The sequence below is a fragment of the Actinokineospora auranticolor genome (assembly GCF_002934265.1).
Classification (GTDB): domain Bacteria; phylum Actinomycetota; class Actinomycetes; order Mycobacteriales; family Pseudonocardiaceae; genus Actinokineospora; species Actinokineospora auranticolor.
Genome location: NZ_PTIX01000006.1, coordinates 282,741 through 340,204 on the forward strand (window position 1 = coordinate 282,741; position 57,464 = coordinate 340,204).

At 71.7% G+C, this 57,464-nt stretch carries 52 protein-coding genes (2 of these 52 cut by a window edge); 28 read left to right on the top strand and 24 right to left on the bottom strand.

Translation table 11 applies throughout. From position 1 onward, the window contains the following. Positions 1–585: the 3' portion of a sigma-70 family RNA polymerase sigma factor gene (locus CLV40_RS14065; protein ID WP_104479317.1), read on the top strand. The gene continues 282 nt to the left of window position 1, outside the view; only the last 585 of its 867 coding nucleotides appear in the window; its start codon lies off the left edge, out of view; it ends in the stop codon at positions 583–585. Here the strand turns inward: CLV40_RS14065 and CLV40_RS38915 are convergent. Continuing rightward, on the bottom strand, positions 548–1,354 hold the full coding sequence (locus CLV40_RS38915; protein WP_219823977.1) for a nuclear transport factor 2 family protein: 807 nt from the start codon (positions 1,352–1,354) through the stop codon (positions 548–550). The genes CLV40_RS14065 and CLV40_RS38915 overlap by 38 nt on opposite strands. 98 nt (positions 1,355–1,452) lie before the next feature. Between CLV40_RS38915 and CLV40_RS14080 the strand changes: the two genes are divergently transcribed. Further along, positions 1,453–2,049 carry a TetR/AcrR family transcriptional regulator gene (locus CLV40_RS14080; protein ID WP_181043491.1) on the top strand — a complete coding sequence of 199 codons (597 nt, stop codon included), beginning with the start codon at positions 1,453–1,455 and terminating at the stop codon, positions 2,047–2,049. A gap of 10 nt (positions 2,050–2,059) precedes the next feature. Next, on the top strand, positions 2,060–2,833 hold the full coding sequence (locus tag CLV40_RS14085) for a class I SAM-dependent methyltransferase (RefSeq protein ID WP_104479455.1): 774 nt from the start codon (positions 2,060–2,062) through the stop codon (positions 2,831–2,833). On the opposite strand, the gene CLV40_RS14090 is transcribed toward CLV40_RS14085, so the two are convergent. Beyond that, a complete protein-coding gene (locus CLV40_RS14090) occupies positions 2,830–3,621 on the bottom strand; it encodes a dioxygenase family protein (protein WP_104479319.1) in 792 nt (263 codons plus the stop codon). The two genes, CLV40_RS14085 and CLV40_RS14090, sit on opposite strands and share 4 nt — an antisense overlap. A 67-nt stretch (positions 3,622–3,688) precedes the next feature. Beyond that, a complete protein-coding gene (locus tag CLV40_RS14095; RefSeq protein ID WP_104479320.1) occupies positions 3,689–4,063 on the bottom strand; it encodes a MarR family winged helix-turn-helix transcriptional regulator in 375 nt (124 codons plus the stop codon). 50 nt (positions 4,064–4,113) lie between these two features. On the opposite strand from CLV40_RS14095, the gene CLV40_RS14100 reads away from it, so the two are divergent. Beyond that, on the top strand, positions 4,114–4,557 hold the full coding sequence (locus tag CLV40_RS14100; RefSeq protein ID WP_104479321.1) for a MarR family winged helix-turn-helix transcriptional regulator: 444 nt from the start codon (positions 4,114–4,116) through the stop codon (positions 4,555–4,557). A gap of 109 nt (positions 4,558–4,666) precedes the next feature. Continuing rightward, positions 4,667–5,029 (top strand): nuclear transport factor 2 family protein, encoded by a 363-nt coding sequence (locus CLV40_RS14105; RefSeq protein ID WP_104479322.1) that lies wholly within the window; start codon positions 4,667–4,669, stop codon positions 5,027–5,029. A gap of 67 nt (positions 5,030–5,096) precedes the next feature. Here CLV40_RS14105 and CLV40_RS14110 read toward each other — a convergent pair whose 3' ends face one another. From CLV40_RS14110 to CLV40_RS14120, 3 genes are all read right to left on the bottom strand, one after another. Further along, positions 5,097–8,192 (bottom strand): beta strand repeat-containing protein, encoded by a 3,096-nt coding sequence (locus CLV40_RS14110; RefSeq protein WP_104479323.1) that lies wholly within the window; start codon positions 8,190–8,192, stop codon positions 5,097–5,099. Between the two features lie 204 nt (positions 8,193–8,396). Continuing rightward, positions 8,397–9,326, bottom strand: a complete 930-nt coding sequence (locus CLV40_RS14115) for a hypothetical protein (protein WP_104479324.1) — start codon at positions 9,324–9,326, stop codon at positions 8,397–8,399. A gap of 219 nt (positions 9,327–9,545) precedes the next feature. Further along, a complete protein-coding gene (locus CLV40_RS14120) occupies positions 9,546–11,777 on the bottom strand; it encodes a translocation/assembly module TamB domain-containing protein (RefSeq protein ID WP_104479325.1) in 2,232 nt (743 codons plus the stop codon). 137 nt (positions 11,778–11,914) lie between these two features. Between CLV40_RS14120 and CLV40_RS14125 the strand changes: the two genes are divergently transcribed. The 7 genes from CLV40_RS14125 to CLV40_RS14155 all read left to right on the top strand — a co-directional run bounded on the left by CLV40_RS14125 (position 11,915) and on the right by CLV40_RS14155 (position 18,856). After that, positions 11,915–13,108 (top strand): AI-2E family transporter, encoded by a 1,194-nt coding sequence (locus tag CLV40_RS14125; protein WP_104479326.1) that lies wholly within the window; start codon positions 11,915–11,917, stop codon positions 13,106–13,108. Positions 13,109–13,151: 43 nt separating this feature from the next. Next, the gene (gene macS / locus CLV40_RS14130) at positions 13,152–14,303 is read left to right on the top strand and encodes a MacS family sensor histidine kinase (protein WP_104479327.1); all 1,152 of its coding nucleotides are present in this window, start codon (positions 13,152–13,154) and stop codon (positions 14,301–14,303) included. Positions 14,304–14,323: 20 nt separating this feature from the next. Then, positions 14,324–14,962: a response regulator gene (locus CLV40_RS14135; RefSeq protein WP_104479456.1), complete on the top strand. Its 639-nt coding sequence runs from the start codon at positions 14,324–14,326 to the stop codon at positions 14,960–14,962. Positions 14,963–14,971: 9 nt separating this feature from the next. Next, on the top strand, positions 14,972–15,604 hold the full coding sequence (locus CLV40_RS14140) for a DUF1707 SHOCT-like domain-containing protein (protein ID WP_104479457.1): 633 nt from the start codon (positions 14,972–14,974) through the stop codon (positions 15,602–15,604). A gap of 132 nt (positions 15,605–15,736) precedes the next feature. Further along, positions 15,737–16,765: an L-threonine 3-dehydrogenase gene (gene tdh / locus CLV40_RS14145; RefSeq protein WP_104479328.1), complete on the top strand. Its 1,029-nt coding sequence runs from the start codon at positions 15,737–15,739 to the stop codon at positions 16,763–16,765. Positions 16,766–16,772: 7 nt separating this feature from the next. Beyond that, positions 16,773–17,957 carry a glycine C-acetyltransferase gene (locus tag CLV40_RS14150; RefSeq protein WP_104479329.1) on the top strand — a complete coding sequence of 395 codons (1,185 nt, stop codon included), beginning with the start codon at positions 16,773–16,775 and terminating at the stop codon, positions 17,955–17,957. A 17-nt stretch (positions 17,958–17,974) separates the two neighbouring features. After that, the gene (locus CLV40_RS14155; protein WP_104479330.1) at positions 17,975–18,856 is read left to right on the top strand and encodes a LysR family transcriptional regulator; all 882 of its coding nucleotides are present in this window, start codon (positions 17,975–17,977) and stop codon (positions 18,854–18,856) included. Here CLV40_RS14155 and CLV40_RS14160 read toward each other — a convergent pair. Together CLV40_RS14160 and CLV40_RS14165 are read right to left on the bottom strand one after the other, a co-directional pair. Further along, positions 18,834–19,475, bottom strand: coding sequence for a 5-formyltetrahydrofolate cyclo-ligase (locus CLV40_RS14160; RefSeq protein WP_245931274.1), 642 nt, complete (start codon positions 19,473–19,475; stop codon positions 18,834–18,836). The genes CLV40_RS14155 and CLV40_RS14160 overlap by 23 nt on opposite strands. A gap of 78 nt (positions 19,476–19,553) precedes the next feature. Then, positions 19,554–20,840: a helix-turn-helix domain-containing protein gene (locus CLV40_RS14165; protein WP_104479331.1), complete on the bottom strand. Its 1,287-nt coding sequence runs from the start codon at positions 20,838–20,840 to the stop codon at positions 19,554–19,556. A gap of 118 nt (positions 20,841–20,958) precedes the next feature. Between CLV40_RS14165 and CLV40_RS14170 the strand changes: the two genes are divergently transcribed. Further along, positions 20,959–21,774: a Scr1 family TA system antitoxin-like transcriptional regulator gene (locus tag CLV40_RS14170; protein WP_181043492.1), complete on the top strand. Its 816-nt coding sequence runs from the start codon at positions 20,959–20,961 to the stop codon at positions 21,772–21,774. Here the strand turns inward: CLV40_RS14170 and CLV40_RS14175 are convergent. Beyond that, positions 21,765–22,982, bottom strand: coding sequence for a pyridoxal phosphate-dependent decarboxylase family protein (locus CLV40_RS14175; RefSeq protein ID WP_104479333.1), 1,218 nt, complete (start codon positions 22,980–22,982; stop codon positions 21,765–21,767). The genes CLV40_RS14170 and CLV40_RS14175 overlap by 10 nt on opposite strands. A 35-nt stretch (positions 22,983–23,017) precedes the next feature. Between CLV40_RS14175 and CLV40_RS14180 the strand changes: the two genes are divergently transcribed. Then, on the top strand, positions 23,018–23,578 hold the full coding sequence (locus CLV40_RS14180) for a TetR/AcrR family transcriptional regulator (RefSeq protein WP_104479334.1): 561 nt from the start codon (positions 23,018–23,020) through the stop codon (positions 23,576–23,578). Here the strand turns inward: CLV40_RS14180 and CLV40_RS14185 are convergent. Both CLV40_RS14185 and CLV40_RS14190 read right to left on the bottom strand, forming a co-directional pair. Next, the gene (locus CLV40_RS14185) at positions 23,530–24,390 is read right to left on the bottom strand and encodes a ribokinase (RefSeq protein ID WP_245931275.1); all 861 of its coding nucleotides are present in this window, start codon (positions 24,388–24,390) and stop codon (positions 23,530–23,532) included. The two genes, CLV40_RS14180 and CLV40_RS14185, sit on opposite strands and share 49 nt — an antisense overlap. A 213-nt stretch (positions 24,391–24,603) precedes the next feature. Beyond that, positions 24,604–26,739: an MMPL family transporter gene (locus CLV40_RS14190; RefSeq protein ID WP_104479335.1), complete on the bottom strand. Its 2,136-nt coding sequence runs from the start codon at positions 26,737–26,739 to the stop codon at positions 24,604–24,606. Between the two features lie 91 nt (positions 26,740–26,830). Here CLV40_RS14190 and CLV40_RS14195 point away from each other — a divergent pair, with 91 nt between their 5' ends. Continuing rightward, entirely contained in the window at positions 26,831–27,577 is a 747-nt protein-coding gene (locus CLV40_RS14195; protein WP_104479336.1) for a TetR/AcrR family transcriptional regulator, read from the top strand. Positions 27,578–27,697: 120 nt separating this feature from the next. On the opposite strand, the gene leuS is transcribed toward CLV40_RS14195, so the two are convergent. Further along, the gene (leuS, locus tag CLV40_RS14200; RefSeq protein WP_104479337.1) at positions 27,698–30,514 is read right to left on the bottom strand and encodes a leucine--tRNA ligase; all 2,817 of its coding nucleotides are present in this window, start codon (positions 30,512–30,514) and stop codon (positions 27,698–27,700) included. 139 nt (positions 30,515–30,653) lie between these two features. Further along, positions 30,654–31,838, bottom strand: a complete 1,185-nt coding sequence (locus tag CLV40_RS14205; RefSeq protein ID WP_104479338.1) for an esterase-like activity of phytase family protein — start codon at positions 31,836–31,838, stop codon at positions 30,654–30,656. A 66-nt stretch (positions 31,839–31,904) separates the two neighbouring features. On the opposite strand from CLV40_RS14205, the gene CLV40_RS14210 reads away from it, so the two are divergent. Next, positions 31,905–32,321: an SdpI family protein gene (locus tag CLV40_RS14210; RefSeq protein WP_104479339.1), complete on the top strand. Its 417-nt coding sequence runs from the start codon at positions 31,905–31,907 to the stop codon at positions 32,319–32,321. Here the strand turns inward: CLV40_RS14210 and CLV40_RS14215 are convergent. Next, positions 32,318–32,890 carry a YqgE/AlgH family protein gene (locus CLV40_RS14215; RefSeq protein WP_104479340.1) on the bottom strand — a complete coding sequence of 191 codons (573 nt, stop codon included), beginning with the start codon at positions 32,888–32,890 and terminating at the stop codon, positions 32,318–32,320. The two genes, CLV40_RS14210 and CLV40_RS14215, sit on opposite strands and share 4 nt — an antisense overlap. A 541-nt stretch (positions 32,891–33,431) precedes the next feature. Here CLV40_RS14215 and CLV40_RS14220 point away from each other — a divergent pair. Then, on the top strand, positions 33,432–34,646 hold the full coding sequence (locus CLV40_RS14220) for an MFS transporter (protein WP_181043509.1): 1,215 nt from the start codon (positions 33,432–33,434) through the stop codon (positions 34,644–34,646). Here the strand turns inward: CLV40_RS14220 and CLV40_RS14225 are convergent. Then, positions 34,563–36,116 (bottom strand): CCA tRNA nucleotidyltransferase, encoded by a 1,554-nt coding sequence (locus CLV40_RS14225; protein ID WP_104479341.1) that lies wholly within the window; start codon positions 36,114–36,116, stop codon positions 34,563–34,565. The genes CLV40_RS14220 and CLV40_RS14225 overlap by 84 nt on opposite strands. Before the next feature lie 61 nt (positions 36,117–36,177). Here CLV40_RS14225 and CLV40_RS14230 point away from each other — a divergent pair, with 61 nt between their 5' ends. The 9 genes from CLV40_RS14230 (at position 36,178) to CLV40_RS14270 (ending at position 46,481) form a co-directional block, all read left to right on the top strand. Beyond that, positions 36,178–36,726 carry an NUDIX hydrolase gene (locus CLV40_RS14230; protein WP_104479460.1) on the top strand — a complete coding sequence of 183 codons (549 nt, stop codon included), beginning with the start codon at positions 36,178–36,180 and terminating at the stop codon, positions 36,724–36,726. A 21-nt stretch (positions 36,727–36,747) separates the two neighbouring features. Further along, positions 36,748–38,919, top strand: a complete 2,172-nt coding sequence (locus CLV40_RS14235) for a DUF6049 family protein (RefSeq protein ID WP_104479342.1) — start codon at positions 36,748–36,750, stop codon at positions 38,917–38,919. Positions 38,920–38,957: 38 nt separating this feature from the next. Further along, positions 38,958–40,592: a murein biosynthesis integral membrane protein MurJ gene (gene murJ, locus CLV40_RS14240; protein ID WP_245931277.1), complete on the top strand. Its 1,635-nt coding sequence runs from the start codon at positions 38,958–38,960 to the stop codon at positions 40,590–40,592. A gap of 70 nt (positions 40,593–40,662) precedes the next feature. Further along, positions 40,663–42,216 carry a protein kinase family protein gene (locus tag CLV40_RS14245; RefSeq protein ID WP_181043493.1) on the top strand — a complete coding sequence of 518 codons (1,554 nt, stop codon included), beginning with the start codon at positions 40,663–40,665 and terminating at the stop codon, positions 42,214–42,216. A 57-nt stretch (positions 42,217–42,273) separates the two neighbouring features. Next, positions 42,274–42,900, top strand: a complete 627-nt coding sequence (gene sigM / locus CLV40_RS14250) for an RNA polymerase sigma factor SigM (protein ID WP_104479344.1) — start codon at positions 42,274–42,276, stop codon at positions 42,898–42,900. Next, positions 42,897–43,679, top strand: coding sequence for a hypothetical protein (locus CLV40_RS14255; RefSeq protein WP_104479345.1), 783 nt, complete (start codon positions 42,897–42,899; stop codon positions 43,677–43,679). The genes sigM and CLV40_RS14255 overlap by 4 nt, the downstream gene beginning before the upstream one ends. A gap of 113 nt (positions 43,680–43,792) precedes the next feature. Next, positions 43,793–44,788, top strand: a complete 996-nt coding sequence (gene trxB, locus CLV40_RS14260; protein ID WP_104479346.1) for a thioredoxin-disulfide reductase — start codon at positions 43,793–43,795, stop codon at positions 44,786–44,788. A gap of 33 nt (positions 44,789–44,821) precedes the next feature. Continuing rightward, on the top strand, positions 44,822–45,151 hold the full coding sequence (trxA, locus tag CLV40_RS14265) for a thioredoxin (protein WP_104479347.1): 330 nt from the start codon (positions 44,822–44,824) through the stop codon (positions 45,149–45,151). 184 nt (positions 45,152–45,335) lie between these two features. Next, positions 45,336–46,481 (top strand): N-acetylmuramoyl-L-alanine amidase, encoded by a 1,146-nt coding sequence (locus CLV40_RS14270; RefSeq protein WP_104479348.1) that lies wholly within the window; start codon positions 45,336–45,338, stop codon positions 46,479–46,481. A 748-nt stretch (positions 46,482–47,229) separates the two neighbouring features. Here CLV40_RS14270 and CLV40_RS14275 read toward each other — a convergent pair. Continuing rightward, positions 47,230–47,856 (bottom strand): GNAT family N-acetyltransferase, encoded by a 627-nt coding sequence (locus tag CLV40_RS14275; RefSeq protein ID WP_104479349.1) that lies wholly within the window; start codon positions 47,854–47,856, stop codon positions 47,230–47,232. Positions 47,857–48,027: 171 nt separating this feature from the next. Here CLV40_RS14275 and CLV40_RS14280 point away from each other — a divergent pair, with 171 nt between their 5' ends. Together CLV40_RS14280 and CLV40_RS14285 are read left to right on the top strand one after the other, a co-directional pair. Beyond that, a complete protein-coding gene (locus tag CLV40_RS14280) occupies positions 48,028–49,347 on the top strand; it encodes an aminotransferase-like domain-containing protein (RefSeq protein ID WP_104479350.1) in 1,320 nt (439 codons plus the stop codon). Positions 49,348–49,419: 72 nt separating this feature from the next. Beyond that, positions 49,420–50,379, top strand: a complete 960-nt coding sequence (locus CLV40_RS14285; protein ID WP_104479351.1) for a D-alanine--D-alanine ligase family protein — start codon at positions 49,420–49,422, stop codon at positions 50,377–50,379. Between the two features lie 63 nt (positions 50,380–50,442). On the opposite strand, the gene CLV40_RS14290 is transcribed toward CLV40_RS14285, so the two are convergent. From CLV40_RS14290 to rpmH, 8 genes are all read right to left on the bottom strand, one after another. Further along, entirely contained in the window at positions 50,443–51,429 is a 987-nt protein-coding gene (locus CLV40_RS14290) for a ParB/RepB/Spo0J family partition protein (protein ID WP_104479352.1), read from the bottom strand. Continuing rightward, positions 51,426–52,322, bottom strand: coding sequence for a ParA family protein (locus CLV40_RS14295; RefSeq protein ID WP_104479353.1), 897 nt, complete (start codon positions 52,320–52,322; stop codon positions 51,426–51,428). Before CLV40_RS14295 ends, CLV40_RS14290 begins: the two co-directional genes overlap by 4 nt. A gap of 78 nt (positions 52,323–52,400) precedes the next feature. Further along, positions 52,401–53,099: a 16S rRNA (guanine(527)-N(7))-methyltransferase RsmG gene (gene rsmG, locus CLV40_RS14300; RefSeq protein WP_104479462.1), complete on the bottom strand. Its 699-nt coding sequence runs from the start codon at positions 53,097–53,099 to the stop codon at positions 52,401–52,403. 1,997 nt (positions 53,100–55,096) lie between these two features. Continuing rightward, positions 55,097–55,657, bottom strand: a complete 561-nt coding sequence (locus tag CLV40_RS14305) for a Jag family protein (protein WP_104479354.1) — start codon at positions 55,655–55,657, stop codon at positions 55,097–55,099. A gap of 29 nt (positions 55,658–55,686) precedes the next feature. Then, entirely contained in the window at positions 55,687–56,721 is a 1,035-nt protein-coding gene (yidC, locus tag CLV40_RS14310; RefSeq protein WP_104479355.1) for a membrane protein insertase YidC, read from the bottom strand. Between the two features lie 5 nt (positions 56,722–56,726). Then, positions 56,727–57,050: a membrane protein insertion efficiency factor YidD gene (gene yidD / locus CLV40_RS14315; protein ID WP_104479356.1), complete on the bottom strand. Its 324-nt coding sequence runs from the start codon at positions 57,048–57,050 to the stop codon at positions 56,727–56,729. Then, positions 57,047–57,439, bottom strand: a complete 393-nt coding sequence (gene rnpA, locus CLV40_RS14320) for a ribonuclease P protein component (RefSeq protein WP_104479357.1) — start codon at positions 57,437–57,439, stop codon at positions 57,047–57,049. Before rnpA ends, yidD begins: the two co-directional genes overlap by 4 nt. A gap of 15 nt (positions 57,440–57,454) precedes the next feature. Then, on the bottom strand, positions 57,455–57,464 hold the 3' end of the coding sequence (rpmH, locus tag CLV40_RS14325; protein WP_018684246.1) for a 50S ribosomal protein L34. It continues 128 nt past the right edge of the window; only the last 10 of its 138 coding nucleotides appear in the window; its start codon lies beyond the right edge, outside the window — the gene reads right to left on this strand; its stop codon occupies positions 57,455–57,457.

The window sequence follows — 57,464 nt, forward strand, 5'->3', positions numbered from 1 at the left end:
GCACTGGCCGACACGGTGGGCCTGGCGCTGCTGGTGGTGCTGGATTCCCTGCGCCCCGGCGAGCGCATGGCGTTCGTCCTGCACGACCTGTTCGCCGTGCCCTTCGACGAGATCGGCCGGATCCTCGGCAAGTCCACCGACGCCACCAAGATGCTGGCCAGCCGCGCCCGCAAGAAGGTCCGCGCCCCCGCCGAACCCGCGGCGGCCCGAGCCCACCGAGCCGTGGTCGACGCCTTCCTCGCCGCCGCCCGCCACGGCGACTTCGACGGCCTCCTGCGCGTGCTGGACCCGGAGGTGAAGCTCACCGCCGACACCCCGGGCGGCGTGGTCGTCGTCCTGGGCGCGACCAAGGTCGCGGCCGGGGCCCAACTGGCGGCCACCGCCGCCATCCACGGCCGCGCGGTCCGAGTCAACGACCTCCCCGGAACCCTGAGCTGGCGCGAAGACGGCAGCTTGTTCTCCCTGATCGCCTTCACCGTCACGGGCGACCGGATCACGGAGATCTCGATCCTGTCCGACCCGACCGAACTCGCGGCGCTGGACCTACCTAGCCCTTCTGCCCCAGAACAGCCGCGGCAGCCATGACGTCGACGTAGTCGCGGACATGCCCGATCTGTCCATTGCGGACAGTCAGCACCACGATGTTGGGCAAGGTGAACTCCCCGGCCGGGGTCACCCCGAACGCCTCCTGCTCGACGACGATCGTCGCGGGGTCACTGGTGTGGTGGAGGGCGAGCGTGCGGTAGCCCTGGTACCTGGGCAGATCACCCCGCCACCCGGCCTCGACCCACCCGACGATCTCCTCCCGCCCCTCGAACCGCGACGGCACCCCGGGGTAGACGAACGGAAACTCGTGCACCGCGTCAACGGCATACACCCGCCGCAACCCCTCAACGGACTGCCCGACAACGGCTTGCCGCCAACTCTCCAGCACCTCGACCGCGCCACGATCTTCGCGCCCGAGCGGCAGTCGTCGAGGAGTCACCTTGCGGTAGGAGATCCGCCACCCGTCGGGCGTGCGGGTGGCGGTGTCGTCGTAGACGACGCTGCCCGCCGACCCGTCGGCCAGAACGCCCAACCCCTTGGCGCGGACCCGCGCGGTGCGGTCGTCAACCTCGGTGATCACGATGTTGGTCACGTGACGACCGACCGGATTCCCGTCCCCCAAAGCGATCGCGGCCTCGCGGATGGCGTCGACCCCGCGCAGGGTCCCGAACCCGAAGTCGGTCACGTCGTAGGTGACGTCGGGCGTGAACAACTCGCCCAGCCGGTCCAACTCGCCCGCGTCACACAGATGACCGTGGCGGTTGACGAGGTCGGTGATGTCGATCCGGTCTTGGTCACCCAGTCCCACGGGACAGCCCTCCAGAGCGCCAGCCAGCTAAGATGAGACACAGTCCGGTTATCCGGAACAGTAACGGACTATGTCCCCGGTTAGCCAGGGTGGTGTGGATGCGGACAGGCCAGGACCCGGGACGCCCACTGCGCGCGGATGCCCGCCGCAACTACGAACAGCTGGTGGCGCAGGCGAAGGCCGCGTTCGCCGAGTTCGGGGTGGACGCGTCCCTCGACGAGATCGCGCGGCGGGCCGGGGTGGCCAGCGGCACGCTCTACCGGCACTTCCCGACCCGCCTCGACCTGATCGAGGTGGTGCTCGGGGAGCAGATCGCGGACCTGGTCGACCTCGGTCGTGAACTGCTGGCGGCCGAGGACGAGTTCGACGCGTTGGCCACCTGGCTGCGCGCCACCCTCGACCACGGTCTGACCTACCGCGGACTGGCGGCGGCCGTGCTGAACTCGGAACTCGACCGCGAGCGGGTGTCGGCCTGGCACGCGGAACTGTTCGAGATGGGTGCCGGGTTGCTGGCTCGAGCGCGGCGATCGGGCGCCGTCACCGCGGCGGTCGAGGACGCGGACGTGCTGAAGGTGGTCGGCGCCATCGCCTGGGCCGCGCAGGACAGTCCGGAGAGGTCGGCCCAGGCCGCGCGGATGCTCACGCTGCTGTTGAGCGGACTACGTCACGGTGATCCCGAACGCCCTGCCCACTAGCGTCGAGACCATGACGCGTTCTGGGGACGGAAGTGCGGGCGACGCCGACTACGGCCAGGTCGGCGATGGGTACACGAGGTTCCGGCAGCCGGATCCACGGATCGCCGCCCACATCGAGCAAGCGCTGGGGGACGCGCGGACCGTCCTGAACGTCGGGGCCGGTGCGGGCTCTTACGAACCCGTCGACCGCAAGGTCACCCCCGTCGAGCCTTCAGCGTCGATGCGGGCGCAGCGGCCGTCGCACCTGGCCGAGGCGGTGGACGCGACCGCCGAGAACTTGCCGTTCGCGGACAACACCTTCGACGCCGCGATGACGACGTTCAGCGTGCACCAGTGGGGTGACCTCGACGCGGGCCTGCGCGAGCTGCGCCGGGTGACCCGTGGCCCCGTCGTGGTCCTGACCGGTGACCCCGACCTCCTGCACCGCTTCTGGCTCACCGACTACGCCCGCGACGTGATCGACGTCGAGGCCGGCCGCTACCCGTCGCGGGCGCGGTTGGCCGCGGGGCTCGGTGGTCGCGCCTCGACGGAGCTGGTGCCCATCCCGCTGGACTGCGTCGACGGGTTCAACGAGGCCTACTACGGCCGCCCCGAGTCCCTCCTCGACCCCGCGGCCCGACTCGCCTGCTCCGCGTGGAGCTTCCTGTCCGACGACGCGGTCGCCCGGTTCACCGACCACCTCGGCCGCGACCTGGCCGACGGCAGCTGGGACGAGCGCTTCGGGCACCTGCGCACCCAACCCGCCTACGAGGGTTCGCTCGTCCTGCTCACCGCGCGCCCCTAGTCGAACTGCCAGGAGCGCTTGGCCAGCCCGTACCAGTAGCCGTCGATCACGGCGCGCTGGTGGTGGAGGGTGTCGGTGCTGGCGCCGAGGGCGACGAACAGCGGGGCGAAGTGTTCGGTGCGCGGGTGCGCGAGCCGGGCCGCGGGGGCCTTGCGCTGGAAGTCGATCAGCGCGTCGAGGTCCTGGGCGGCGATGGCCCGGTCGCCCCAGTCGTCGAACTCCGATGACCAGGTCGGGGGGCGGTGGGCGGCGTCGCGGCCCATGTCCAGGCCGGACAGGTTGTGCGTGAAGAAGCCGCTGCCGATGATCAGCACGCCCTCGTCGCGCAGCGGGGCGAGCCTGCGGCCGAGTTCGACCAGGGCGGCCGGGTCCAGCGTCGGCATCGAGATCTGCAGCACCGGCACGTTCGCCTCGGGGAACATCTCGACCAGCGGCACGTAGGCGCCGTGGTCGAGCCCGCGCTCGGGGTCGTCGGCGACCGGGTGGTCCGCCGACCGCAGCAGCTTGCGGACCTTCGCGGCCAGTTCGGGCGCGCCCGGGGCCGGGTAGGTCACCCGGTAGTAGCGCTCCGGGAAGCCCCAGAAGTCGTAGGTCAGCGGCGCGGTCGTGGTGGCGCCCAGGGTCAGCGGCGCCTCCTCCCAGTGCGCGGACACGACCAGGATCGCCGTGGGTTCCCCCAGGTCGGTGGCCCAGTCGGCGAGCTGCTTGGTCCACAGCGCGTCGTCGGCGAGCGGCGGCGCGCCGTGGCTGAGGTAGAGCACGGGCTGGCGGGTCGGTGCGTGGGTCATCGGTCACCCCTGTTGTTGAATATTGAACAACATAGCACGACACCCCGCCGCCCCGCGGTATTCCCACTCATTCGAGATTGGCCACCATCCGTTCGAGGGTGCGCACCGCGACCAGGTAGTCCGCGTCGCCGATCCCGTCGGCGGCCTTGGCCCGCAACCCGGCCACCTCGGCGCCGATCGCCTCCCGCGCGGCGAACCCCGCACCGGTCAACTCGACGACCTCGCCGCGCCGCGCCCAGCCCCGGTCGACCAGGCCGTCCAGCAGTTCGGCCGCGCTCGACAGGAACGGCGCCATCTCCCGGTCGACCTCGTCGGCGGGGGCGGGCAGCACGTTGAGCACCTGCCACTGCCGCCGCGTCACCCCCGCACCACCCAACCGGCGCTCGAACTCCGCCTCCAGCCTGCGGTCCAGCTCTTTGGCCCAGTACCCGATCGGTCGCATGTCATCCTCCAAATACATGTCTTCTTACATGTATTTGTAGACTAGCATGCATGTCGGACCAGGACGATGTGGCGTTGGTCGAACGCGCGATGGTGGCGATCCGCCGCCTGCAGGCGCGACGGGCACTCGGCGCGCTGAGCGGGCGCGACCACACCCCGGCGGCGACGGCCGTGGTCGACGTCGTCGAGGACCAGGAACCCTGCACGGTCGGCGCGGTCGCCGCCGCGCTCGCCGTCGACCAGCCCCGGGCCAGCAGGCTGGTCGCCGCCGCGGTCGAGGCCGGGCTGGTCGAGCGCCGGGCCGACCAGTCCGACGGCAGGCGCACCCTGCTCGCGCTCACCCGCGCGGGCCGCGCGCACGCCGACGAGGTGCACCGCTTCCGGCAAGGCGTGTTCGCCGAGGCGATGGCCGACTGGCCGCCGGACAAGCGGGCCGCGTTCGCGGGCATGCTCACCGACTTCGTCGACGCCTACACCGCGCTCGTGCGCCGCTGAGCAGGACGCTTACCCCCGGGGTAATCGACGCGCCCCCGCCGCGCCGGCATCGTCGTCCCCGTCGCGGCCACGACAGACGATCAGCCAAGAACCGAAGGGGAGTCCCGACATGAGCGACCTGATCGATCTCGTCGACCGCTACATCGGCGTGTGGAACACCGCCGACACCGATGCCCGCCGGGCGGCCGTCGCCGACCTGTGGGCCGAGGGCGGCACGCTCACCGACCCGCTGGTCGACCTCACCGGCCACGACCAGATCACCGACGGCATCGGCGCCGCGCTGGCGCAGTTCCCCGGCCACGTGGTCCGGCTGCTCGGCGCCGCCGACGCCCACCACGGCACGGTCCGCTTCCGCTGGGAGCTGGTGCCGACGGGCGGCGGTCAGTCCGTTGTGGAGGGTTCGGACGTGGCCGTGGCCGAGCACGGCCGATTCACCGCCGTCTACGGCTTCCTCGACAAGGTCCCCGCCTGAGCACGCCGGAAGGGCCCGGGAGCGCAGCGCTCCCGGGCCCTTCCTCTGACGGTTCAGACCAGGTGGATCAGTCGAACAGGCCCGCGAGGCGCGCCTGGGTGTCGGTCAGCGACGACACACCGGGCAGGCTCGGCAGACCGGGCAGGCCGGCAGTCGGGAGACCGGCGGTCGGCAGGGCAGCGGCGCTGTCCAAACCGGACAGCGCGGGGGTCTGCACCGGCAGGTGGTTCAGCGACGGGGCCTCGAACAGGTTGCCGGAGAAGGCACCCGACACGTTGTTCAGGTTGTCCAGGCCGGGCACGGTGGCCGGGAAGTCCGCGCGGGCCTGGCGGCCCAGCGGCAGGCCCGAGGCCAGCGGCAGGCCGCCGGTCAGGCCGCCCGGGTTGAGCGCACCGGTCAGGTTGCCCGGGTTCACCGGCAGACCGCCGATCGGCAGGCCGCCCAGCGGGAGCCCGCCCAGCAGGTCGCCGCCGGGGAGCTCGGCACCGGGCAGGCCCGCGGTGCCGAGGCCGCCGCGCAGCGGGTTGGCGACGTTGAGCGCGTCCAGCGGGGTGCCGTGCGCGGAGCGCGCGGCGGGCAGGCCCTTGAAGATGCCCTTGAACGGCAGCGAGGACAGCGACGGCACCTCGGTGACGCCGAGGCCACCGGCGGCCGGGAGCTTCAGCGCCTCGTCCTCGTCGGCCAGGCGGTTCTCGCCGACGGTGACGTCGCTGCTGTGCGTCGAGTGGGTCAGCGCGTCGGCCAGCACCTCGACCGGGACGTCCCGGACCGGGGCGTTCACCGAGGTGGGCCCGGTGATGTCGATGCCGTTGAGCGAACCGCCGAGGCCGCTGGTGGTGGAGGTGCCACCGACCGAGCCGGAGGTGTTGTTGTCGCCGACGCCGACCGCGTCGCTGCCGACCGCGGACACCGCGTCGGCGTTGGGCTGCACGAGCCCGGCCACCGGGAGGTCGGCCAGGTTGCCGGAGAGGAAGCCCTGGTCACCGTTGGTGGTCAGGTCGCCGCCGGAGCTGCCCGAGGTGGTGTTGGTCGAGGTGGCGGTGCTGTCGCCCGCGACCCCCGCGATGGCGGTGCCGTGCGACTGGACGAACGGGAACAGCTGCGGGCTGACGATGTTGCCCGCCAGGTTGCCGTCGCGGCCGTCGGTGTCCACGGTGGACCCGGCGGTGCTGTCGACGGTGTTGTCCGCCTGCGAGGTGCCGTCGCCGAGCACGGCGGCGTTGTCGCCGAAGCCCTGGACAGCGCCCGCGAAGGGCAGCGAGACCACGTTGCCGGACGCGTTGCCGTCGACGCCGTCGGTGGTGGCGGTGCCGCCGGTGGCCACCGAGGTGACGTTCGAGGCGACCGCGTCGCCGCTGCCGCCGACGGTGGTGCCCGAGCCGAAGACCTGGGTCGGCAGCACACCCGGGGCCTGGACGATGTTGCCCGAGCCGGTGCCGCCGGTGCCGGAGGACTGCGACGGGCCGCCCGCGCTGATCTGGTTCTCGAGCGCGGTGTCGGAGGTCGTGTTGGCCACGCCGCCGAAGGTGTTGCCGAAGGCCTGGACCGGCGCGGCGATCGGCGCGTTGACCAGGTTCGCGCCGAGCACGGCGTCGTCGTCGGCGGTGTTGGCGTCGCCGCCCGCGCTGGAGAACTTGGTCTCCGTGGCGTAGATGTCGGCGTCGCCGAGGGCCGCGCCGCCGTTGTCGATCAGCTCGACCGGCACGGTGATCGGGGTGGTGGCGCCGTTGCCACCGCCGACCGAGTCGTCACCGGTGGAGCCCGCGTCGCCGCCCGCGCTCGTGGTGGAGATGTTCTCGCAGGCGATGTTGGTGTCGCCGACGAGCACGCCGCCGTTGGCGCAGGAGTCGACCGGGGCCGACACCGGCGAGTTGACCAGGGTGCCGCCGAGCACGCTCTCGTGGCCGCGGGTGCGGCTGTGCCCGCCCGCGGTGGTGTCGATGGTGTTGTTCTGGTCGGTGTTGGCGTCGCCGATGACGCCGCCCGCGTTGCCGATCACGCTCACCGGCACGGCGGCCGGGGTCGCGCCGATGGCGCCGCCGAGCACCGAGTCGGTGCCCCAGGTGCGGTTGCCGCCGCCTGCGGCGGTCGTCAGGTTGGACTGGCAGAGGGCGTCGGAGTTGCCCACCGCGACACCCGACACGCAGTCGGCGGTGACCGGGGTGGCCAGCGGCGCCTGCACGACGTTGCCGCCGATGGTCGAGTCCTCGCCGTTGCTGAAGACGTAGGTCGGGTTCTGGTTGAAGTCCGGCGCCTGGTCCCCGGCCTGGGCCGAGGTGGCGTTGGTGGACTGCGCGTTGGTGTTGCCGATGATGCCGATGGACTGGCCGGTGACCCGGGCGGGCGCCGCGATCGGCGCGGCCACGCCGTTGCCGCCGAGGGTGCTGTCGACGCCGTCGGTGGTGATGACCCCGCCGACGACGCTGTCGGAGGTGGTGTTGGAGTCGGTGTCGGCGTTGCCGCCGATGCCGATCGCGTTGCCGTTGACCTGCACCGGGGTGGTGGCCTGGCCCGCGACGACGTTGCCGGAGATGGCGCCGTCGTTGCCGGTGGTGGTGATGTCGCCGCCCGTGCTGGTCGACTGCGACGCGGTGTTGGTCGACTCGGCGTCGCCCAGCAGGCTGATCGCGTTGCCGGTCACCTGGGTGGGGGCGGTGTAGTCGAGGTCGACGACGTTGCCCGCGATCGCGCGGTCGTCGCCGGTGGTGGTGATGTCGCGGTCGGTCGAGACGCTCTGCGTGGAGTCGTTGGTGACCGACGAGTCGCCGCCGAGGGCGATGGCGTTGCCGGAGACGTCGACCGGCACGACCACGTTGCCGACGACCTTGTTCGCCCGCAGCGGGGCGTTCTCCCCGGTGAGCGCGCGCTCGGAGATGCCGTCGACGAGCGGCGTGACGACCTGCCCGCCGGGGACGGCCCTGAGGACCTCGCGGGGGCTGGTGGAGATGGTGCGGTTGATCTCCGGCAGGTGCTCGTCGCCGAGCACGGTGCCGATGGAGTTGTTCGTGACGTTGCCGACGACCTTGATGTTCGCGTCGAGCGCGGACTTCGGGGTGATGTCGGGGTTGACGTTGTCGTCGGCCGACGCGATGCCGGTGCCGAGCATCAACAGGCCACCGGTGACCAGCGCGGTCTGGAAACCGCGCTTCGCCCAGGTCTGCATGTGGTGTGTTCTCCTTCTTCGGGGTGGTTATCCCTGTCGGGATGTCGCGGGTCGCCCGCCACCGGGCGCGTTCGGGGCAGTGCTCACCCGCTTTTCGGGGTGCGGGAGGGGATCCCGCGGCGGAAGACGCGGCCTGGGCACGGCAGACGTGGGTGCGCGTGACCCGGCGGGAGCGGAGCGCTCCTCAGCCGCGAGGGGGATGGCTCAGTCGGGGGTGACGCCCGGCTGGGCGTCGACGGCGGCGAGCGCCAGGGCCGGTGCGGTGCGCAGTGCGCGGACCGGGCCGCTTTCCGTGCTCGCGGGAACCGTCGCCACCAGGGCGAGGCCCGTGGCGTCCGCGCTGCCACCACCGGGGCTGTGCCCGGTGGAGACGGGAGCGGGCATGCTCAGCGGCGCCAGCGGGCTGGGGCCGGTGGGCAGGGCGGGGGCCTCCGGTTCGGAGCGCTCCCGGGATCCGGGCAGGTCGGGGGTCGCGTAGCCGTGGGCGCTCGCGCCGAACATGACCGCGCTCGCGCCCACCACGCCGGACCGGTGCGGCGCGGCGGCGGGGACTCCCGCGGCGGGCTGCTCGGTCACGACCTGCTCGGGGCCGGGCACCGCGACGCCGGGCAGCTCGGTGGCGGAGCCATCGAATCGCTCGGCGGCGGGGGCCGTGTCGAGTGCCCGGGTGGTGATCGGGTTCGGCACCACGTGCCGAACCACCTCGACGACCGCCGCGACCCGGGGTGCGGCGGGGGTGCCGCCGGGCAGGTCGAACCGGCCGGGGTCGAGGACGGGCAGCTGGGCGAGGTCGTGGCCGAAGTCGTCCACGGCCTTCGCCGCCCGAACCGCCCGCTGACCGACCGCACTGGTGACGGTCCGGTCGACGGGCTCGCCGAGCACGACGCCGAGCCGGTCGGTCAGACCGGTGACCAGCTCCTCGGTGTCGGCCGCGGCGGGGGTGTCGAGCACCGGCACCGAGTCGGCCGTGGACCGCAGGCCGTCCTGCAGGTCCGTGGCCACGTCGGCACCGGCGGTCGCGGTCGTGACGGCCCACGCGGCGGCGGTGGAGGCGACCGTGCCACCCAGGACGAGCAGGGTGCGGGAAAGCACGCGGCGCCAGGCGCCGGTCTCCTTCGTCCGCTGCTGGTCCACGGTGTGCGGGGTCCCTTCTGCCGCTCGTGCGCCGGTCCGATCGGCACGGCAGGCCGCCGTGCACCGGAGACACTGGCACCCGCACGCACCGTTATGCACGCGTGACTCAGCATGCCCACCGGATCGTGTGACGAACACAGAGTGTTTCCACAGATCACGTTCCGTGAGTACGCCAGGTGATCGCGAAAAACCGACCGGAGCTGTCCACAGCCCCCGCGCTCAGCCCCGCTTGAGCACGCGGGTCGCGCCGGTGGCCGCGGTGGTCGCCAGGATCCAGCCGACGGCGATGAGCACGCCCGAGATCCACTGCGACGCGCCGACCATCCGCCACTTGTTGTCCTGGCCCAGGTCGATGATCGGCAGCAGCAGGTCGGTGGCCAGCAGCGGCGGGTTCCACACCGGGTCCATGTCGTTGTCCAGCTTGACCATCGGGTGGTCGCCGAACCAGAGCGTGCCCAGCAGCCAGAACAACCCGAGCCAGACCATGGCCAGCCACGGCCGGTACCCGTAGCCGACGGTCACGTCCTGCAGCCGACCCCACAGCCTGCCCGCCACGTGCAGTTCGGCGTAGCGGCGGCGCTGCCGCTCCAGGTGCACGCGCTGGGCCAGCTCCTCCTCGCCGCCGTCGGAGTAGACCGCGGCCAGCCGATCGTAGGGGCCGGGCGCGAAGTCCGGCTGCACCTTCCGCAGCCACGCCAGCCGCGTGCGCACCGACACCTCGGGCACGGCCGCGAGCGCGGTGAAGGTGAAGTCCTCGACGTCGACCCCGCCCCGCGCGGCCCAGAGCCCGGCCCCGTCGGTGACCGACACGGCCGACGCGCGGGTGAGGATCACCAGCCCCAGCGGCGGGCGGCGCTCCGGGAAGACGAGGACGAGCTCCTGCGCGGTGAGCCCGTAGGCCGAGAGCGCCTTGTCGGTGACGGGGTGGCCGGGACCGGTGCGCCCGCCGAGCCGCGCACCGGCGAAGGTGGCCATCTTGCCGACCTCGACCAACCGGACCCGGACACCGCCGATGGCGCGGAAGCCGTAACTGCAGAGGAGGTCCTTGCCGATGGTCGCCACGCGCGCGTCGAGGGACGGCTTGACCGAACCGTCCGGGCGCAACCGCGGCTTGATCAGCCGGGCGCCGGAGCAGTCGAGGCTGGACCCGATGTGCGCGTTCTGCAGCCGGATCGAGCCGCTGGCCCGCACCTTGCGCAGGAAGAGCGTGCCGCCGACGCGCAGGCGGTCGGCGAACAGGACGTCTATCCCGGGGCCGCGCAGCCAGGCCCGGGAGAGGCTGGCGCTGCCGTGCACGTGCGCGTCGACCAGGCGGACCTGGCCGTAGGCGCGGAAGGCGGTGCGGGCGTCGCCGTCGGAGTCGGTCTCGCCGAACCGCGTGCCCCGTGCCTCGACGTCACCGCGCACCTCGACGCCGTCGGCGACCAGCGCGACCGGGACGCGGGTGGTCGTCCGCCCCTCGGCAAACGCTTTCACCTGGTCGGCCAGCATCGCGCGGTGGCCCATCTCGGCGCCGGAGAGCAAGAGGTGGCCGCCGATGTGCGCGCCGCGCAACCCGACCGAGCCGTGCGCGGTGAACCCGGAGTCGAGTTTGAGGTCGCCGTCGACGCGCAACCGCTCAGCGTCGAGGACGTAGTGGTCCGCCGCGGTACCCCGGGGGAGGACGAGCACTTGGCCGTCGCCGTCGCGGGCGTCGTGCAACCGGGCGCCGGAGAAGACAGCGTCACCGCCGATGCGGGCGCCGGAAAGAACAGCCGTGCCCGCGACGTCGAACCGGCCGCCCGCCGAGTCGCAGAGCAGGTTGCCCGCGACCACGAGCCCGGTCGCCTCCAGCGCGACACCGGACGGGTGCGCGAGCTGGGCGCCGGTCAGGTGGACGCTGCCGCCGACTCCCGCGCCGCGCAGCCGCAGCTCGCCGAACACGCGCAGGGAGATGGCCTGGATGGAGCCGGAGATCCGGAGCCGGGCGCCGAGGAGCGCCGCCGCGCCGGGGTTGCGGAGCACGGCGCCTGCTAATCGCAGCGTGCCCTCGACGGTGGCGTCGGTGAGGTCGAGTACGCCGTCGCACGTGAAGCCCGCCTCCAATAAGAGGTCACTGCCGACGCGCAGGTTGCGGGCGTAGAGCGCGGGCACGCGGCAGCCGCGCAGGCTGAGGGCGACCAGTCGCGCCATCCGCAGCACGGGCGCGTGCTCGAACTCGCAGCGCTGGAGCGTGATGACCGAGTCCACCGCGCGGCCCTCGAGGTCGAGCCTGCCGGTGACCCGCGCGTTGTCGAGGCGGAGGGCGGGCATCGCGCCGACCCCCAGGGGATAGGCGCCGGTGAGCAAACCCGCCAGGACGGCCCCCCGGACGGACTTGCCCGCCAGGTCCAGCCGGGCCCCGCCGCCGAAGGCCGCCCGCACCGCGCGCTCGGTGTCGGTCAGGTCGTCGAGCGGCACGTAGGCGGTCATGCGGCCATGAGATCAGATCCCCGGGGGGTGGTGATGGCAACAGTGACCCAGGGGACGGGCCCCGATGACGGGGCGGACGGGTCAACACCCGGGATTTCATCGCCGGCATCCGGTTCGACCTATTACCGTGATCGGCGATGAGCAGAAACCGCGTCGCGGGGCTCAAGCACCGCGCCACGCTTCAGAGCAACGACGTCACGCCACTTGTGCCCAGGGGGCTGCGCGTCAGCGCGGCGCTGTCCTGGCGCTTCATCGTCATCATCGGCGCCCTCTACATCGTCATCTGGCTGCTGGGCTTCTTCGCCCACGTGGTGATCCCGATGGCGATCGCCTTACTGCTCTCCGCGCTGATGGCACCCGGTGTCGGGAAGCTGGTGGAGTGGCGCGTGCCGCGCTCGCTGGCCACCGCGATAGTGCTCATCGGCGGTCTGGCCGTGGTCGGCGGCGTGCTCACGTTCGTGATCACGGAGTTCACCAACGGCCTGCCGCAGCTGCAGAGCCAGGTCAACGACAGCCTCGACACCATCCAGAAGTGGCTGACCAACGGCCCGTTGCACCTGCGCCAGGACCAGATCCAGTCGTTCATCCAGAACGCCATCGGCACCATCAAGACCAACCAGTCGGCGATCACCTCGGGGGCGATCACCACCGCGGCCACCATCGGCGAGGTGCTGACCGGGCTGCTGCTGACACTGTTCATCCTCATCTTCTTCCTCTTCGACGGCGCCGGGATCTGGCGGTTCGTGGTCCGCGCGGTGCCCGCCCCGGTGCGCGACCGGGTCGACGTGGCGGGCCGCCGCGGCTTCTCGTCGCTGGTCAGCTACGTCCGGGCGACGGCGGCGGTGGCGGTGTTCGACGCGGTCGGCATCGGCATCGGGCTGTGGATCACCGGCGTGCCGCTGGTGGTGCCGCTGGCCGCGCTGGTGTTCCTCACCGCGTTCATCCCGATCATCGGCGCGCTCATCGCGGGCACGGTGGCGGTGCTGATCGCGCTGGTCGCGAAGAGCTTCGTGACCGCGCTGGTGGTGCTGGCGATCGTGGTCGCGATCATGCAGATCGAGAGCCACGTGCTCCAGCCGTGGCTGCTGGGCCGGGCGGTGAAGCTGCACCCGCTGGCCGTGGTGCTGGCCATCGGCGTCGGCCTGATAGCCGCGGGCATCGCGGGCGCGCTGCTGTCGGTGCCGCTGCTCGCGGTGCTCAACGCCGGTATCCGGTCGCTGCTGCATGAGGGCGATACCGAACCGGAGGAAGTCGACGTGCTAGACGACGCCGGGTCGCAGCCCAACGTGACCGAAGACGACGAGGACAGCGCGGAACCATCAAGACCATAAGACCCATCACGGCCCCGTGACCGCCCATGAGAGTGTCCCGAGCATGAAACCGCCGGCGCGCAAGGACGCACTCAAACCGCTGTGGCGGGCGGCAGTACTACTACGGGTCATCACGCTCGTCTTCGCCGCAGGTGTGGTCATGACGCACGACGGCGAGTACGCGCGCACCTGGCTGGCCTGGTCGACGATCGGCGCGATGGCGCTGTGGACGCTCGTCACCTCCATCCACTACCTGCGTCCCGGACGCGGCAGCGTCTGGTTCACCGTCGTGGACCTGGGTGTGTGTTGCGCGCTGATGACCCTCTCGCGCATGGCCCTCACCCACGACCAGTTGGCCGTGGACGCCGTGCCACTGCTGCCCACGGTGTGGGTGACCTCGGTCGTCGCGGTCGGCGCCATCCGGGCCCGGGTGGTCGGCGGCGCGGTCTTCGGCGCGGTGATCTCAGCGTTCAACTACGGCGTGCGCGGCTACGTGGACACCGACCTCACCAGGGACATGGTGCTGCTGATCGGCGTCGGCATCGTCGTGGGCATGCTCAGCCTCAACCAGGTCAAGGCCGCCGAGACCGCCGAGCGCCTGGCCCAGGCGATGCGCGCGGAGGCGGCGACCGCCGAGCGGGAGCGGCTGGCCCGCACCATCCACGACAGCGTGCTCCAGGTGCTGGCCCGGGTCCGCAAGCGCGGCCGGGAGTTGGGTGGCGAGGCCGCCGAACTGGCCGAGTTGGCTGGTCGGCAGGAGGTGGCGCTGCGCGCGCTGGTCGCGGCGGCACCGCTGGAGTCGACCGCCGGTGGCGAGGCCGACCTGCGCCCCCGGTTGCAGGTGCTGACCAACGACCGGCACCAGGTGTCCGTCCCCGCGACGGCGGTGATGGTGCCCGAGGCCGCGGCGGCCGAGCTGGCCTACCTGGTGCGGGAGGCGCTGGAGAACGTCGACCGGCACGCCGGGCCCACCGCGCGCGCGTGGGTGCTGCTGGAGGACTTGGGCGACGAAGTGGTGCTGAGCGTGCGCGACGACGGTGTGGGCATCCCCGCCGGTCGGGTCGCCGCGGCGGAAACCGAGGGCCGGTTGGGGATCGCCCGGTCCATCCGGGGGAGGGTCCGGGAGCTGGGTGGCACGGCCACCCTCGAAACGGCACCGGACGCGGGGACCGAGTGGGAGATCCGAATCCCGAACGCCAAGAGGGGGACGCGGTGAGCGAGCAGGTGATCTCGGTGATGGTCGTGGACGACCACCCGATGTGGCGGGACGGGGTGGCCCGCGACCTGACCGAACGCGGGTTCGACGTGCGCGCGACGGCCGCCGACGCGTCGTCGGCGGTGCGCATCGCGCACGCGGTCCGCCCGGACGTGGTGCTGATGGACCTCAACCTCGGCGTCGAGTCGGGGGTGGACGCGACCAGGGCGATCACCGCCGCGCTGACCGACACCCGGGTGCTGGTGCTCTCCGCCAGCGGCGAGCACAGCGACGTGCTGGAGGCGGTGAAAGCGGGCGCGTCCGGCTACCTGGTGAAGTCGGCGTCGGCCGACGAGCTGGTCGACGCCGTCGGCCGGACCGCGGCCGGTGACGCGGTGTTCACCGCCGGGCTGGCCGGGCTGGTGCTCGGCGAGTACCGCCGGATGGCCGCGGGCCCGGAGGAGGGGAGCGCGCCGAAGCTCTCCGAGCGGGAGACCGAGGTGCTGCGGCTGGTCGCCAAGGGCCTGACCGCGCGGCAGATAGCCGACCGGCTCGTGCTCTCGCACCGCACGGTGGAGAACCACGTGCAGTCCACGCTGCGGAAACTGCAGCTGCACAACCGCGTCGAACTGGCCAGGTACGCCATCGAACACGGCCTGGACGCCGACCCGGAGCAGTAGTCTGGGGTGGTGAGCACCGAGTCGTTCGCCGCACCGATCAGCCCCCGTGACTTCCGGGTGTCCGACGCCGAGCGCGAGCACGTGGTCGGCGTGCTGCAGAAGGCCATCGGGCACGGGCTGCTGAGCCTCGACGAGTTCAGCACCCGCACCGACACCGCGCTGGCCAGCAAGACGCGCGCCGAGCTGAACTCGGTGCTGGTCGACCTGCCCGGCGTGGTCAACCGCGAACCCGGCAGCCCCACCGCGGCGCCGCCGGTCGAGTTCCGCACCACCATGTCCTCGATCCGCCGCGAGGGCCCGTGGGTGGTGCCCCGCGAGATGACCATCCTCAACCGCATGAGCTCGAGCGACTTCGACTTCACCGAGGCGGTCATCACGCACGCCGAGGTGCGCATCCACCTCGACGTGGCGGGCGGCTCGGTGGAGCTGCTGCTGCCGGAGCGGTCGCGGTGCGTGGCCAACGACATCGAGGTCGTGGCGGGCGCGGTGAAGAACAAGGCGAGGAACGAGACGGGCGGCGGGCCGCTGTTCGTGCTCACCGGCCGGGTGAAGGCGGGCTCGGTGGAGATCTCGCGTCCCTCGTACGTGCGCATCGGGTCGCTGACCATCCGCAAGCCGTGGAAGGTGAGCTGGGACACCTGACGGACCCGGTGTCGCACCGGCTGTGCAGCTGCGCTGTCAAAGCAGTGCAGAAAGTCCCGATGGACCGCGCGGTGTGATCGGCGCGAGACTCCGCCCGGCGGGTGCCACCACCCGCCGCGTGGAGGAGCCGACGTGAAAGCACTGGTCAAGACCGCCCACGGCCCCGGCCTGGAGCTGGCCGAGGTCCCGGACCCCCGGCCCGGGCCGGGCGAGGTGCTGCTGCGCGTGCTGCGGACCGGCATCTGCGGCACCGACCTGCACATCGAGTCCTGGGACGACTGGGCGGCGGGGGTCGTCAAGGCGCCGCTGGTGCTCGGGCACGAGTTCGTCGGCGAGGTCGTGGAGGTCGGCGCGGCGGTCAGCAAGGTGGCCGTCGGCGACCTGGTCAGCGGCGAGGGGCACCTGGTGTGCGGGGCCTGCCGCAACTGCCTGGCCGGGCGGCGGCACCTGTGCGCGAACACCCGCGGCCTGGGCGTGCACACCGACGGCGCGTTCGCCGAGTACGCGGTGCTGCCCGAGGCCAACGCCTGGGTGCACCGGCACGAGGTCGACCCGGACGTGGCGGCGATCTTCGACCCGTTCGGCAACGCCGTGCACACCGCGCTGTCGTTCCCGGTGCTCGGCGAGGACGTGCTGATCACCGGCGCGGGCCCGATCGGGCTGATGGCCGCGGCGGTGGCCCGGCACGCGGGCGCCCGGCACGTGGTGATCACCGACGTCAGCGAGCACCGGCTGGAGCTGGCGCGCAAGATCGGCGTGTCGGTGGCGCTCGACGTCAGCGCGACCCCGGTGGCCGCGGTGACCGGCGAGCTGGGCATGACCGAGGGCTTCGACATCGGCATGGAGATGTCCGGTCAGCCGTCGGCGCTGCGCGAGATGATCGCCAACATGACCCACGGCGGTCGGATCGCGATGCTGGGCCTGCCCGCGCGCGAGATCGCCGTGGACTTCGGCGCGGTCGTGCTGAAGATGCTGACCATCAAGGGCATCTACGGCCGCGAGATGTTCGAGACCTGGTACGCGATGTCGGTGCTGCTGCAGGCCGGGCTGGACATCTCCCCGGTGATCACCCACCGGTTCCCGCACACCGACTACGCCGAGGCGTTCGCCACCGCGCGCGGCGGCAAGTGCGGCAAGGTCATCCTCGACTGGACGAGCTAGGAGACTCATGTACGGCGCGATCCGCGACGACCTGCGCGGCACCATCGACGAGATCCGGGCGGCGGGCCTGTACAAGGCCGAGCGGGTGATCACCTCGCCGCAGCGGGCCGCGATCCGGGTCGGCGGCCCGGACGAGGTGCTGAACTTCTGCGCGAACAACTACCTGGGCTTGGCCGACCACCCGGCGCTGGTCGACGCGGCGAAGCGGTCGCTGGACGAGTGGGGCTTCGGGATGGCCTCGGTGCGGTTCATCTGCGGTACGCAGGCGCCGCACAAGGAGCTGGAGGCGCGGATCTCGGCGTTCCTCGGCACCGAGGACACGATCCTGTACAGCTCCTGCTTCGACGCCAACGGCGGCCTGTTCGAGACGCTGCTGACCGACCGGGACGTGGTGATCTCCGACGAGCTCAACCACGCGTCGATCATCGACGGCATCCGGCTGTGCAAGGCCGGGCGCAAGCGGTACCGCAACCGCGACATGGAGGACCTGGAGCGGCAGCTCGTCGAGTCCGCCGACGCCCGCTACCGCCTCATCGCCACCGACGGCGTCTTCTCCATGGACGGCTACCTCGCGCCCCTCGACGAGATCTGCGCCCTGGCCGAGCGGCACGACGCCCTGGTCATGGTCGACGACTCGCACGCCGTCGGGTTCATGGGCGCCACCGGCCGCGGCACCCCCGAGCACTTCGGCGTCGGCGACCGCGTCGACATCTACACCGGCACCCTCGGCAAGGCCCTCGGCGGCGCCAGCGGCGGCTACACCTCGGGCCGCGCGGAGATCGTCGAGCTGCTGCGGCAGCGATCGCGGCCGTACCTGTTCTCCAACTCGCTGGCCCCGTCGATCACCGGCGCGGCCCTGGCGGTCCTCGACCTGTTGGAGAACTCGGCCGAGCTGCTGACCCGGCTCCGGGACAACAGCGCCCTGTTCCGCGCCCGGATGACCGAGGCGGGCTTCGACCTGCTGCCCGGCGAACACCCGATCATCCCGGTGATGATCGGCGACGCGGCGCAGGCGGCCCGGATGGCGGACCTGCTGCTGGCGCAGGGCATCTACGTGATCGGCTTCTCGTACCCGGTCGTCCCGCACGGCAAGGCCCGCATCCGCACCCAGATGTCGGCCGCCCACACCCCCGACGACGTCAACCGAGCCGTCGACGCCTTCATCACCGCCCGGGCGAAGATGGCCGACTGACCTGCCACGATGAGCGCGTGATTGACCCTCGACGCCTGCGGGTCCTGCGCGCCCTGGCCGACCACGGCACCGTCACGGCGGCGGGTGCCGCGCTGCACCTGACCCCGTCGGCGGTGTCGCAGCAGTTGGCGGCCCTGGAGTCGGAGGTCGGCCAGGAACTCCTCCGCCGCCGAGGTCGCCGGGTGTGGCTGACCTCGGCGGGGGAGCTGCTGGTGGAACACGCGGACGCGGTGCTGGCGGAACTGGATCGTGCGGAAGCCCGCCTGGCCGCCTACGGAGCGGGCGAACTGGGCCAGGTCCGCGTCGCCGCCTTCGCGTCGGCGATCACCCAGGTCGTCGCGCCCGCCATCACCGCCCTGCGCGCCCTCGCGCCGTCGGTGACCATCCTGGTCCGCGACGCCGAGGGCCAGCAGAGCCTCCCCATGCTCCTAGACGGTGAGATCGACATCGCCGTCTCCATGCACAACCCCCTCGACGGCCCGGAACACCGAGCCACCTTCGACTCGTTGTACTCCGAACCCTTCAACGCCGTCCTACCCCCCGGCCACCCCCTGCTGGCCCACCCCGAGATCCCCCTCCCCGCCCTAGCCGACGACGACTGGGTGGTCCCGCTGCCCGGCAACCCCTGCCGGGATGTGTTGCTGACGGCCTGCGCCCAAGCGGGCTTCACCCCCCGCGTAACCCACACCACGGACGACTTCACCGCCACCGCCGCCCTAGTGGCGGCGGGCGTCGGCGTGGCACTGATCCCACGCACGACCCTGACCTCCACCGACCGCGTCCGCCCGGTAACCCCCTCCCCCCAACGCCAGGTCTACGCGGCGGTCCGCCGGGGGCGGGAGACGCACCCGCTGATCCAGGTCGTCCGCAAGGCCCTCATCGAGGCCAGCCCCGCCTGACCCGCCGGGCTTCCAGCGCGGGAATCGCCGCGATCTTGTCGGTGGTCAGGTGCTCCCACAGCAACCCCGGCCGCCGCCGAGGCGCGTCGCAAGTGATGGTCCGGGTCGGGGTGACGATGAGATCGATGCCGAAGTCGTGCTCGGTCTCGGGCAGGTCGCCGTCGATCACCTGGAGGTCGTGCACGGTCGTGGCGATCACGGTGTCGGCCCCGATCAACCCGGCTTCGCCGAGCAACGCCAACTCCAGATCGGCGTAGCCCGCCCCCTTCCCCACACGCACCCCACCCCGACTCACCGCCACACTGCCGCACACCGCCAAGTCCACTGGATCCAGCGCATCGACCTCTACCGCGGGCGCCACTCGCGCGGCGATCTTGGGAACGGCCGCCTCCTCCGGCGGAACCGGGAGTCGCCGAGGGTCGAGCAGGTAGAAGGGCTTGGTTCCGGCGAGCTTGGGCACAGCCAGGTAGACCACCTTGCCCTCGCGCAACGCGCGCACTGTCACCGACACCTGCGCCTTGTCCGGCGTCGCCTTGACCACCCGGGCATCCCGCCACACCGGCAAGCCGGTCGGCAGCGAGGTCAGCACCGAGGAAGTCCGGAATCCGCCCGAAGACATCGATGTCCCGCACAACCCGTTCCGCGGTCAACGCTCCCCAGACGCGCCTCCGGACTGCGGACTTCGCCTCAGCCGAGGTCATCGCGCGATGTTGTCGAGCAGCCTGCGGTAGGCGTCTTGGAGATCCGGTGTCCGCGCGTTCGGGCCGACCCGGTCGACGACTTCGGTGACCCGCCAGAGGTTGCTCGGCACGATGCGGCCGGACTCGATCGCGCGCACCGCGCACTGGCAGGCCTCGTCGTGGCGGCCGGCGTTGGCCAGTGCCAGCGCGAGGTCGAGGTGTGCCGACGCGGCACGGCGTGGCCAACGGGTGGTGTCCCCGGGCGGCGCGAGGCGGGCGATGATCTCGCGGGCGTGTGCCTCCGCTGCGGGGTCGCCCGCCCAGGCGAGGGTGGTGGCGGTGTAGGCGACGGCCTTGTGCGGGTCATAGCGGTAGTGGTGCTCGGCGTCCGGGGTCGGCAGCGGGGCGACGAGCCGGTGCACCTGGCTGATCACCCGAGCGGTCGCGCGCCGGTCGCCGAGCCGGGCCAGCGCCCGCCCTTCCTGCGCGGTGGCCTGGATGGCGATCGAACTCCCCGCCGGGGCGTGGTGCCGGGCCGAGCGCGAGAGTTCGAGGGCGCGCGGGAAGTCCCCGTCGGTGAGGACCCGCCAGGCCTCGGTTTCGTAGCACCAGGCCCGGATCTCGTCGTGCCCGGCGTGGCGGGCCAGGCTCGCGGCGGTCCGCAGGTACGCGCCCGCCGCGTGCCGTTGGCGCAGGTCGACGTGGCAGGTCGCGGCGAGCAGCGACATCCACCCGCCGACCACGACCAACCGCCGACGCTCGTCGAGCGTGGCCCGCTTGTCCAGCAGCCCGGCGACGTATCCCAGGTGCGCCCGCAGCCGGACCAGCAACGCCGCAGGGGACGCCTTCGGGTAGTCCACCGCCAACCCGTCGAACGCCCGCTCCAGCCGCCCCACCGTCTCACCGGAGACATCAGTGGCCGCCACCCGCCGCGCCAACTCCCAGGCCAACTCGTCATCACCCGCAAGGGGATCCGACGACACCTGCCGAAACGCTCCCACCTGCGCCTGAACCTCGGCGAGCGCCGACGCCCGCCCGCGAGCCACCACCTCGGCCGCGACAGCGACCGCTTCGCCGTACTCGTCGACGAGAACGCCGCCCGCCGCCAATGCCTTGTCGGCGTCCCGCCACCAGTCGGCGGTCCCTCGACCACGCCCGCGTTCGAGGTGGGCCACCATCGATCTGTCGCACAGCAGCCGCTCGGCCAACTCGGCCTGTGTCAGCCCGGCCGCCCGGCGGAACGCGGCCAACCGCAACCCCAATTGCCGCCGCCGCGCCAAGACAACCTCGGACTCGCGCCCCATACCTCAACGCTAGACGCTCTGTGACAGACCGTGCGAGCGGTGTCACCACATGTTTGCTCACCGAGCGTTCACACCGCGATGGTCAACCGCGAGACCAGCGTCGACGGATCGGGAAGCGGTGGCAGCGGTGATCGACGAGCAGGTGAAGGCACCGGTGTGCCGGGTGTCGAGGACGCCGAAGGCGGTGGCGTTGGGGTGGGCGCTGCGGAAGGCCCGGCGCGCGGGTGGGTGGTCGTTGCGGGAGTTCGCCCACCTGATCAACCGGGACATGCCGACGTTGTCGAGGTGGGAGACGGGGCACCGGACGCCGCGATCCGAGCAGGTCGCGCACTTCCTCGGTGCCCTCGGGGTTTGCGGTGGCCAGTTCGCCGACACCCTGGCCCTCGCCACCGATACCAGCGCCCCGCACTGGATCGCGACCACCGAGGCAGAGCGCAGGCACCAGGACGCCGTCTACCTGGAGTTCGAGCAGGCCGCCGACCATCTCACGTTCATCGCGCCCCAGATCATCCCCGACCTGTTCCGCCTGCCTGACAAAGAGCTACGGCAACGCCAAGAAATCCTCACGCGTCACCAACCCGCGACGGTGGGCCTGTTCGTCGGGCACACCGCACTCCAGCAGGCGTCGGATGACCAGTTGCGCCACCTCGCCGCGCTGTCCGCGCGCCCGAACATCGAACTCCGCGTCGTGGCCGCGCCGCCTCCGGCGTTCGACAGTCGGCGGACGCTGCTGGACTCCTGCGACCTGCGCTTCGCGATCAGCGGTCCGCCTCCGTTCGCCATGTGGAGCCACCGACCAGGAGACATCGCCATCCACGACCGCGACATCCGGGCGATCCGAGACAAAGCCCTGTCGCCTCGGGTGTCTGTCGGGGCCATCGCCAACATCGTCGACAGGCGGCAGCGCAGTGCGGTTGGGGTGGGTCAGCTGTAGCGGGCCTGCACCCCACGGGACTGGCCTGCATTGTCGACGGAGTCGCGGAGGTCGGTGAGGAATCGGTCGACGACTCGGTCGTGTTCGGGGGAGACCATGAGATGGAGGGCGTCCGGGTCGTTTTGGCGGTCCAGGTGCCAGCCCCGGTCGTCCATCTCATCGCCGATGGCCATGATGTTGGGAGCCGTGAAGGCGAGGACCGAGGCGGCTGGATCGCCGAGGAGTTCCAGGCCCAGGTCGGTGCTGCCGGCGCGGATCTTGGCGACGGTGGCCATGATCCGCCGGACCAGGCGGGTGTAGCCGTCGACGCCGAGGTATCGCATGACGGCCCAGGCCGCCGCGATCGGGGCCGCCGGGCGGGCGCCCGCCAGGGCCAGTGACCCGTACAGGCCGCCGGGCCAGTCCTGGTAGAGGAATGCCTGGTACTGCAGCACGTGGTCGCCGTTGCGGTGCAACAACACCGACGCGCCCTTGGTGGCGTAGCCGTATTTGTGCACGTCGGCCGACATGGTGGTCACGCCCGGGACGCGGAAGTCGAAGGCGGGCGCGTCGGGCAGGAACGGCAGCAGGAACCCGCCGACGCAGGCGTCGGTGTGGAAGGGGATGCCCCGGGACGCGGCGAGGGCGGCCAGTTCCGGGATCGGGTCGACGACCCCGTGCGGGTAGTTCGGCGCCGAACCGGCCACCAACACCGTCCGCTCGTCGATCAACTCGGCGGCGGCCGAGACGTCTGCGCGGAGGGCGGCGTCCAAGGGGATCTGGCGCAGTTCGAGGCCGAAGTACTTGGCGCCCTTGGCGAAGGCCGGGTGGGCGGACCTCGGGACGACCAGCGCGGGCGACTCGACCGCGGCCCGGTCCCGCGCGACCCGGATCGCCTGCATGATCGACTCGGTGCCGCCCGAGGTCAGCGAGCCCGACGCGCCCGGGGGAGCGTGCAGCAGCCCGGCCGTCATGGCCACCACTTCGCGTTCCATGTCGGCCAGGGACGGGAAGCGGAACGGGTTGAGGGCGTTCTCGTACAGGTACAGCTCGTGGGCTTCGCGCAGGACCGCGTCGACGTCCTCGCCCGCCGGGTAGATCAGGCTCCAGGTGCGGCCCGCGCGCCAGTCGGCGTCGGCGGACTTGCGGGCGCGCAGGTCGGCGAACAGCTCTTCGCGCGGGGTGCCGTGCGCGGGCAGGGAGGTCTCCGGCAGGTCCATGGAAACCATGGTCCCACTTTACTCAGCCGTGTTACTATTTACTCATGCAGGTAACAGTGACCGAAGCGGCGCGCAGGCAGCAGATCGCGGAGGCGGCCGTCGAGGTGGTGGCGCGGCACGGGTTCGCGGGCGCCTCGTTCGCCAAGATCGTCGAGCACGCCGGGCTGAGCAGCACCCGGCTGATCTCCTACCACTTCCGCGACAAGTCCGACCTGATGATGACCACCCTGATCTCCGCCATCAGCGCGGTCGACGACCGGATGAACGAACGGCTCGACGGCACCACCGACCGCGTCGACATGCTGCGGTCCTACATCGAGTTCCTGGTCGGCATGCTCACCACCCACCCCGACCAGGTCCGGGCGATCCGCGAGATCGGCGCGAACATGCCCGAGTTCGCCCCGGTGCTGCGCGACTTCCGCACCGGCAGGCTCGAACGCCAACTCGTCCAGGGGCAACGCGAGGGCGTGTTCGGCGAGTTCGACGTCCGGGTCGTGGCCCGCACGATCGCGAACGGCGTCGACGGCGCGGACGGTGCCGACACCGATGTCGACGCCTACGCCCGTGAACTCGCCGACCTGTTCATCCGCTCCTGCGTCGGGTAGGACGGCTGCGCACCGGACGCCGTCACCGACACCGACGCCACCGCGACGGCCCGTCGAACAGCCGACACCAGGTCCGCCCCGCCGGCCAACGCGACCGCGAGCGCGCCGGTGAACGCGTCGCCCGCGCCCGTCGTGTCGACGACGTCGACGCGCGGCGCGGGCACCTCGGTCGCGCGTTCGCGTTCGACCACGACGGCCCCGCGCGCACCCAACGTGATCACCGCCGAACGCACGCCCAACGCCAACAGGTCACCCAGCTCGTCGGCCTCGTGTTCGTTGACCACCAGCGGGTCCAGCACCGCCAACGCCTCCGCCGACAGCCGCGCGACCGGCGACACGTTCACGACCGCCCGCGCGCCAACGCGTTCCGCCGCCACCACCGCGTGTTCGACGACGGCGAGCGGCACCTCCAACGACGCCGCCAACACCCGCGCCGACCCCAACCACACGTCGTCGGCGGTCAACGCCGCGTTCGCCCCCGGCGACACGACGATCGAGTTCTCCCCGTCCGGCGTCACCGTGATGTACGCGGCGCCCGTCGGCCGGTCCACCCGGCGCACGTGGTCGACGCGCACACCCGCGTCGACGAGCGAACGCACCACCAGGTCCCCGTTCGCGTCGCCTCCGACGGCACCCACGAACGCGACCGCGCCGCCCAACCGGGCAGCCGCCACCGCCGCGTTCGCACCCTTGCCGCCGGGCAGCACACACGTGTCCGACCCCAGCACGGTCTCGCCCGCGAGGGGCCGCCGAGCGACCTCGACGACCAGATCCGCGTTCGCTGAGCCCAGTACCACAATCGCGGTTTCCACGACATTGACCCTAGTCAGCGGCCGTTGCCATTAGCGAACGTGCGCAAGTGTGAACGATCGGGTAGCCGAGCGGAGCGGGAGTGCCACACTGTGCGTCAGTTGTGACACATCCCATCGGGATGTGCGAAGCCCCGGCGCGAGCCGGGAGTTGTCACCGGCGCCGGTCGCGTAGCCCCCCGAGCGATCGGCGCCGGTGGCCGTAATGGCGGGTGGCTAGACCTTCTCCAACTCGCGCGGGGACTCGACCTCCGAAAGCCCCGCCTTCTCCTGCAGGCGCCGTAACGACTTCGGTGCCCACCAGGCCGCGTCGCCGAAGAGCCTGATCACCGCCGGGACCAGCAGCATCCGCACCACGGTGGCGTCCAGGACCAGGGCGATGATCATGCCGAGGCCGATGAACCGCATGCTGGCCAAGGACGACATGCCGAACGCGCCGGTCACCACCCCGAGCAGCAGCGCCGCGGCGGTGATCATCCGACCGGTGCGCACCAGTCCCGTGCGCACCGCGTCGCCGGTCGACATCCCCGCGTGCCGGGCCTCGACCATCCGCGCCAGCAGGAACGTCTCGTAGTCGGTGGACAGCCCGAACACCACCGCGCCGATCAGCACGAGCATCCCGGCCTGGATCGGTTGCGGTGTCACGTCGAGCAGCCCGGCGCCGTGCCCGTACTGGAAGACGAACACCAGCACGCCGAAGGTGGCCGACAGGCTCAACGCGCTCATCACCACGGCCTTGATCGGCAGCAGCACCGACCCGAAGGCCAGGAACATCAGGACCAGCGTGGCCGCCGCCAGGATGCCGACCATCCACGGCACCCGGCTGACGATCCCGTCGACCGAGTCCACCACCAGCGCCGGATAACCACCGACCAGCACCTCGGCCTGCGACGGGATCGCGCGCAGTCCCTCGACGGCGTGCCGCGCCCGGTCCGATGACGCGTTGGCGTCCAACGGCGCGGTGAACACGACGGTGTTGCCACCCGCGCCGGACGGCGTGAACGCCTTCACCCCGGGCACCCGGAACACGGCGTCGGTGAACGCCTGCACGATCGCCTGGTCCGGCGCGCCGTTCGCGCCGCGCAGCACGACGCGCACGGTGTTGTTGCTCGCCGCCGGGAAGTTGGCGGTGATCGCCTCGGCGGTCGCGCGGTGCGGGTCGCCGGGCGGCAGCTGGCGCTCGTCGGAGCCGCCGAACTCGATGCCGCCGAAGGGCAGGGCCAGCACGACCAGCACCGCCACGATCGGCGCGACGAACAGCGCGGGCTTGCGCATGACCGCGTCGGCGATCCGGCCGAGCAGCTTGGGCTCACCGGGCTCCTTGCGCCGCCAGGGCAGCGAGAGCTTGTCGACGCGGCGACCGAGGATGGCCAGCAGCGCGGGCAGCAGCGTCAGCGACACCAGCGCGGCGATGGCCACCGCGGACATGCCGCCGTAGGCCATCGATTTGAGGAAGTCCATGGGGAACACCAGCAGCCCGGCGAGCGCGATGACCAGCAGCGTCGCCGAGAACGCGACCGTCCGACCCGCCGTGGCCACGGTGCGCCGCACGGCCTCCGCCGGTGTGCGGCCCGCCGCCATCTCCTCGCGGAACCGGCCGACGGTGAACAGGCCGTAGTCGATGGCCATGCCCAACCCGAGCAGCGTCGCGACGTTGACCGCGAACGTGTTGACCTCGAGCCCGAGGCTCAGCAACCGCAGCACGCCCAGCGCGCCGAAGATCGCCAGACCGCCGACCAGCACCGGCAGCGCCGCCGCGACCAGGCTGCCGAAGATCAGCACGAGCAGGATCAGGGTGACCGGCAGCGAAATGGCCTCGGCGACCGCGAGGTCGGAGTTGGACCGCTCGGTCATCGCCCGCTCGGTCGGCACCTTGCCGCCGACCTGGGTCAGCACCCCGTCGATCGCGAGCTTGTCCTCGACCTTGGCGAAAGACTTCTGCCGCGCGTCGAAATTGTCGCCGACCAGCACGATCGTGGCCATGGCCAGGCGCTTGTCCGCGCTGGCCAGCGCGGGCTGCCCGGCCGTCCAGTAGTCGATGCGCGAGGCGACCGCGTCGGTGGGCAGCGCGGCCAGGGCCGCGGTGACCTTGCCCGAGACCTCCGGGTCGTCGACGGTCTTGCCCGCGGGCGCGGTGTAGAGCAGGACGATGTCGGCGGGCTTCTGCCCCAACTCGTCCTCCACGATCTTGTTGACCCGGGCCGACTCGCTGGCCGGGTCCTCGTACCCGCCCTGGGTCAGCTTGTCGAACACGCCGAGGCCCCATAAGCCGCCGCCCAGGGTGATGACGAGAGTGGCAACCAGGACCAGCCAGCGCCTACGGTGGACGACCGACCCCCACGATGAGAACACTGCCGAATCACCCTCCGAAACGCGGTTAACACTGTTCACCCAGCAGTGGCAGGATAGGGCTCGGTAAACAGCGTTTACAAGGGAGTGTGCGATGACCCAGGCCACACGGCGCGAGCGGGGCCGCGCCGCGACGGACCGGGATATCCGACAGCAGGCCAGGACGCTGCTGGTCGCCGACGGGCCGCAGGCGGTGACGCTGCGCGCGATCGCCCGCGAGCTGGGCATCACCGCGCCCGCCCTCTACCGCTACTACACCTCGCGCGAGGACCTCATCGAGCACCTGCGCCAGGACATCTGCGCCGATCTGGGCACCGACCTCGGCGGGGACCTGGCCGAGGTCGACGAGGCCGACCACCTCGGCCAGGTGCTCGCGGTCTGCCGCGGCTTCCGCGCCTGGGCACTGGCCCACCCGCAGGAGTTCGCCATGGTCTTCGCCTCACCGGCCGAGCCGGGTCAGCACTGCCCGGTCGGCGCCCAGCGCGCGGGCCGGGACGTGGCGGTGGACTCCTTCGGCCGGATCTTCCTCACCGTCGCGGGCCGCGTGCTGGCCAACGGCTTCCAGCTCGCCCAGGCCGACGCCGAGGTGCCCGCGCAGCTGGTCGCGGACATGGAGAACTTCCGCGACGACCTGCTCGCGGCCATGGCCGAGTCCGGCGTCCAAGTGCCGCCGGAGTACCTGGGCACCGGGACCGCCTACGTGATCCTGCAATTCTGGGTACGGCTCTACGGGCAGGTCGCCTTGGAGGTGTTCGGCCAGTTCCCGTACCCGGTCTCCGACTGCGAGCCGCTCTTCGAGTCGATGCTCACCGGCCTGGTGCGCGACGCCGGTCTTCTGTGACGTGTCGCTGCTAGCTCCCTGGCGCTACGCGACGCCACATGCTCCTCAATTCCGCGGCATCCCCGCCCGGTCGGGAACGATGCCGGGCGGGGATGAGGGGGTGGGTGGCGGAAGGAAATGTCACAGAACGATGTTGACCAGGCGGCCCGGTACCACGATGACCTTCCTCGGGGTCGAGTCGCCGACCAGGGCGGCCACCTTCTCCTCCGCCAGCGCCGCCGCCTTGACCTCGTCCTGCGACGCGGCCGCGGGCACCGACACCCGGCCGCGCACCTTGCCGTTGACCTGGATCGGGTACTCGACGCTGTCCTCGACCAGGTAGCGCTCGTCCGCGGCCGGGAACGGCCCGTGCGCCAGCGAAGTGGCACCACCCAGCTTCGCCCACAGCTCCTCGGCGACGTGCGGGCACAGCGGCGCCAGCATCTGCACCAGCCCCTCCGCGACCACGCGCGGCGCGCCGTCGGGGAACGTCTTGGTGACGTGGTTGTTCAGCTCGATCAGCTTCGCGCCCGCGGTGTTGTAGCGCAGGTTCGCGTAGTCCTCGTGCACACCGGCGATCGCCTTGTGCAGCGCGCGCAGCGTGGTCTCGTCCGGCTCGGCGTCGGTGACCCGCAGCTCGCCGGTCTCCTCGTCGACCAGGTTGCGCCACAGCCGCTGCAGGAACCGCTGCGCGCCGATGACGTCCTTCGTCGCCCACGGCCGGGAGACGTCCATGGGACCCATCGACATCTCGTACAGCCGGAAGGTGTCGGCGCCGTAGGTCGCGCACATCTCGTCGGGGGTGACGACGTTGCGCAGGCTCTTGCCCATCTTCCCGTACTCCTGGCGCACCTTCTCGTCGCCGTGGAAGAACCCGCCGTCGCGCTCGACGACCTCCGACGCGTTCACGTACACGCCCCGGCTGTCGGTGTACGCGTACGCCTGGATGAAGCCCTGGTTGAACAACCGCCGGTACGGCTCCGGGCCGCTGACCTCGCCCAGGTCGAACAGCACCTTCTGCCAGAACCGCGCGTACAACAGGTGCAGCACCGCGTGCTCGACGCCGCCGATGTACAGGTCGACGCCACCGGGGTCGCCAGGGGACTGCGGGCCCAGCCAGTAGCGCTCGTTCTCCGGCGCGCAGAACCGGTCGGGGTCGTCCGGGTCGACGTAGCGCAGCTGGTACCAGCAGGAACCGGCCCAGTTGGGCATGGTGTTGGTGTCGCGGCGGTAGGTCTTGGGGCCGTCGCCCAGGTCCAGCTCGACCTCGACCCACTCGGTGGCCCGCGACAGCGGCGGCGACGGCTCGGTGTCGGCGTCCTCCGGGTCGAAGGTCTTGGGGGAGTAGTCGTCGACCTCGGGCAGCTCCACCGGCAGCAGGTGCTCGGGGATCGCGACCGCGGTGCCCTCGGCGTCGTAGACCACGGGGAACGGCTCGCCCCAGTAGCGCTGGCGGGAGAACAGCCAGTCGCGCAGCTTGTACTGGATGGTGCCGCGACCGTGGCCGTGCTCCTCCAGCCAGGCGATGATCGCCTTCTTGGCCTCACCGATGTCCAGGCCGTCCAGGAACCCGGAGTTGACCGCCGGGCCCTCGCCGGTGAACGCCTCGCCGTCGAAGCCGGGGGTGGGCTCGACGGTGCGCACGACCGGCAGGCCGAAGGCGGCGGCGAAGTCCCAGTCGCGCTGGTCCTGGCCGGGCACCGCCATGATCGCGCCGGTGCCGTAGCCCATCAGCACGTAGTCGGCGATGAAGACCGGCACGCGCGCGCCGTTGACCGGGTTGGTCGCGTAGGCGCCGGTGAAGACGCCGGTCTTCTCCTTGTTCTCCTGCCGGTCCAGGTCCGACTTCATCGACGCGGCCCGCCGGTAGGCCGCCACGGCCTCGGCGGGGGTCGCCGCGCCACCGGTCCACCGGCTGTCCACATCGGACGGCCAGGCCGCGGTGGCGATCGCGTCGACCAGCGCGTGCTCCGGCGCCAGCACCAGGTAGGTCGCGCCGAACAGCGTGTCGGGGCGGGTGGTGAAGACCTCGACCTGCTCGTCGCCGACCGCGAACCGCACCCGGGCGCCGTGCGAGCGCCCGATCCAGTTGCGCTGCATGGCCTTGACCTTGTCCGGCCAGTCCAGTCCGTCCAGGTCGTCGATCAGCCGGTCGGCGTAGGCGGTGATCCGCATCATCCACTGGCGCAGGTTGCGCCGGAACACCGGGAAGTTGCCGCGCTCGCTGCGCCCGTCGGCGGTGACCTCCTCGTTGGAGACCACCGTGCCCAGGCCCGGGACCCAGTTCACCGGGGCGTCGGACAGGTACACCAGCCGGTGCTCGTTCAGGACCGCCTGCTGCTCGGCGTGGTTCAGCTCCGCCCACGGGCGGCCGTCGGGGGTCGCGCGCTCTCCGGCTTCGAACTGCGCCACCAGGTCGCTGATCGGGCGCGCCTTGCCCGCGGCCTCGTCGTAGTACGAGTGGAAGATCTTCAGGAAGATCCACTGCGTCCAGCGGTAGTAGGACGGGTCGCTGGTGGTGATCCGGCGGCGCTCGTCGTGGCCCAGCCCCAGCCTGCGGATCTGCCGCAGGTAGTTGGCGATGTTGTCCTCGGTCGTCTTGCGCGGGTGCTGCCCGGTCTGCACCGCGTACTGCTCGGCGGGCAGGCCGAAGGCGTCGAAGCCCATCGTGTGCAGGACGTTGCGGCCGTTCATCCGGTGGTAGCGGGCGAACACGTCGGTGCCGATGAAGCCCAGCGGGTGGCCGACGTGCAGGCCCGCGCCCGACGGGTACGGGAACATGTCCTGCACGAACAGCTTGTCCGCGGGCACGTCGCCCGCCAGCGGCCCGACCGGGTTCGGCGCCTGGTAGGTGCCGTGTTCCTCCCAGTACCGCTGCCAGCGCTGCTCGATCGCGCCTGCCAGCGCGGCGGTGTACCGGTGGCTCGGCACCGACTCCTGCTGCTCGGTGTCGCTCATGGTGGTGTCCCTCCGCGCTTGTCTCGACCCTGTCCGACCCGGGAAAACGAAAACCCCCCAGCCCGATGGGCATGAGGGGTTGCCGCGCTCACCAACCTGGTTGGCTAGCGCGGCCGACTAAGGAGCAGACGGGCCGTGCTCACCCGCCCAGCCTACTCGCCACGTCGAGTCCGTTTCGCATCCGGGTCTCAAGACGGACCCCGAGTGCAACCAGTTGGGTGACCTGGGTCGCGGCGAAGTTGTCGTCGCTGACCAGCAGCAACGTCCGCTCACCACCGCGCAGGGTCGGGCCCCACGTCATCCCTTCGATATTGTCCAGAGTGGACAGACCAAGGTCCGCCAGGTCGGCCACGAGCCGCTTGCGCACCGGCCGCACCCCGGTCGCGTCGGCGAGGTCGCGGTTGGCGACGTTGCTCGCCCCGGCGGTCTCGACGAGGTAGACGCGCACCTTGTTGCCCACACCGGTCACGAACGAGCGCTCCAGCACCAGGAACCGGCTCGGGTCCAGCGGGTCGACGGCCAGGATCGCGGTGACGCCCGTGGTGGCGAACCCGGTCGCCGGCACCGGCTTGGCGAACACCGGCTCCTGCGGGTACGCGTACTGCGCGAGCTGCCTGCCCTCGCGGGTCTGCACGACGATCCGCGACAGCGCGCCGTGCTCGGGGGTGGCCTCGGGGCCGTCCTGCAGCAGCGGTCCCTCGACCGTGGAGACGACCAGGGTGCCCGCGGCGGCGTAGGTCAGGCCCTCGAGCACGAGGTTCTGCCGGGGCCCGCGGTCGGCGGTCATCCTCAGGTTCGCGGGCAGCGGTAGCTCGCGGGCGAAGGTGCCGTCACGGCGCGCGGTGCGGATCGACGGGTCGATCAGCACGCCGGGGCGCCGCTCGCCCTCCTGGCTCCACGTGTAGTCGCCGGTCCACGGGTCGACCCGGATGTCCTCGGGGTCGACGGTGGTGCCGTCGCCGGTCGACAGCGGCGGGTAGGTGGCGCCGTCGGGCCTGCGGAACGGGCTCGTGCCGGTGAAGGTCACCGGGCCGAGGCCGTGCGCGGTCACGTCGAAGCGCGCGGTGTAGAACCGGGCGGGCTGGCGGTCCGAGCGGTCGTCGCTGATCAGCACGTACCCGCCGGTGCGGGGGTCGCGGTCGATGCCGGAGAGCCCGCCGACGGTGGTGCCCTGGAACACCAACCCGTTGGGCACCCGCTGCTCGCCGATCAGGCGGACCCCGGGCCGTGGGTGACCCGGGTGGGCCGACGCCGGGACGGTCAAGAGGCTGGTGGCGACCGCGGTGACGGCGGCGGCGCCGACGAGGGCCATGGCTCTGGACATGACGGGTAGCACACCGCACCAGGGTGTCCGGCGGGTGGCGTTCGCACGACCTCCTACCATCGAGCCGTGAACCTCGTGCCGCTCGCGCCCCTGGTGGCCGGCCTCCCGCTGCTCGCCATCGGTTTCCTCGGCCTGACCGAGCGCCTGCCCCGCAACCGCTTCGGCGGCGTGCGCACCCCGGCCGCACTGCGCAGCCCGGAGGCGTTCCGGGTAGCCAACAAGGTCGCGGGCCTGCCCACGCTGGTCGCGGGTCTGGTCGGCGTGCTCGGCGCGGTCGTCGGCTTCGTCGTCGGTGGCACCGCGGCGGTGCTGACCGTGTCGGTCATCGCCCTCGTCGGCTTGGTCGTCATCACCCTCGGCGCGGGCGTGCTGGGCGACCGGGCCGCAGCCGCGGTGCCCGAGCCCAAGCCGGAGCTCCCGGCGGGCTGCGCGGGCTGCCAGTGCGGCGGCTGCGACGTGCTCACCCGGGTGCAGGCGGGCTAATTTTCCCGAACGTCACCTGGATGGGTGGCGAGCAGCGCCAGGGGCATGCCCTGGCGGCGCAGCACCCGACCCCACAGGTCCTGCTCGGCGGGCGCCACCACGTCACCGGGCAGAGCGGGCACCACGATCCAGTCGCCGCGGTCGATCTCGCCCGCGAGCTGGCCGACGTTCCAGCCCGCGTACCCGGCGAACACGCGCAGGCCGCGCAGCTTCGGCGCCAGCGCCGCCGGGTCGGCGTCGAGGTCGACCAGGGCCACCGGGCCGCGCACGCCGATCAGGCCGCGCACGCCGTCGGGGTTCTCCCCGGTCCGCATGGCGGCCAGGCACAACGCCGTCTTCTGCTCGACGGGCCCGCCGACGAAGACCGAGCCCGGTTGGGTGGCGTGCGGGCCCCAGTTGGGCAGCACGTCGTCGACCGGCACATCACTCGGTCGGTTGAGGACGACGCCCAGGGTGCCCTGGCCGCGGTGGTCGATGACGTACACGACCGTGCGGCGGAAGTTGTTGTCGAGCAGGCTGGGCGCCGCGACCAGCAGCGTCCCCGGTTCGACGTCGACATCGGACGGCACGCCGACATGATCCCATCCGGACGGGTGGCCGCGAGAGGAGAGCCGGGAAGTCGGGAACAACCCGCCCGGACCGCGCGTTGGACGTAGCGGCCGGTGCCTTCGTGTCCCCCGGGCTCAACTGGAACCGCCTTCGTGGAATACCGCTCGGCTGGAGCCACGTCGCGCAACTCGCCGTGAGGCGACCGGGTGTCGGCCAGGATGGGCGGCCCTCACGGGCCGCCCATCTGTATTTCCCCCACCACCCACCCCCTCATCCCCACCCGGCACCGGCCCGTACCCGGCACCCTTCGCCCCCGCCCGGCACGGTCCCGACCTGGCACTCCTCATCCCGCTCGGTCCGGCCCCGACTTGGCGGGCCGTGTGCTCCCCGCCGTGCGGCGAGTGGACGGGTAGCCGCCGTCGGGGGAGCGGGAACGTGGGAACACGACCGGTCACTGGTCGGTCCCCGGCCCGGTTAGGCTCGTGCGTTGTGAGCACGGCCCCAACCGGTATCGACCAAGAGGCACACCACACGCGCATCGGCGCGCGGGCCCTGCTGGCGATGGGCGGTTTCCGCAGGCTGCTTTTCACCCGGTTCTCCGCCCAGTGGGGCGACGGCCTGTTCCAGGCCGGGTTGGCCGGTGCCGTGCTGTTCAACCCCGAGCGCGAGGCCGACCCGCTGGCCATCGCGGCCGGGTTCACCGCGCTGCTGCTGCCCTACTCGATCATCGGCCCGTTCGCGGGCGCGCTGCTCGACCGCTGGGACCGGCGCCGGGTGCTCGTCCTCGCCAACGCGGTGCGCGGCCTGCTCATCCTGGTGGCCGCGCTGGCGGTGGCCACCGGCGCGGGCGGCACCGTGCTGTTCACCCTGGCCCTGGTGGTGATCGGGGTCAGCCGGTTCGTCAACTCCGGGTTGTCGGCTGCGCAGCCGCACGTGGTGCCGGTGCGCAACCTGGTCGAGGCGAACGCGCTGGCCACGACGCTCGGCGCGGTCATCGCGGTGATCGGCGCAGGCTGCGCGGTCGGCCTGCGGGCGCTGTTCGGCGACCACGACCTGGGCTCGGGCCTGACCACCGGGTTCGCCGTGTTCGGCTCGATCGCGTCGGCCTGGTTCGCGAGCCGTTTCACCCGGGGCGCCCTCGGCCCGGACGAGGTCGACGAGCCCGCGCAGCCGCTGGTGGCGGTGGCCAGGGGCCTGTTCGACGGCGGTCGGGCCGCCGTCCGCACACCGACTGTGCTGGCCGGGTTCGTCGGGCTGATGGCCCACCGGATGGCCTTCGGCGTAGCGCTGCTGATGGTCGTGCTGCTCATGCGCTTCCGCTTCGGCGAGGGCATGGGCGGGCTCGGCGAGGCGGTGGCCCTGGTCGGTGTCGGCATCCTCATCGCGGGCCTGGTCACCGCCCGGCTGGTCACCGCGCTGGGCAGGCGCCGCACGCTGGCGGGCGGGCTGCTGCTCGGCGCGGTCACCGTGATCGGCCTCGGGCTGCCGCTGACCATGCCCACCACGCTCGCCGCCGCGCTGCTGATGTCCTTCGCCGGGCAGGTCGTGAAGCTGTGCGTGGACGCCGCCGTGCAGCGCGACGTCGGCGACGAGCTGCGCGGCCGGGTGTTCGCGCTCTACGACACCCTGGTCAACGTCGCCCAGGTCGCGTCGGTCGCGCTGGCCGCGCTGGTGGTGGCGCCGGACGGCGGCTCACCCGGCCTGGTGCTCGCCGCCGGTGCCTGCTACTTCGTCGGCCTCGCCGGGTTCGCCCTGGTCAGCCGCGACCACGCCTAGGCCCTGCGCGCGCGCCCACGAACGCAACGCGGCCTCGGCGTCCGCCCGCGACATCGGCCCCTGGTCCAGCCGCAGCTCCTTGAGGTGCGTCCACGCCCGGCCGACCAGCGGACCCGGCGGGATGTCGAGCAGCCGCATGATCTCGTTGCCGTCGAGGTCGGGCCGCACCCTGGCCAGGTCCTCCTCGGCGGCCAGCCGGTCGATGCGCTCCTCCAGGCCGTCGTAGGTGCGCTGGAGCGCGGCGGCCTTGCGCCGGTTGCGGGTGGTGCAGTCGGCGCGGACCAGCTTGTGCAGCCGGGACAGCAGGTCGCCCGCGTCGGTGACGTAGCGGCGGACGGCGGAGTCGGTCCACTCGCCCTTGCCGTAGCCGTGGAAACGCAGGTGCAGGAACACCAGGCGGGCCACGTCCTCGGTGACCTCCTTGGAGTACCGCAGCGCCCGCAAGCGTTTGCGCACCAGCTTGGCGCCGACCACCTCGTGGTGGTGGAAGCTCACCCCGCCGCCGTCCATGTGCCTGCGGGTGTCCGGCTTGCCGATGTCGTGCAGCAGCGCGGCCAGCCGCAGCACCAGGTCCGGGCCGTCCTCCTCCAGGTCGATCGCTTGCTGCAGGACGACCAGCGAGTGCTCGTAGACGTCCTTGTGCTGGTGGTGCTCGTCGATCTCCAGGCGCATCGCGGGCACCTCGGGCAGCACGTGCGCGGCCAGGCCGCTGTCGACCAGCAGCCGCACCCCCTCGCGCGCGTGCGGCCCGCAGATCAGCTTGTTGACCTCGGCCTGCACCCGCTCCGGGGTGATCCGGGCGATCTCGTCGGCCATCTCGGTCAGCGCGGCGAGCACCCGCGGCGCGCAGGTGAAGCCGAGCTGCGCGACGAAGCGGACCGCGCGCAGCATCCGCAGCGGGTCGTCGGCGAAGGACTCCTGCGGGGTGGCCGGGGTGTCGAGCACCCGCGCGGCCAGCGCGCCGAGGCCGTCGTGCGGGTCGATGAACGTCCGGGTCGCCAGGTCGACGGCCATCGCGTTGACGGTGAAGTCCCGGCGGACCAGGTCGGCCTCGATGGAGTCGCCGAAGCGGACCTCGGGGTTGCGGCTGACCCGGTCGTAGGCGTCGGAGCGGAACGTGGTGATCTCGCACTGCGCGCCGCGCTTGGCCGCGCCGACCGTGCCGAACGCGATACCGGTGTCCCAGACCGCGTCCGCCCAGCCGCTGACCAGCTTCATGACCTCCGGCGGTCGCGCGTCGGTGGTGAAGTCCAGGTCGTTGCCGAGCCTGCCCAGCATCGCGTCGCGGACGCTGCCACCGACCAGGTAGACGCGGTGACCCGCCTGGGTGAAGCGGGCGGCGAGGTCGTCGGCGACGGGGGAGACGCGGAGCAGTTCCACGACCGCGTTCTGCGCGGCCGCGGTGGCATCGGGCGTTCGGGACACGATGGACGAGCGTATCCGCACACAACCCGTGCGGGTCCAGCGCATCCGGAGCAGGTGCCTGCGCCGTACCAACCCGGGTTGGGCCGATCGCACTACCATCGCGGACATGCCCCCGTCGTCCGGCAGGTCCCGCGGTGCCCGTTCCGGGCGCCGGTTCCGCCGACGCGGGCGCAGGCTGACCACCGTGGACGAGACCTCGGCGGGCGGCCTCGTCATCGACCCCAAGACCGGTTCGGTCGCCCTCATCGGGCGGCTTGACCGGCGCGGACGGCTGCTGTGGTCGCTGCCGAAGGGCCACATCGAGCCGGGGGAGACCCCCGAGCAGACCGCCGTCCGGGAGGTCGCCGAGGAGACCGGCATCGACGGCGAGGTCATCCGGCCGCTGGGCACCATCGACTACTGGTTCATCGCCGACGGCACCCGGCGCATCCACAAGACCGTTCACCACTTCCTGCTACGGGCATACTCTTTCGAGCTATCCGACGAAGACCTGGAAGTGACCGAGGTCGCGTGGGTGGCGCTCGACGAGTTGGACGCCCGACTCGCCTACGCCGACGAGCGCAGGCTCGTGCGGAAGGCGCGGCAACTACTCTCCGAGCATCCGCTTTCACCCGATCCGGTGGAGTCGGACCTACCTGAAGTTGGCCGGGCCTGACCCGATGGCTGGGGAGAAGCCTTGATCACACAACTGCGCCGTGCCGGTTACGCGGCACTGGCCGCGGTGTTCGTCCTGCTCGCCGCCCCGCCGTCCGGGCGGGCCGAGACGGCGGCAGCCGGGCGGTTACTGGTCGACGTCGACCAGGTCGCCCCCAGGGTCGTGGAGGCCGGGTCGCAGACGCTGACCATCAGCGGCCGGATCACCAACACCGAGGACCGGCGCATCGCCGACGTCGAGGTGCGGGTGCAGCGCGGCGACGTGCTCGACACCGAGGACGGCCTGCGCGCCGCCATCGCCGACCCGCAGCGCATCGACGCGGTCAACCGGCCCAAGGTCAGCTCGGCGTTCCAGAAGATCACCGCCGACCTCGGGCCCCGCCAGGTCGTGCCGTTCACCGTCACCGTCCCGCTCGGCCCGGCCAAGGGCGCGCTGCGGCTGGACCGGCCCGGCATCTACCCGGTCGTGCTGAACTTCAACGGCGTGCCCGCCTACGGCCGCACCGAGCGGCTGGGCGCGCTGAGCACGCTGCTGCCGGTGCTGTCGGTACCCGACGGCGGCGCCGTCAGCCCGCCCGCGCAACCGACGCAGCTGAGCGTGCTGTGGCCGCTCATCGACGACCGACCCCGCCGGGTCGAGACCCCCACCGACGGCAGCCGCACCGTCTTCGCCGACGACAGCCTGACCACCTCGCTGTCCAGCGGCAGGCTGTTCAGCCTGGTCGACACCGTGCGCACGGCCGCCGCCGGGGACGCGTCGCTGCTGCGGTCGCTGTGCTTCGTCGTCGACCCCGACCTGCTCGACACGGTCAACGCGATGACCACCGGCTACCAGGTCCGCGCCCCCGACGGCACGGTGTTCGACGGCAGCGGCGCGGGCAGCGCCCAGCTCTGGCTCGACCGGGTCAAGGAGCTGACCCGCGGCCAGTGCGTCATCGCCCTGCCCTACGCCGACGCCGACCTGGCCGCGCTGACCCGCGCGGGCACGACCGGCCTGCTCGACACCGCGCTCGCCGAGTCGTCGGTGGTCGAGTCCGTGCTGGGCACCAAGCCGCTGGCCGGGGCCGTCTGGCCGGACGGCGGCACGCTCGACGCCCGCACCCTGACCGGCCTCGCGGGCGCGCACCGCACCACGGTGATCGCCGACGCGTCCCGGATCCAGGGCGCGCAGGGCGCGTCGCCGTACACGCTGGGCCAGAACCTGCGGACCATCCCGTACGACCAGCTCGTCGCCTCCTCGCTGGCCCCGCAGCCGCGGGTGGACGACGCGGGCGTGCGCACGTCGTCGATCCAGAACGGCCTGGCCACCCTCGTCTTCCGCGGCGGCTACCAGTCCGTGCCCGGGCAGTCCGTGCTGGTCGCGCCGCCGCGCCGCTGGTCGGCCACGGCCGCCGAGTTGGCGGTGTTCCTGCAGACCGTGCAGTCGCTGGAGAACCAGGGCTTCATCCGCCCGCTCAGCCTGCAGACCCTCATCGACGGCGCCGACCAGGGCACCGCGACCGGTCTGGACTACAACGCCCAGGACAGCACCGCCGAGGTCCCCGCCCCGGTCACGAGCGAGATCGCCCGCCTCGACGGCGTGCAGCGCGACCTGGTGCAGAACGTGCTCTTCGAGGACCCCACCCGGCAGGTCACCCCGGCCGAGCTGATCGAGCCGATGCACTACGGGCTCGTCCGCGCGAGCTCCACCGCCTACCGCGCCGCCCCCGAACGCGCGCAGCGGGCGACCGGCGCGGTCAACGAGCAGCTCACCGCGCTGCTGGCGCAGGTGTCGCTCAGCGACCCGGGTCGGCCGCTGTCGCTGGCCTCGGCGGACAGCCCGCTGCCGGTGTTCATCAACAACGGCCTGCCGGTCGTCGTCCGGGCGCGGATCAACGTCAGCAACACCCCCGGGATCAAACCGGCATCGGACACCATCGTGCGCATCCCCGCCAAGTCGGGCATACCGCGCTACCTGCCCGCCAAGATCAACCGGGCCGGGAAGTTCGTGGTCACGGTGTGGCTCACCACCGACAGCGGGACCCCCCTCGGCAAGTCATCCCAGGTTGAACTCAACTCAACCTCATACGGCAGCATCACCGTCGCGGTCACCGGTACGGCCGCGGGCGTGCTGGTGCTCCTCGTGGGCCTGCGGCTGTTCCGCAGGGTCCGGGCCGCCCGGCGCGTGCGGGCGGCGGCCGAGGGAGACCTCTGATCACGGGCGGGGGCGGGCACGAAGTGAGGACGACCGCGGTGCAGCAAGGTGGGCAGGGTCCCGAGTCGACCCCCGCGCAACCCGCTCAGCCGTCACTGGCCCGCGCCAGCAGCACGATGGCCATCGCCACCATGGTCAGCCGCATCACCGGCTTCGGCTGGAAGGTGGTGATGGGCTGGATCGTCGGCATCAACCTCACCTACGACTCGTTCACCATCGCCAACACGCTGCCCAACACCATCTTCGAACTGCTGCTGGGCGGGGTGCTGGCCAGCGTGGTCGTGCCGCTGCTGGTCCGCTCGCAGAAGGACCCGGACGGCGGCGCGGGCTACACCAACCAGCTGCTCACCGTCGGCATGACCGTGCTGTTCATCGGCACGATCATCGCCGTGGCCGCCGCACCCGCGCTCACCTCGCTCTACGTCGACGACTCCACGGGCTCGTCCAACCCGGCGCTGGTCACCGCCTTCGCCTACCTGCTGCTGCCGGAGATCCTGTTCTACGGCCTGTTCGCCCTGCTCTCCGCGATCCTGCAGGCCAAGCACGTCTTCGCCCCCACGGCCTGGGCGCCGGTGGTGAACAACCTGGTCATCATCGCGACGCTGATCGTCTACAAGATCGTGCCGGGGGACATCTCGCTGGACCCGGTGCGGATGGGCGACGCGAAGCTGCTCGTGCTGGGCGTCGGCACCACGCTGGGCATCGTCGTGCAGTCGGTGATCCTGCTGCCCGCGATCCGCAAGCTCGGGTTCCGCTTCCGCTGGAACTTCGGCTTCGACGCCCGGCTGCGCGAGTTCGGCGGCCTGGCGCTGTGGATCCTGGGCTACGTCGCGATCAGCATGGTCGGCCTGGTCATCACCCAGCGGGTGCTCACCGCCGCCAGCGAGGGCGGCGCCACCACCTACGCCAACGCCTGGCTGCTGTTCCAGCTGCCCTACGGCGTCATCGGCGTCTCGCTGCTGACGGCGATCCTGCCCCGGATGAGCAAGGCCGCCGCCGACGGCGACATGGACAAGCTGGTCGACGACCTGTCCACCGGCAGCAGGCTCTCCGCGGTGATGCTGGTGCCGATCAGCGCGGTGCTGACCGTCACCGGCACGGCGCTGGGCGTCGCGCTGTTCGCGGGCGGCAAGACCGACCTGGCCTCGGCCCAGCGGCTGGGCCACGCGCTGGCCTTCTCCGCCTTCGGCCTGCTGCCCTACGCGCTGGTCATGCTCCAGCTGCGGGTCTTCTACGCGATGAAGGACGCCCGCACCCCGACGCTGATCATGGTCGTGATGACCGCGGTGAAGGTCCCGCTGATGTACATGTGCGGCGCGCTGCTCGACCCCGAGCAGGTGGTCATCGGCGTGCTGCTGGTCAACTCGCTCACCTTCGTCGTCGGCGCCGTGCTCGGGCAGATGTGGCTGTGGGTGCGGCTGGGGAACCTGCACAGCAAGAAGATCGTCAAGGTGATCGCGTCCTGCGTGCTGGCCGGTGTGGTCGGCGCGGGCGCGGCGTGGCTGGTGTCACTCGTGCTGCCCGACCTGACCTCGCTGGCCACCGGATGGGTGAACCTGGTGGCCCAGGGTCTGGTGGCCTGCCTGGTGTCCTTCGGTGTGTTGGCGGTGCTGCGCGTGCCCGAGCTCAAGCCCGCGACGAGCCGAATCACCCGACTGGTGCGCCGGGGCTGACCCGCTCCGTCACCGGTGGGCGCGGGATTTCCCGTAGGCTCGAAAACGGATCGGGCAGGTGGAGAGATCGGTGACGACGAGGCGGACCGAGTACCCAGCGGGCGAGGGCGCGGCGGGCAGGAGAGCCGGGCCCGGATTCCTCGTCCCCGGTGGCGTGGTCGCCGAAGGCCGGTACCGGCTGCTGGCCGAGCTCGGCGCCGACCCCCGGGTGCAGGCCCGCTTCTGGCGCGCCCAGGACAACCAGCTGCGCCGCGACGTCGCGCTCACCCTGCTCACCGGTGACCCCGCCGACGGTCCCGCCGCGGGCCGCGCCCGCCGGGTCCTCGAACGCACCATGCACGCCGCCCGCATCACCCACCCGGGCACCTCCCGGGTGCTCGACGTGCTCGGCCCCGGCAACGGCGTCGCGCCGACCGAGGGGCTGCTGGGCATCGTCGTCGCGGACTTCTCCCAGGGCACCGACCTGGTCGACGTCATCGCCGAGCACCCGCTGCCGCCCGCCACCGCGGCCAAGCTGCTGGAGCCGCTGGCCGCCGCGGTCGAGCTGGCCCACCACTCCGGCATGGTCCTGGGCGTGGACCACCCGCAGCGGATCCGGGTCACCCCGGACGGCCTGCTGCGGCTCTCGTTCCCCGGCCCGCTGCCCGAGGCCACCCTGCAGGACGACGTGCGCGGCCTCGGCGCCGTGCTGTACCTGCTGCTCACCGGCCGCTGGCCGCTGCCGGGCGTGCCCGGCATCCCGAGCGCCCCGCTGGGCCCGGACGGCCAGGTCGTGCCGCCGCGCGCGCTGTTCGGCTACATCCCGTACGAGCTGTCCTCCGCCGCCGTCCGCAGCCTCTCCGACGACGCCACCGGCGGCATCCGCACCAGCGCGGGCCTGCTGCGGGTGCTCGAGCGGGCCAAGGCCAACGAGGACGGCACCCAGCTCATCGCCGCCGTGCCGGACGAGGTCGAGGACGACTACGACGACGGCACGGTGTGGACCACCCGCCGCCCGGCCAACGACCGGGCCAAGCGGCGCAAGCTCGCCATCGGCGTCACCACCCTCGCCGTGGCCACCGTGGGCGTGCTGGCCTGGGTGGGCCTGCAGCTGATCAGCTTCTTCGGCGACGACACCCCCACCAGCGGCGGCCCGACCGTGGTGGCCACCGCGCCGGGCAACGCCGAGAACAACCCGAAGCCGCCGCAGCCGGGCGAGCCGATCCAGGCCGCGGGCGTGCAGGTGTTCAACGTCAAGGGCACCCCGGACAACCCGCGCCGGGCCAACCGCGCGGTGGACGGCGACATGAAGACGTCCTGGAAGACCGACCGCTACCAGCAGCCGTTCCCGACGCTCAAGCCCGGCGTCGGGATCATGGCCTCGTTCGCCGAGCCGGTGCCCTTCGCCGAGGTGGTCATCGACTCGCCGAGCTCCGGCACCGTCGTGGAGATCCGCACGGCGCCGTCGGAGAAGCCCGCGCTGGAGGAGACCAAGGTCATCGGCAAGGCGGAGCTGCAGGCCGGGCAGACCAAGCTGCAGCTCGACTCCGCCGAACCGACCCAGCACATCCTGATCTGGATCACCAAACTGGGCGACGGCAACGCGTCCGAGCTGACCGAGGTCGGCTTCGTCAGGGCGCGGTGAGAATCCCCAGGTCGTAGTGGGTTCAACCGGCGCGTGAGCGCCCTATACCCTGTCCGGGTGACCGCCGCAGCCAGTTCGGACGCCGATCTCATCGCGGCCCACGCCGCGGGAGACCCCCGTGCCTTCGCCGAGCTCGTGCGCAGGCACCGCGACCGGATGTGGGCGGTGGCGCTGCGCACCCTCCGCGACCCGGAAGAGGCAGCCGACGCGCTGCAGGAGGCGTTCATCTCCGCCTTCCGCGCCGCCGGGTCCTTCCGCGCGGAGTCGCAGGTCACCACGTGGTTGCACCGGATCGTGGTCAACGCCTGCCTGGACCGGATCCGGCGCAGGCAGGCCCGTCCGACGGTCCCCCTGCCGGAGGCCGGACCGGGGGAACCGGTCACCCCCCGCGATGCCATGGCCGACCGCGAGACCCGGTTGGTGGTCCACCGAGCCCTCTCCGAACTGTCCGAGGAACAACGCGTGCCGATCGTCTTAGTCGACGTCGAGGGGTACTCGGTCGCCGAGACCGCCAAGATGCTGGGCATCGCCGAAGGCACCGTCAAGAGCCGTTGCGCGCGCGGACGCGCGAAACTGGCCAAAGTTCTGGGACATCTGCGGAACCCCGATGCAGATGCGAACGTCCCAGGTGCCGCGGTTGCAGATGGGAACGGGCCGCGTAGACACCACTGGGAGGGACGATGACCGGACAGCTGCGGGGTCCAGACCCCGACGGGCCGCCATGGTCGGTCGACCTCTTGGCTGATCTGCACGCCGGGCTGCTCGACCCGGGGCACAGCGCACTGCTGTGGCCGCGGGTCAACGCCGACCCCGAGGCGAAGGCGATCATCGACGCGCTGGACTCGGTCAAGGTCGGCCTCGGTGAGCTGAGCGGCGCGCCCGTCCCGCCGATGCCCGCCCGGTTCGCCGCGCGACTCGACGCCGCGCTGGAGGCCGAGGTCAGGCAGGCGTTCGCCGGTAGCGGCGCGCCCGTCGCGCTGCAGGACCCGCCGCGCCCCGAGCCCGCCCCGGTGCTCGACTTCGCCGCCGCCGCGAGCCGCAAGCGCGGCAGGCGCAACGCCTGGGGCGTCGGTCTGCTGACCGCGGCCGCCGCCGCGGTGGCCATCGGTTTCGTCGTCCTGCCCGGCAAGGGCCCGACCACCGACGGCGTGGCCGTCCCCGCGCCCGGCGGCAGCGCGGACACCGGCCCGCTCGCGGTCCGCGAACACGAGGTCGCGGGCGTGGTCGGCCAGGTCAACAACCGCTTCGACTACGGCGACCTGAAGGACAAGGCGACCGCCGAGCGCTGCGTCGCCGCCAACGGCGTCGACGCGAAGGCGCAGCTGGCGGGCGTGCGCCCGATCACCCTGGACGGCAAGTCCGGCACGATGCTGCTGCTCATCGTCCCGGGGGAGAAGAACCCCTTCCGGGTACTGGTCGTCAAGCCCGACTGCGAAGCGCTGTTCAACCGCCCTGTCGGCTGACACCCGGGCGGGTGCCCTCCATCACCGGCGCGGCCCGGAACAACCGCCGCCTACGATCGCGTTGACACCGACGTGACCGGGCGACGAACCCCGGCGAGGGCGATGGAGGGCACATGTCTGCGGAAGCGGACCAGATCCGAAACCTGATCATCATCGGTTCCGGACCCGCCGGCTACACCGCCGCGGTCTACGCCGCGCGTGCCCAGCTCGACCCGCTGGTCTTCGAGGGCTCGCAGTTCGGCGGCGCACTGATGACCACGACCGAGGTCGAGAACTTCCCCGGGTTCCGCGACGGGATCATGGGCCCGGACCTCATGGAGCAGATGCGCGAGCAGGCCAAGCGCTTCGGCGCGGAGCTGCGGCCGGAGGACGTGGAGTCGGTCGAGCTGTCCGGCGAGGTCAAGTACGTGGAGGCCAACGGCGTGCGCTACGCCGCCAGGGCCGTGGTGCTGGCCATGGGCGCGGCGGCGCGGTACCTGGGCGTGCCCGGTGAGCAGGAGCTGCTCGGCCGCGGCGTGTCCGCCTGCGCCACCTGCGACGGGTTCTTCTTCCGCGACCAGGACATCGCGGTGCTCGGCGGCGGCGACTCGGCGATGGAGGAGGCCACCTTCCTCACCCGCTTCGCCAGGTCGGTGACGATCATCCACCGGCGCCAGGAGTTCCGCGCCTCCAAGATCATGCTGGAGCGCGCGCGGGCCAACGAGAAGATCCGCTGGCAGCTCGACACCGAGGTCACCGAGGTGCTCGGCGACAGCAAGGTGGAGGGCCTGGCGGTGCGCGACACCGTCACCGGCGAGACCTCGCGGCTCGACGTCACCGGCTTCTTCCTGGCCATCGGCCACGACCCGCGCAGCGCGCTGGTGCACGGCCAGGTCGACGTCGACGACGAGGGTTACGTGCGCACCGAGGCACCGTCGACCTACACCAACCTCGACGGCGTCTTCGCCGCGGGCGACCTGGTCGACCACACCTACCGGCAGGCCATCACCGCCGCCGGGTCCGGCTGCGCCGCGGCCATCGACGCCGAGCGCTGGCTGGCCGAGCACGGCTCCGCCGCGGCGGAGGCCGCGCCCGAGCTGGTCGGCGGCGGCTACGGCACCGCCAACTGACACCCACCCACGTCGAATCCACAGGAGCGCCCGATGGCCGAGAACACCGTCACAGTCACCGACAAGTCCTTCGTCTCCGACGTGCTGCAGAGCGAGAAGCCGGTCATCGTCGACTTCTGGGCCACCTGGTGCGGCCCGTGCCGGATGGTCGCCCCGGTGCTCAACGAGATCGCGGCCGAGTACGGCGAGAAGATCACCGTGGCCAAGCTCGACATCGACAAGAACCCGGGCACGGCCCGCGACTACGAGGTGATGTCGATCCCCACCCTGATCGTGTTCCAGGGCGGCAGGCCGGTGAAGACCATCGTCGGCGCCAAGCCGAAGGCCACCCTGCTCAACGACCTGGACGAGTACATCAACTAGCGGTACGAGCAACCCGAACCCGGGGTCCGAACGTCTCGTTATGCGACGCGGGACCCCGGGTTCGCGTGTCCTGGGCCATCCCTGCGGGGGATGCGGAGCCAGGCAAGGCACAATGGGTTACCTGTTCGGGCACAGCGGAAGATCAGCACCGGCCACCGGTGCGTGAGCGGAGAGCGAGGGCTGAATGCGGGTACTGCGCCGCGGCGATGGGGGGCCTGCCGTAGCCGAGGTTCGGTCCACGCTCGCGACGTTGGGCCTGCTGCCACCGGTCAACGGGGTCAGCGACGAGTTCGACCCGGCCATGGAGCACGCGGTCCGCACGTTCCAGCAGCAGCGCGGGTTGATCACCGACGGCCTGGTCGGCCCGGCCACCTACCGGGCCTTGCGCGACGCCACCTACCAGCTGGGTGGCCGTCCCCTGGCCTACCTCGTCTCCGCCCCCATCACCGGCGACGACGTCCTCACCCTCCAGGAGCGGCTGCTGGAGCTGGGGTACGACGCCGGTCGCCCCAACGGGGTGTTCGGCGCCCAGACCGAGGCGGCGCTGCGCAACTTCCAGCGCGACTACGGCCTCACCATCGACGGCATCTGCGGCCCGGAGACCATCCGCGGTCTGCGCCAGCTCTCCCCCCGCGCCCGCGGCGGCCGCCCGGTCCTCCTGCGCGAGCAGGAGCGGGTCCGCCGCTCCGGCCCCAGGCTGACGGGCAAGCGCATCATCATCGACCCCGGCCACGGCGGCGCCGACACGGGCGTGTCGGTGAACGGCGTCAACGAGTCCGACCTGATGTGGGACCTCGCCAGGAGGCTGGAAGGCCGCATGGTGGCCACCGGCATGGAGGCCCTCCTGTCCCGAGGCCCCGACCAGTGCCCCGACGAGTCGACCCGGGCCCAGTTCGCCAACGAGGCGGGCGCCGACCTGGTCCTGTCCCTGCACTCGGACGCCAACCGGTCCCCGTACGCGCAGGGCGTGGCCAGCTTCCACTTCGGCAGCACCGGCAAGGACGGCGCCACCTCGACACTGGGCGAGGCCATGGCAGGCCTCATCCAACGCGAACTGGCCAAGCGCACCGGCCTGCGCGACTGCGGCGCCCACCCGAAGACGTGGGAACTGCTCCGCATGACGAGGTGCCCCGCGGTCCGCATCGAGATCGGCTACCTCACCAACCCGGAAGACCGCCACAAGCTCACCGACCCGTCCTTCCGCGACGTGGTGGCCGAGGGCATCGTCGTGGCCGTGAAACGCCTCTACCTCCTCGGCGAGAACGACCAGCCCACCGGCAGCTTCACCTTCGCCGACGTCCTGGCCCACGAACTGGCCAAGGCCGAATAACCTCCCCCGCTTGGGCAGACCCACGTCTGCCCAAGCAACCCATCTCCGCAAACGCTTGCCACACGGCTGACCAGCACTCTCACCGAGCCCAGGGCAACCTCGCACCGGAGCCTTGCCAACCGTTGTCGAGCTCGCCCAGGCGGATCATCCACACGTCGGTCAAGCCGCAACAATCCTCGAACTCCAGCCGCTGCCCAACGACCCCCGCGCCGCACGGCCACCCCCGCCACGGCATCCGATGGCCCGCCCCAACGCCCAACCAGGCCCTCCGCCAAGTCACACGGTGGACAACCCACTCACCTGCGACAAGCTCACCACCGTGACCGTCCTAGAGGCCGCCGACCGCACGCTCCAGGGCCCGGTCCACACCGCCACGCGCCCAGCCGATTGACCACGCCGCGCTTGCCCAGCGCGCCCGCCGCGCCTCGCGCTCCGTCGTTCCACCCCTGGACGCCTGGCCGTCTCACCGCTCAGTCGTCCGTGCGCCTCGCCCCCGCGCTTGCCTGGTGGCCTCACACAGTCGCCCCCGCGCTGGCCGCCGCCCCCTGTTGCCCCCCCAACCCGGACCCAGCGCAGCCCCCACCCACCTCTGGGGGGCGGCCCTGCTCCAGTCTAGCGGGGGGAGCGGGTTGTTCGGTGGAGGACGAAGGAGTTGTGGACAGGTTGAGGGCATGTGGATAGACGCGAACTGGGGAAATGGGCCCAAAACGCGGGGCTGTGGATAAAGTTCAACCCGGTGGGGGACAGGTCAGCGCTGCAACACGGGGGCCGCGGTGCTGACCGAGACGGTGCCCAGGAGACGTTCGAGGGCGGCCTCGACGTCTTCCTTCCAGGTGATGCCGGTGCGCAGTTCCAGCCGCAGGCGGGGCCAGCGGGGGTGGGGGCGCACGGTCTTGAAGCCGACGCTGGTGAGGAAGTCGGCGGGGACGACGCAGGAGCGTTCCTCGTCCGGTTTGGCGTCGCCGAAGGCCTCGATGGCCCGGACGCCGCGGCGCGTGAGGTCCTTGGCCACGGCCTGGACCAGCATGCGGCCCAGTCCACCGCCGCGGAACTCGGGCAGCACGTGGAACCCGGTCAGCACGACCGCGTCGGCCGACACCGGCGACGTCGGGAACGCCGACGCCCGGGGTACGGCGTTGGGCGGGGCGTACAGCACGAACCCGACCGGCAGCTTGTCGCTGTAGACGACTCGGCCGCAGGAGCCCCAGTCCAGCAGGACGCTGGACACCCAGGCTTCCTTCTCCAGCTCGGTGGTGCCGAACTCCTCCGCCTGCTCCTTGAGGTGTGGCGCCAGTTCCCAGTAGACACAACCCCGGCAGTGCTTGGGGAGGTGCTCCAGGTTGTCCAGCGTGACGCCGACTACGCGTCGCGACACCCAACCTCCCGTGCCTCGCGGATTGCTTCGCGCGCCCGCAGGGGTAGGACGGCGATTTACCGCCTCAGAATAGGGCGATGTGACCTGCGCCGGAACCGCGAACCGCGAACTCAGGGGTAAGTCACTCCTCTGGTTACACTGTTTTGACTGCTTCCACCCCAGGAGCCACTTATGACCACCTCCGGCCAACCGCCCGAAAGACCGGGCGCCCGTAGTCTCGACCCCCACCTGCAGCGCTACGCGGCACGGGCAGCGGGGATGACGGCTTCCGAGGTGCGAGCGCTCTTCGCGGTGGCGAGCAGGCCCGAGGTGGTGTCGCTGGCGGGTGGCATGCCGAACCTGGCCGCGCTGCCGCTGGACTTCCTCTCCGAGCAGATGGCCTCGATCATCGCCGACGAGGGCATGACCGCCCTGCAGTACGGCTCCGCGCACGGCGTGCCGAAGCTGCGGGAGCAGATCTGCGAGGTCATGGCCCTGGAGGGCGTCACCGGCCACCCCGACGACCTGGTCGTCACGGTCGGCTCGCAGATGGCGCTGGACCTGGTCACCCGCATCTTCGTCGACCCCGGCGACATCGTGCTCGCCGAGGGCCCGTCCTACGTCGGCGCGCTGGGCACCTTCGCCTCCTACCAGGCCGAGGTCCGGCACGTGGTGATGGACGAGCACGGCTTGGTCCCCGAGGCGCTGGGGGCCGCGCTGGCCGCCGCCGACCAAGCGGGCAGGCGGGTCAAGTTCCTGTACACGATCCCGAACTTCAACAACCCCGCGGGCGTGACGCTGGCGGTGGCGCGCCGCGCCGAGGTGCTGGAGATCTGCGACCGGCACGGCGTGCTGGTGATCGAGGACAACCCGTACGGCCTGCTCGGTTTCGACGGCCAGATCTACCCGGCGCTGCGGTCGATGGACTCCGACAACGTCATCTACCTCGGGTCGTTCTCCAAGACCTTCGCCTCAGGCCTGCGGGTCGGCTGGGCGCTGGCCCCGCACGGCGTGCGGGAGAAGCTGGTCTTGGCCGCCGAGTCGGCCGCGCTGTGCGCGCCCACGCTGAACCAGATGGTCGTCTCCCGATACCTGGCGACGCACGACTGGAAGGGCCAGATCAAGTCCTTCCAGACCATGTACCGCGAGCGCCGCGACGCGCTGCTGGCGGGCCTGGAGCAGCACATGCCCGCCGGGTGCACGTGGACCCGGCCCGACGGTGGCTTCTTCGTCTGGTTGACGGTCCCCGAAGGGGTGGACACCAAGGCGATGCAGCCACGGGCGGTGACCGCGCGGGTCGCGTACGTGCCCGGCACCGGCTTCTACGCCGACGGCTTCGGTAGCAGGCAGATGCGCTTGTCCTTCTGCTACCCGCCGCCGGAGCGGATCTCCGAGGGTGTGCGCAGGCTCGCGGGCGTGCTGTCCGACGAGCTGGAGCTGCTGCGCACCTTCGGCCCGGCGATGAGCCGCGTGCTGTCCGGTCCGCAGACGCCCGCCCCGGACACCGCCTGATCGTCCGCCCACCTGCGGTGTACCTTCGGTGCGCCGCGATTCCGCCGTGCCTTTTTCGCTAGGGAGTTCACCGTGTCCGACCGTTGGGTAGCCGTGCTCGCCGGGGGTCTTTCGCACGAGCGCGACGTCTCGCTGCGGTCCGGTCGACGGGTGTCGGCCGCGCTGCGGTCGGCCGGGGTGACGGTGGAGGAGTGGGACGCCGATGCCGGCCTCCTGCCTCGGCTGCGCGATCACCGGCCGGACGCGGTGGTCATCGCGATGCACGGCGGCGAGGGGGAGAACGGCTCGATCCAGACGATCCTCGACCTGCTCGACATCCCGTACGTGGGCGCCGACCCGGCCGCGTGCCGCCGGGCGTGGGACAAGCCGAGCGCGAAGGCGGACCTGCGCCGCGCCGGGTTGCAGACCCCCGACTGGGTGGTGCTGCCGCAGAGCGCGTTCCGCGAGCTCGGCGCCCAGCCGGTGCTGGAGTCGATGGTGGCCCGGCTCGGCCTGCCGCTGATGCTCAAGCCGGACCAGGGCGGCTCGGCGTTGGGCGCGCAGGTGGTGCGCTCCGCGGCGGAGCTGCCGACGGCGATGGTCGGGTCGCTCGCCTACAGCGATGCCGTGCTGGCCGAGGAGTACATCGACGGCGTCGAGGTGGCGGTGCCGGTCATCGAGGACGCGGACGGCACGCCCCGCGCGCTGCCCGCGGTGGAGATCGTGCCCGAGTCGGGGGTGTACGACTACACCGCCCGCTACACCGCCGGGCTGACCACCTTCCACACCCCGGCGCGGATCGACGACACGACCGCGGCGAAGGTGGCCCACCTCGCGGTGTCCGCGCACCGGCTGCTCGGGCTGCGCGACGTGTCCCGCACCGACGCGGTGGTGAGCCGCACCGGCGAGGTCCACTTCATCGAGGTGAGCGTCTCCCCGGGGTTGACCGAGACGTCGCTCGTGCCGATCGCGATCGAGGCGGACGGCGGCTCGTTCGGCGAGATCTACGCCGGTCTGGTCGACCGGGCGATCGCCCGGTCCCAGAAACGCTGAACCACCCGCCGAAGGGAACCGTCACCGTGACGTATCGACCCGGTGTGGTTCCCTTCGGCTTTTTCATGTCCGATTAATCCCGTTTTCCGCCATCATGTCGACGATCCGCTCCAGGTCGTCCACCGAGCCGAACTCGACCACGATCCGGCCCTTCCGCTTGCCGAGTTCGACCTTCACCCGGGTGTCGAACCGGTCCGACAGCCGCTCGGCGAGGTGGTCGAGACCGGGCGCCTGCATCGGCTTGCGCGGGGCGGGCTTCGGCTTGGCCGGGGGAGCGCCCTTGGCCAGCGTCACCGCTTCCTCGGTCGCGCGGACCGACAGGCCCTCCGCCACGATTCGGGTCGCCAGCTCCTCCTGCGACCCCGCCTCGTCCAGACCGAGCAGTGCCCGCGCGTGCCCGGCGGAGAGAACCCCCGCTGCGACCCGGCGCTGCACCGGCAGCGGCAGGCGCAGCAACCGGATGGTGTTGGTGATGACCGGCCTGCTGCGGCCGATGCGGCTCGCCAGCTCCTCGTGCGTCACGGAGAACTCGTCGAGCAGCTGCTGGTAGGCCGCCGCCTCCTCCAGCGGGTTGAGCTGCACCCGGTGGATGTTCTCCAGCAGGGCGTCGCGCAGCATGGCGTCGTCGGCGGTCTGCCGGACGATCGCCGGGATGCGCTCCAGCCCGGCCCGTTGGGAGGCGCGGAGCCTGCGCTCGCCCATGACGAGCTCGTAGGTGTCGGCACCGAGCTCGCGCACCACGATCGGCTGCATGAGGCCGAACTCGCGGATCGAGTGCTCCAGCTCGGTCAGCGCCTCCTCGTCGAAGACCTGCCGCGGCTGCTTCGGGTTCGCCTGGATCGACGCGGTCGGGATCTCCCGGTAGACCGCGCCCGCGACCGACCCGCTGTGCTCGGCGGCGGGCGGCTCGATCGACTCGCCGTTGCGCACCGCCGGACTGGGCAGCTTCAGCCCGCCGGAGGGCACGCCCGCCGGAGGTCCCTGGGGGATGAGGGCGGCCAGGCCGCGGCCGAGACCGCCCTTGCGCGCACCTGGTCCTGTGCCACTCATCGCGGCGCCTCCGCTCCTCGTTCGGCAACTTCACGGGCGGCGTCCAGGTAGCTCATGGCGCCGCGGGAACCCGGGTCGTAGGCGAGCACGGACTGGCCGAACCCGGGGGCCTCGGAGACCTTCACGCTGCGCGGGATGACCGTCTGCAGCACGGTGTCGCCGAAGTGGTGGCGCACCTCCGAGGTCACCTGGTCGGCCAGCTTGGTCCGGCCGTCGTACATGGTGAGCAGGATCGTGGAGACGACCAGCGCGCTGTTGAGGTGCGCCTGCACCAGTTCGATGTTGCGCAGCAGCTGGCTGAGCCCCTCCAGCGCGTAGTACTCGCACTGGATCGGGATGAGCACCTCCTGCGCGGCGACCATCGCGTTGACCGTCAGCAGGCCGAGCGACGGCGGGCAGTCGATGAAGACGTAGTCCGGGTTCAGCTCGTCGAGCGCCTCGTCGGACAGGGCTTCCTTGAGGCGGGCTTCGCGGGCGGACATCGAGACCAGCTCGATCTCGGCACCCGCGAGGTCGATGGTGGCGGGGACGCAGAACAGGCGGTCGGACTGGTCGCTCACCTGAGCGGCGTCGGCGACGGTCACCTCGCCCAGCAGCACCTCGTAGACGGAGGGGGTGCCGGAGCGGTGGTCGACACCGAGGGCGGTGCTGGCGTTGCCCTGCGGGTCGAGGTCGATGACCAGCACGCGCAGGCCGTGCATGGCGAGACCGGCGGCGAGGTTCACCGCGGAGGTGGTCTTACCGACGCCGCCCTTCTGGTTGGCGACGGTGAAGACCCGGCGGCGCCAAGGGCGGGGGAACATGCGGTCGGGGTGCTTCACCCGGGTGGCCCGCGCGGCTTCTTCCGCTATCGGCGTCCACCCCGCGACGGAGGTGGGGGAGGGCTGGGTCATGGTCAGCGCACCTCCCCGGTCCCCGACGCGGCGGCGGCGCGAGCCGTCGGTTTCACGTGAAACATCCTTGCTCCGATCTCAGCCTCGATGTGCACCCTGATCCTTCCTCGCCCGCCGGGGTCGCTCCCGACCGGTCGCGGGCTTCACACGTTCAATGAGCACCACGGTCGTCGGCACCTCGAGGACCGCGCCACCCAAGACTTCGACACGCGGTTCGCCGCCGCCCACCCGAGCGACCGCCGCGCGATCCCGATCAATCTCCTCGGCCGCGCTGGCACCCTTGAGGGCGACGAGGTGACCCCCCTGCCGCACCAGCGGCAGGCACCACCCAGCGAGCTTGGCCAACGGGGCGACCGCTCGGGCGGTGACCACATCCGCACCGAGAACCCGTGACCGGACCGCCGGTTCCTCGGCCCGACCGCGCACGACCGTGACCGAAGACAGAGCAAGAGTCTCTACTACCTCGTCCAGCCACGCCACCCGTCGAGCCATCGGTTCGACCAGCGTCACGGAAAGATCGGGCCGCGCGATCGCCAGGGGCACCCCCGGCAACCCGGCCCCCGACCCCACGTCGACAACGACCGCCCCCTCCGGAATCGCCTCCCCAACCACCGCCGAATTCAGCACGTGGCGATCCCACAACCGCTCGACCTCACGGGGCCCGATCAACCCGCGCTCCACCCCGTGCTCAGCCAACAACCGGACAAACCCCTCGGCCACCCCCAGGCGCTCACCGAACACCACACCAGCACCCACCGGCCGATCAACGTCGGTCATCCAGCCAAACCCCATCCGATGTTCCACGTGAAACCATGCCCGCCGATTGTCCCCGATGCCCGCCCCGCACCCCCACATCCGGCCCGCGTTTCACGTGAAACATCACGCAGAAGAACCCTCCGCCCTTCCAGCGCCGTTCACCCCAACACGCCGTCCAGTGTCACCACCCGCTCCGTCAACCCACCTTCCCAACTCGGCTCCACCCCGCCGTCCTTCGCTCTCATTCCCTGTTCCTCTCCGCTCTCCGTTCCTCTCCGCTCTCCGTTCCTCTCCGCTCTCCGTTCATCCCTGTTCCCACGCCCCTGCCCTCCGGCTCACACCACTCCGCCTCACCGCACCTCTCTGTCCCCACCCCGTGGTATCCCCCCACCTCTCTACGTCCTCGCCCGCACCCCGCCACCTCCCTACGTCGCCGTGTCGCCACGTCCAAGACCTCGCCGCCTTATCGATCGTCTCTCCGTCTCCCCAGTCGCCCGCTCAACTGTCGCCAGCCGCCTCGCCACCCTCCCGACTCATCGCTCCACCACTCCGTCGCTCCACGTCTCCCTTCATCACTCCCTCTTTGCTCCCCCTCCGCTTCATCGCCCTGCTGTCCCCGCCGCCTGGTCATCTCGCCGCCTCGTCCGGTCGCTTCGCAACTTCGTCACCTCTCCGCTCCACCGCCCTGTCGCTCCGCCGCTCCTCTGTCTCGCCGTCCCGCGCTTCACCGCTTTGCCTCACCGTCCTTCGATATCCCGCCGTCCCCTTCTGCCGCTTCTCCGTTCGCTCATATCTCCGTCCTGCCACCCCGCCACCCCGCCGCCCGTCGTCTCGCCTCACCACCCCGCCGCCCGTCGTCTCGCCTCACCGCCCCGTCGCCCCGCCCCGTCGCCTTGCCGCCCCGTCGCTCCGCCGCCCCGTCGCCTCGCCGCCTCGTCGCCCCGCCGCCCCGCCGCCCCGCCGCCCCGCCGTCCCGCCGCTCCGTCGTCCCGCCGCCCTGCCGCTCCGTCGTCCCGTCGCTCCGCCGCTCCGTCGCCCTTCAGCCTCGTTGACAATCACCCGTCGCCCATCGCCTCCCCGTCTGCCCCGTCGCCTCGCCGCCCCGTCGCTCCGCCGCCTCGCCGTCCTGTCGCCTCGCCGCCCTGCAACCTTGTCTCTCACCTCACCTGCCATCTCGACCCCTGTCGTCCCGTCGCCCTTCAGCCTCGTTGACAATCACCCGTCGCCCATCGCCTCCCCGTCTGCCCCGTCGCCTCGCCGCCTTGCCTCGCCGTCCTCCCGTTATCCGCCGTCCCCTTCTGCCGCGTCTCCGTCCGCTCCCACCTCCTCACTCCGCCTCTACCTCCACATTCCTTCCTCTACCTCCCCCTACCGCCAAGCCTGTTTTGCCCTGCGCAGCTCGCCTCTCTCGTCTCTGCGCCGATCCACCTTCACCCCAGCTCGTCATCCACCCGCCGCGCTAGCTCCATCTCCCTCACCACGCACGCTCGTCCCCACTCCCATCCACCCCGTCAGCTCCTCGCCCAGCGATCCGCCGCTCCACCGGGCCACCAACCCCACGCTCACCCGACCAACACCTCCGCACCGATCCCTCTCGACCTCGCCTCGCCACCCCATGCCCCCCACACGTGTGAACTTCTTCCGCGCCGCGCCCGCGCCGTCCCCAATACCCAGGTCGCGCCTATCCACATACCTCCATCTCATCCACAGGTTCTCCGCCGACCGCCGAAACACCCTCCAACGCCGGTAGCCTGGAGCAGGGCCGACCCCCCAGTGGTGTGGTGGGGGCTGCGCTGGTCGGGATTGGCGCGAGCTTGATCAACGAGGGTGATCGGCGGAGGCGCGGGCCTGGCAGCGCGCTCGTCGCGAGGTACGGCGGGGGAGTGCGGCGGCACCCGCCGTGACGGCCAAGGCAACAGGTACGCCGAGTAGCCGCGAGTGCTAACCATCGGCTTTGGGGCAAACAAAAACACGGCCCGCCGAGGCGGGCCGTGTTTGGTGCGCGGGGGAGTGGCGGTCTACTGGGGGAAGACCACCACGCGACGGCGGGGGTCTTCGCCTTCGCTTTCGCTGTGGACGCCCTTGGTGGTCGCGACGGCGTCGTGCACGACCTTGCGCTCGAAGGGGGTCATGGGCTGGAGGCGGATTCGTTCGCCGCTGGACAGCACCTTCTGCGCGGTCGCCAGGCCCAGGTCGCGCAGCTCCTCGCGGCGGGCCGCACGCCAGCCTGCGATGTCGAGCATCAGCCTGCTGCGGGTGCCCGTTTCCTGCTGCACCGCGAGCCGGGTCAGTTCCTGCAGTGCTTCGAGCACGCTGCCGCGGGGGCCGACCAGCTTCTCCAGGTTGTCGTCCTCGACGCCCTCCATGCTGACGACGCTGACCACCGCTCGGCTGGCTTCGACGTCGAGGTCGATGTCGCCGTCGTAGTCGAGGATGTCCAGCAGCCGTTCCAGGTAGTCGCCCGCGATGTCGCCCTCCTGGATGAGGAGGTCTTCTGTCGACCCGGTCCGCTGCTCCTCCTCGACCGCTTCCTCAGCCTGCGCGTCGATCTTCTCGGACGCCTGCACCGTTTCCGGCACGGTTCACTCCTCTCCAGGCCGCGGCCGCCTCAGCGGTTCTTCCGACCTGACTTCTTGCTACGGGATCGGTCTGAGATCAGACCGGGAATCTCGGTGCCGCCGGTGGTGCCGGACTTGCCGTTGTCGGACTTGGCGTCGGTGGCGGGGGGCTCGGCGGGCGTGGTGTCGCCCGCGCTCTCGCCGTCACCGTCGGCGGGCTTCGCGGTCGCGGGGCGCTTGCGCTGGACGGGCTTCTGCCCCGGCTTCGGCGCGTTCGCGGCGCGCTTCTCCTTGACCTCGGCCTTCTTCGCGGCCTCCTCGGCGTCGATGCGCTTGTACACGAAGCGCTGCTGCCAGAGGGTCCAGGAGTTGTTGCTCAGCCAGTAGAGGATCAGGCCGATGGGGAAGAAGAAGCCACCGAAGAGCACGCCCAGCGGGAAGACGTAGAGGGTGAGCTTGTTCATGATGCCGGTCTGGGCGGTGGCCGTCGCCGGGTTCTGCCGGGACACCGAGTGCCGCGCGGTCAGGTGGGTCAGCGCGCTCGCCAGCAGCATCAGCGGGATGGCCACCAGGATGACCGAGGTGCGGCTGGTGTGGAACTCGGCCAGCGCCTGCGCGGGCTGGGTGATCCAGTTGCTGAGCCGGGCGCCGAACAGGTCGGCCTGGATGTAGGAGCTGACGCCGCGCTCGTCGAAGAAGTAGTTCTCGGTCTTGCCCGGCTTGAACTCGCGCAGCACGTGGAACAGGCCGATGAACACCGGGATCTGCAGCAGCATCGGCAGGCAGCCGCCGAACGGGCTGACGCCGTGCTCGGCCTGGAGCTTCTGCATCTCCTGGGCTTGCTTCTGCCGGTCGTTGGCGTACTTCTTCTGCAGCTTCTTGATCTCGGGCGCGAACTCCTGCATCTTCCGCATGGAGCGCACCTGCTTGACCATGGGCTTGAACATGATCGCGCGGAGCGTGAAGACCAGGAAGACGATGCTCAGCGCCCAGGCGACCGCGCTCGCTTCGCCGAACACGTGGCCGAAGACCCAGTGCCAACACCACATGATGAAGGACACCGGGTAGTAGATGAAATCGAGCACGGAAACTACTCCTCGGCAGGCTTCTCGGCCGGGTTGGTCTTCCCGGACGCGTTCTCGGTTGTCCTCGGCGGTACCGGGTCGAGCCCGCCGGGGTGCCATGGGCCGCACCGGAGCAACCGGCGCAGCGCGAGCCAGGAGCCGCGGAGCGCGCCGTGCACGGTGAGTGCCTCGACGGCGTACGCGCTACAACTGGGGTGGAAGCGGCAGGCGGGCGGCAGCACCGGGGAGAGCCACCGCCGGTACGCCCGCACCGGGAGCAGCAGCACCCGGGTCACCGGTCCGGGGCGCGCGGCAACCGCGCGGTCGTCCTCCGCGGTCGTTGCGCTCACACCCCACCGTCCTGTGCCCCGCCGACCAGGCGCAGCCTGCGGACCGCGGCGTCGAAGTCCTGGCCGAGCTCGGCGCTGGTCGCCCCGGCCGCGCGCGGCAGGGCTCGCACGACCAACGCGCTGCCCGGCGGGAGAGTTCCGATCCGGTCGCGCACCAGGTGCCGCAACCGGCGAGCGACCCGGTGCCGGACGACCGAGTTGCCCACTGCCTTACTGACGACGAAACCGACCCTCGGCGACGGGGCCGTCGGGTCGGCTTCGAGTGGTGCCTGCTGCGGCGCTTCCGCCACGGCGTGCACCACGAGCCTCGGTCGACCGGCGCGGCGACCGTTCCTGGTCACCGTCCGGAAGTCCGCGCTGCTGGTCAGCCGGGCGGCCGCGGGGAGCACGGCGGCGGGGTTGGATCAGGCCGAC

Coding starts and splice junctions, on each gene's coding strand:
- CLV40_RS14160 (WP_245931274.1), bottom strand. CDS start 19,475: ATGTCTTCGGGCGGATTCCGGACTTCCTCGGTGCTGACCTCGCTGCCG.
- trxB (WP_104479346.1), top strand. CDS start 43,793: ATGTCTGCGGAAGCGGACCAGATCCGAAACCTGATCATCATCGGTTCC.
- CLV40_RS14175 (WP_104479333.1), bottom strand. CDS start 22,982: ATGGTTTCCATGGACCTGCCGGAGACCTCCCTGCCCGCGCACGGCACC.
- CLV40_RS14135 (WP_104479456.1), top strand. CDS start 14,324: ATGGTCGTGGACGACCACCCGATGTGGCGGGACGGGGTGGCCCGCGAC.
- CLV40_RS14195 (WP_104479336.1), top strand. CDS start 26,831: ATGACCCAGGCCACACGGCGCGAGCGGGGCCGCGCCGCGACGGACCGG.
- CLV40_RS14095 (WP_104479320.1), bottom strand. CDS start 4,063: ATGCGACCGATCGGGTACTGGGCCAAAGAGCTGGACCGCAGGCTGGAG.
- CLV40_RS14125 (WP_104479326.1), top strand. CDS start 11,915: ATGAGCAGAAACCGCGTCGCGGGGCTCAAGCACCGCGCCACGCTTCAG.
- CLV40_RS14085 (WP_104479455.1), top strand. CDS start 2,060: ATGACGCGTTCTGGGGACGGAAGTGCGGGCGACGCCGACTACGGCCAG.
- CLV40_RS14290 (WP_104479352.1), bottom strand. CDS start 51,429: ATGAGTGGCACAGGACCAGGTGCGCGCAAGGGCGGTCTCGGCCGCGGC.
- CLV40_RS14180 (WP_104479334.1), top strand. CDS start 23,018: ATGCAGGTAACAGTGACCGAAGCGGCGCGCAGGCAGCAGATCGCGGAG.
- CLV40_RS14080 (WP_181043491.1), top strand. CDS start 1,453: ATGCGGACAGGCCAGGACCCGGGACGCCCACTGCGCGCGGATGCCCGC.
- CLV40_RS14090 (WP_104479319.1), bottom strand. CDS start 3,621: ATGACCCACGCACCGACCCGCCAGCCCGTGCTCTACCTCAGCCACGGC.
- CLV40_RS14120 (WP_104479325.1), bottom strand. CDS start 11,777: ATGACCGCCTACGTGCCGCTCGACGACCTGACCGACACCGAGCGCGCG.
- CLV40_RS14105 (WP_104479322.1), top strand. CDS start 4,667: ATGAGCGACCTGATCGATCTCGTCGACCGCTACATCGGCGTGTGGAAC.
- CLV40_RS14295 (WP_104479353.1), bottom strand. CDS start 52,322: ATGACCCAGCCCTCCCCCACCTCCGTCGCGGGGTGGACGCCGATAGCG.
- rsmG (WP_104479462.1), bottom strand. CDS start 53,099: ATGACCGACGTTGATCGGCCGGTGGGTGCTGGTGTGGTGTTCGGTGAG.
- leuS (WP_104479337.1), bottom strand. CDS start 30,514: ATGAGCGACACCGAGCAGCAGGAGTCGGTGCCGAGCCACCGGTACACC.
- CLV40_RS14280 (WP_104479350.1), top strand. CDS start 48,028: ATGACCACCTCCGGCCAACCGCCCGAAAGACCGGGCGCCCGTAGTCTC.
- CLV40_RS14220 (WP_181043509.1), top strand. CDS start 33,432: ATGGGCGGTTTCCGCAGGCTGCTTTTCACCCGGTTCTCCGCCCAGTGG.
- CLV40_RS14205 (WP_104479338.1), bottom strand. CDS start 31,838: ATGTCCAGAGCCATGGCCCTCGTCGGCGCCGCCGCCGTCACCGCGGTC.
- CLV40_RS14255 (WP_104479345.1), top strand. CDS start 42,897: ATGACCGGACAGCTGCGGGGTCCAGACCCCGACGGGCCGCCATGGTCG.
- CLV40_RS14110 (WP_104479323.1), bottom strand. CDS start 8,192: ATGCAGACCTGGGCGAAGCGCGGTTTCCAGACCGCGCTGGTCACCGGT.
- macS (WP_104479327.1), top strand. CDS start 13,152: ATGAAACCGCCGGCGCGCAAGGACGCACTCAAACCGCTGTGGCGGGCG.
- CLV40_RS14230 (WP_104479460.1), top strand. CDS start 36,178: ATGCCCCCGTCGTCCGGCAGGTCCCGCGGTGCCCGTTCCGGGCGCCGG.
- CLV40_RS14270 (WP_104479348.1), top strand. CDS start 45,336: ATGCGGGTACTGCGCCGCGGCGATGGGGGGCCTGCCGTAGCCGAGGTT.
- CLV40_RS14100 (WP_104479321.1), top strand. CDS start 4,114: ATGTCGGACCAGGACGATGTGGCGTTGGTCGAACGCGCGATGGTGGCG.
- CLV40_RS14150 (WP_104479329.1), top strand. CDS start 16,773: ATGTACGGCGCGATCCGCGACGACCTGCGCGGCACCATCGACGAGATC.
- CLV40_RS14225 (WP_104479341.1), bottom strand. CDS start 36,116: ATGCGCTGGACCCGCACGGGTTGTGTGCGGATACGCTCGTCCATCGTG.
- trxA (WP_104479347.1), top strand. CDS start 44,822: ATGGCCGAGAACACCGTCACAGTCACCGACAAGTCCTTCGTCTCCGAC.
- CLV40_RS14165 (WP_104479331.1), bottom strand. CDS start 20,840: ATGGGGCGCGAGTCCGAGGTTGTCTTGGCGCGGCGGCGGCAATTGGGG.